General features: G+C 37.3%; 48 protein-coding genes (1 of these 48 cut by a window edge). 18 read left to right on the forward strand and 30 right to left on the reverse strand.

The annotated features are described in order from the left end of the window. The 10 genes from serS to ACGHIN_RS04490 all read right to left on the reverse strand — a co-directional run. A protein-coding gene (gene serS / locus ACGHIN_RS04445; protein WP_390451162.1) for a serine--tRNA ligase crosses the window boundary here: on the reverse strand, positions 1-1,187 show its 5' portion. 82 nt of this gene lie to the left of the window's left edge; the window shows 1,187 of its 1,269 coding nt (coding positions 1-1,187); the start codon lies at positions 1,185-1,187; its stop codon lies off the left edge, out of view. A 75-nt stretch (positions 1,188-1,262) separates the two neighbouring features. Beyond that, positions 1,263-1,766: a hypothetical protein gene (locus tag ACGHIN_RS04450; RefSeq protein WP_390451163.1), complete on the reverse strand. Its 504-nt coding sequence runs from the start codon at positions 1,764-1,766 to the stop codon at positions 1,263-1,265. A gap of 80 nt (positions 1,767-1,846) precedes the next feature. Further along, positions 1,847-3,106, reverse strand: a complete 1,260-nt coding sequence (locus ACGHIN_RS04455; RefSeq protein WP_390451165.1) for a lipopolysaccharide biosynthesis protein — start codon at positions 3,104-3,106, stop codon at positions 1,847-1,849. A 1-nt stretch (position 3,107) separates the two neighbouring features. Beyond that, a complete protein-coding gene (locus ACGHIN_RS04460) occupies positions 3,108-4,238 on the reverse strand; it encodes a glycosyltransferase (RefSeq protein WP_390451166.1) in 1,131 nt (376 codons plus the stop codon). Positions 4,239-4,323: 85 nt separating this feature from the next. Beyond that, positions 4,324-4,809, reverse strand: coding sequence for a hypothetical protein (locus tag ACGHIN_RS04465; protein WP_390451168.1), 486 nt, complete (start codon positions 4,807-4,809; stop codon positions 4,324-4,326). Between the two features lie 106 nt (positions 4,810-4,915). Beyond that, a complete protein-coding gene (locus ACGHIN_RS04470; protein ID WP_390451169.1) occupies positions 4,916-5,695 on the reverse strand; it encodes a (Fe-S)-binding protein in 780 nt (259 codons plus the stop codon). After that, a complete protein-coding gene (locus ACGHIN_RS04475; protein WP_390451171.1) occupies positions 5,685-6,305 on the reverse strand; it encodes a hypothetical protein in 621 nt (206 codons plus the stop codon). Before ACGHIN_RS04475 ends, ACGHIN_RS04470 begins: the two co-directional genes overlap by 11 nt. A 10-nt stretch (positions 6,306-6,315) precedes the next feature. Then, entirely contained in the window at positions 6,316-7,644 is a 1,329-nt protein-coding gene (locus tag ACGHIN_RS04480) for a 4Fe-4S dicluster domain-containing protein (RefSeq protein ID WP_390451173.1), read from the reverse strand. Between the two features lie 15 nt (positions 7,645-7,659). After that, positions 7,660-8,610, reverse strand: a complete 951-nt coding sequence (locus ACGHIN_RS04485; protein ID WP_390451175.1) for an MlaD family protein — start codon at positions 8,608-8,610, stop codon at positions 7,660-7,662. 124 nt (positions 8,611-8,734) lie between these two features. After that, on the reverse strand, positions 8,735-10,888 hold the full coding sequence (locus ACGHIN_RS04490) for a peptidylprolyl isomerase (RefSeq protein ID WP_390451177.1): 2,154 nt from the start codon (positions 10,886-10,888) through the stop codon (positions 8,735-8,737). A 261-nt stretch (positions 10,889-11,149) separates the two neighbouring features. Between ACGHIN_RS04490 and lon the strand changes: the two genes are divergently transcribed. Continuing rightward, complete coding sequence (gene lon, locus ACGHIN_RS04495; RefSeq protein ID WP_390451179.1) at positions 11,150-13,555, forward strand: endopeptidase La; 2,406 nt, start codon at positions 11,150-11,152, stop codon at positions 13,553-13,555. 67 nt (positions 13,556-13,622) lie between these two features. On the opposite strand, the gene ACGHIN_RS04500 is transcribed toward lon, so the two are convergent. Next, positions 13,623-14,537 (reverse strand): helix-turn-helix domain-containing protein, encoded by a 915-nt coding sequence (locus ACGHIN_RS04500; protein WP_390451181.1) that lies wholly within the window; start codon positions 14,535-14,537, stop codon positions 13,623-13,625. A gap of 164 nt (positions 14,538-14,701) precedes the next feature. Between ACGHIN_RS04500 and ACGHIN_RS04505 the strand changes: the two genes are divergently transcribed. From ACGHIN_RS04505 to ACGHIN_RS04520, 4 genes are all read left to right on the forward strand, one after another. Continuing rightward, complete coding sequence (locus tag ACGHIN_RS04505) at positions 14,702-15,109, forward strand: GlcG/HbpS family heme-binding protein (RefSeq protein WP_390451182.1); 408 nt, start codon at positions 14,702-14,704, stop codon at positions 15,107-15,109. Between the two features lie 55 nt (positions 15,110-15,164). Next, positions 15,165-15,974, forward strand: coding sequence for an SDR family oxidoreductase (locus ACGHIN_RS04510; RefSeq protein WP_390451184.1), 810 nt, complete (start codon positions 15,165-15,167; stop codon positions 15,972-15,974). Positions 15,975-16,039: 65 nt separating this feature from the next. Next, on the forward strand, positions 16,040-16,513 hold the full coding sequence (locus ACGHIN_RS04515; protein WP_390451185.1) for a nuclear transport factor 2 family protein: 474 nt from the start codon (positions 16,040-16,042) through the stop codon (positions 16,511-16,513). Positions 16,514-16,583: 70 nt separating this feature from the next. Further along, positions 16,584-17,696 (forward strand): AI-2E family transporter, encoded by a 1,113-nt coding sequence (locus ACGHIN_RS04520; protein ID WP_390451187.1) that lies wholly within the window; start codon positions 16,584-16,586, stop codon positions 17,694-17,696. Positions 17,697-17,727: 31 nt separating this feature from the next. On the opposite strand, the gene ACGHIN_RS04525 is transcribed toward ACGHIN_RS04520, so the two are convergent. Next, complete coding sequence (locus tag ACGHIN_RS04525; RefSeq protein ID WP_390451189.1) at positions 17,728-17,973, reverse strand: hypothetical protein; 246 nt, start codon at positions 17,971-17,973, stop codon at positions 17,728-17,730. Between the two features lie 127 nt (positions 17,974-18,100). On the opposite strand from ACGHIN_RS04525, the gene ACGHIN_RS04530 reads away from it, so the two are divergent. Next, a complete protein-coding gene (locus ACGHIN_RS04530; RefSeq protein ID WP_390451191.1) occupies positions 18,101-18,478 on the forward strand; it encodes a DoxX family protein in 378 nt (125 codons plus the stop codon). An 87-nt stretch (positions 18,479-18,565) separates the two neighbouring features. On the opposite strand, the gene ACGHIN_RS04535 is transcribed toward ACGHIN_RS04530, so the two are convergent. Further along, positions 18,566-19,924, reverse strand: coding sequence for an acyl-CoA dehydrogenase family protein (locus tag ACGHIN_RS04535; RefSeq protein ID WP_390451193.1), 1,359 nt, complete (start codon positions 19,922-19,924; stop codon positions 18,566-18,568). Positions 19,925-20,129: 205 nt separating this feature from the next. Here ACGHIN_RS04535 and ACGHIN_RS04540 point away from each other — a divergent pair, with 205 nt between their 5' ends. The 8 genes from ACGHIN_RS04540 (at position 20,130) to ACGHIN_RS04575 (ending at position 28,108) form a co-directional block, all read left to right on the forward strand. Beyond that, positions 20,130-21,041, forward strand: a complete 912-nt coding sequence (locus ACGHIN_RS04540) for a DUF4349 domain-containing protein (RefSeq protein ID WP_390451195.1) — start codon at positions 20,130-20,132, stop codon at positions 21,039-21,041. 259 nt (positions 21,042-21,300) lie between these two features. Next, the gene (pgi, locus tag ACGHIN_RS04545) at positions 21,301-22,941 is read left to right on the forward strand and encodes a glucose-6-phosphate isomerase (RefSeq protein WP_390451197.1); all 1,641 of its coding nucleotides are present in this window, start codon (positions 21,301-21,303) and stop codon (positions 22,939-22,941) included. A 29-nt stretch (positions 22,942-22,970) separates the two neighbouring features. Then, positions 22,971-23,855: a bifunctional 5,10-methylenetetrahydrofolate dehydrogenase/5,10-methenyltetrahydrofolate cyclohydrolase gene (locus ACGHIN_RS04550; protein WP_390451199.1), complete on the forward strand. Its 885-nt coding sequence runs from the start codon at positions 22,971-22,973 to the stop codon at positions 23,853-23,855. Positions 23,856-23,862: 7 nt separating this feature from the next. Continuing rightward, on the forward strand, positions 23,863-24,492 hold the full coding sequence (locus ACGHIN_RS04555) for a 7-carboxy-7-deazaguanine synthase QueE (RefSeq protein ID WP_390451200.1): 630 nt from the start codon (positions 23,863-23,865) through the stop codon (positions 24,490-24,492). 47 nt (positions 24,493-24,539) lie between these two features. After that, positions 24,540-25,910 carry an exopolysaccharide biosynthesis polyprenyl glycosylphosphotransferase gene (locus ACGHIN_RS04560; protein WP_390451202.1) on the forward strand — a complete coding sequence of 457 codons (1,371 nt, stop codon included), beginning with the start codon at positions 24,540-24,542 and terminating at the stop codon, positions 25,908-25,910. A gap of 35 nt (positions 25,911-25,945) precedes the next feature. Next, on the forward strand, positions 25,946-26,698 hold the full coding sequence (locus tag ACGHIN_RS04565; RefSeq protein WP_390451204.1) for an MlaE family ABC transporter permease: 753 nt from the start codon (positions 25,946-25,948) through the stop codon (positions 26,696-26,698). Beyond that, positions 26,698-27,513 (forward strand): ABC transporter ATP-binding protein, encoded by an 816-nt coding sequence (locus ACGHIN_RS04570; RefSeq protein ID WP_390451205.1) that lies wholly within the window; start codon positions 26,698-26,700, stop codon positions 27,511-27,513. The genes ACGHIN_RS04565 and ACGHIN_RS04570 overlap by 1 nt, the downstream gene beginning before the upstream one ends. Then, entirely contained in the window at positions 27,497-28,108 is a 612-nt protein-coding gene (locus tag ACGHIN_RS04575) for an outer membrane beta-barrel protein (protein WP_390451207.1), read from the forward strand. The genes ACGHIN_RS04570 and ACGHIN_RS04575 overlap by 17 nt, the downstream gene beginning before the upstream one ends. Before the next feature lie 41 nt (positions 28,109-28,149). On the opposite strand, the gene ACGHIN_RS04580 is transcribed toward ACGHIN_RS04575, so the two are convergent. Next, positions 28,150-28,461: a hypothetical protein gene (locus ACGHIN_RS04580; protein WP_390451209.1), complete on the reverse strand. Its 312-nt coding sequence runs from the start codon at positions 28,459-28,461 to the stop codon at positions 28,150-28,152. Between the two features lie 81 nt (positions 28,462-28,542). Further along, a complete protein-coding gene (locus ACGHIN_RS04585; RefSeq protein ID WP_390451211.1) occupies positions 28,543-29,352 on the reverse strand; it encodes a M48 family metallopeptidase in 810 nt (269 codons plus the stop codon). A 105-nt stretch (positions 29,353-29,457) separates the two neighbouring features. Between ACGHIN_RS04585 and ACGHIN_RS04590 the strand changes: the two genes are divergently transcribed. Then, positions 29,458-29,994: a DUF4251 domain-containing protein gene (locus ACGHIN_RS04590; RefSeq protein WP_390451212.1), complete on the forward strand. Its 537-nt coding sequence runs from the start codon at positions 29,458-29,460 to the stop codon at positions 29,992-29,994. Here ACGHIN_RS04590 and meaB read toward each other — a convergent pair. Continuing rightward, entirely contained in the window at positions 29,991-30,980 is a 990-nt protein-coding gene (gene meaB, locus ACGHIN_RS04595; protein WP_390451214.1) for a methylmalonyl Co-A mutase-associated GTPase MeaB, read from the reverse strand. The genes ACGHIN_RS04590 and meaB overlap by 4 nt on opposite strands. 226 nt (positions 30,981-31,206) lie before the next feature. On the opposite strand from meaB, the gene ACGHIN_RS04600 reads away from it, so the two are divergent. The 3 genes from ACGHIN_RS04600 (at position 31,207) to ACGHIN_RS17330 (ending at position 32,091) form a co-directional block, all read left to right on the forward strand. After that, positions 31,207-31,500 (forward strand): c-type cytochrome, encoded by a 294-nt coding sequence (locus ACGHIN_RS04600; RefSeq protein ID WP_390451215.1) that lies wholly within the window; start codon positions 31,207-31,209, stop codon positions 31,498-31,500. Positions 31,501-31,521: 21 nt separating this feature from the next. Continuing rightward, positions 31,522-31,809, forward strand: coding sequence for a cytochrome C (locus tag ACGHIN_RS04605; RefSeq protein ID WP_390451217.1), 288 nt, complete (start codon positions 31,522-31,524; stop codon positions 31,807-31,809). A gap of 102 nt (positions 31,810-31,911) precedes the next feature. After that, entirely contained in the window at positions 31,912-32,091 is a 180-nt protein-coding gene (locus ACGHIN_RS17330) for a bacteriocin-like protein (protein WP_407936038.1), read from the forward strand. A 41-nt stretch (positions 32,092-32,132) separates the two neighbouring features. Here ACGHIN_RS17330 and ACGHIN_RS04610 read toward each other — a convergent pair whose 3' ends face one another. The 14 genes from ACGHIN_RS04610 to ACGHIN_RS04675 all read right to left on the reverse strand — a co-directional run. Next, on the reverse strand, positions 32,133-33,125 hold the full coding sequence (locus ACGHIN_RS04610) for an enolase C-terminal domain-like protein (protein ID WP_390451218.1): 993 nt from the start codon (positions 33,123-33,125) through the stop codon (positions 32,133-32,135). A 3-nt stretch (positions 33,126-33,128) separates the two neighbouring features. Further along, on the reverse strand, positions 33,129-33,755 hold the full coding sequence (locus ACGHIN_RS04615; protein ID WP_390451220.1) for a hypothetical protein: 627 nt from the start codon (positions 33,753-33,755) through the stop codon (positions 33,129-33,131). A gap of 25 nt (positions 33,756-33,780) precedes the next feature. Further along, positions 33,781-34,293 (reverse strand): tetratricopeptide repeat protein, encoded by a 513-nt coding sequence (locus ACGHIN_RS04620; RefSeq protein WP_390451222.1) that lies wholly within the window; start codon positions 34,291-34,293, stop codon positions 33,781-33,783. Further along, the gene (gene prfH / locus ACGHIN_RS04625; RefSeq protein WP_390451224.1) at positions 34,280-34,978 is read right to left on the reverse strand and encodes a peptide chain release factor H; all 699 of its coding nucleotides are present in this window, start codon (positions 34,976-34,978) and stop codon (positions 34,280-34,282) included. The genes ACGHIN_RS04620 and prfH overlap by 14 nt, the downstream gene beginning before the upstream one ends. Position 34,979: 1 nt before the next feature. Beyond that, positions 34,980-35,525: a nucleotidyltransferase domain-containing protein gene (locus tag ACGHIN_RS04630; RefSeq protein ID WP_390451225.1), complete on the reverse strand. Its 546-nt coding sequence runs from the start codon at positions 35,523-35,525 to the stop codon at positions 34,980-34,982. 84 nt (positions 35,526-35,609) lie between these two features. Continuing rightward, positions 35,610-37,001, reverse strand: coding sequence for an RtcB family protein (locus tag ACGHIN_RS04635; RefSeq protein WP_390451227.1), 1,392 nt, complete (start codon positions 36,999-37,001; stop codon positions 35,610-35,612). A 509-nt stretch (positions 37,002-37,510) separates the two neighbouring features. Continuing rightward, positions 37,511-38,002: a hypothetical protein gene (locus tag ACGHIN_RS04640; protein ID WP_390451229.1), complete on the reverse strand. Its 492-nt coding sequence runs from the start codon at positions 38,000-38,002 to the stop codon at positions 37,511-37,513. Between the two features lie 60 nt (positions 38,003-38,062). Next, positions 38,063-40,180: a methylmalonyl-CoA mutase gene (scpA, locus tag ACGHIN_RS04645; RefSeq protein ID WP_390451231.1), complete on the reverse strand. Its 2,118-nt coding sequence runs from the start codon at positions 40,178-40,180 to the stop codon at positions 38,063-38,065. 154 nt (positions 40,181-40,334) lie between these two features. Then, positions 40,335-42,380 carry a prolyl oligopeptidase family serine peptidase gene (locus ACGHIN_RS04650; RefSeq protein ID WP_390451244.1) on the reverse strand — a complete coding sequence of 682 codons (2,046 nt, stop codon included), beginning with the start codon at positions 42,378-42,380 and terminating at the stop codon, positions 40,335-40,337. Between the two features lie 143 nt (positions 42,381-42,523). Continuing rightward, complete coding sequence (locus tag ACGHIN_RS04655; RefSeq protein ID WP_390451233.1) at positions 42,524-43,186, reverse strand: hypothetical protein; 663 nt, start codon at positions 43,184-43,186, stop codon at positions 42,524-42,526. A 91-nt stretch (positions 43,187-43,277) separates the two neighbouring features. Then, complete coding sequence (gene prfA, locus ACGHIN_RS04660; RefSeq protein ID WP_390451235.1) at positions 43,278-44,363, reverse strand: peptide chain release factor 1; 1,086 nt, start codon at positions 44,361-44,363, stop codon at positions 43,278-43,280. A 151-nt stretch (positions 44,364-44,514) separates the two neighbouring features. Next, a complete protein-coding gene (locus ACGHIN_RS04665) occupies positions 44,515-47,349 on the reverse strand; it encodes an alpha-amylase family glycosyl hydrolase (RefSeq protein WP_390451237.1) in 2,835 nt (944 codons plus the stop codon). 363 nt (positions 47,350-47,712) lie between these two features. After that, complete coding sequence (locus ACGHIN_RS04670; protein ID WP_390451239.1) at positions 47,713-47,994, reverse strand: hypothetical protein; 282 nt, start codon at positions 47,992-47,994, stop codon at positions 47,713-47,715. Positions 47,995-48,068: 74 nt separating this feature from the next. Beyond that, positions 48,069-48,828, reverse strand: a 760-nt coding sequence (locus ACGHIN_RS04675; protein ID WP_390451241.1) for a serine hydrolase domain-containing protein, incomplete at its 5' end; no start/stop codon positions are given.

Genomic DNA, 48,828 nt, shown 5'->3' on the forward strand with positions numbered 1-48,828 from the left:
AGAGCTGCCATAATTCTAGGAAGCGCCATTGCGGAACCATTTAACGTGTGAACCAACTGAGACTTTCCTTCCGTTTTGTAACGGCATTTCAAACGGTTCGCCTGGAAAGTTTCAAAGTTAGAAACAGAACTCACTTCCAGCCATTTTTCCTGAGCTGCACTCCATACTTCGAAATCATAGGTCATCGCCGATGCAAATCCCATATCTCCACCGCAAAGCCTTAATATTCTGAAAGGCAATTCAAGATCCGTCAAAATCTCTTTTACGTGCTCTACCATTTCCTCTAAAACAGCATAAGAGTTTTCAGGTTTTTCCACTCTCACAATCTCAACCTTTTCAAACTGATGAAGACGGTTCAATCCTCTTACGTGAGCTCCATAGCTTCCTGCTTCTCTTCTGTAGCATTGAGAGAAAGCCGTATTTTTAACCGGAAGGTCTTTTTCGTCAAATAAAACATCACGGTATAAATTCGTTACAGGAACTTCAGCTGTAGGAATCAGATACAAATCATCTGCTCCGATATAATACATTTGACCTTCTTTATCCGGTAATTGCCCTGTTCCATAACCTGATGCTTCATTTACAACATGAGGCGGATTAACTTCAATATATCCTTTATCCACGTTTTTGTCCAAGAAATACTGTACCAAAGCTCTCTGTAACCTCGCTCCTTTGCCGAAATAAACAGGGAATCCTGCTCCTGCAATTTTCACCCCTAATTCAAAATCGATAAGGTTATATTTCTTAGCAAGCTCCCAGTGAGGAATAGCGCCTTCCCCTAAACCTGCTACGTCGTGAGACTGATAAATGATTTCATTATCATCTGCAGATGCTCCGCTTTTTACCAACTCACTTGGAACATTCGGGATCTGGTATAAAATATCTAATAAAGCTTTTTCCTTTACGTCTAATTGGGACTGTAATTCTTTACTCGATTCCTTGTATTGTGCTGTTTTAGATTTTGCCGATTCAGCTTCTTCTTTTTTTCCCTCTTTCATTAAAAGCCCGATTTCTTTGGAGATTTTATTGATTTCGGAAAGTTGCGAATCTAATTCAAACTGAATTTTTTTTCTTTCATCGTCAGTAGCAATAGCTTCATCCACCAACTCAAGATTTTTGAATTGTCTTTTTTTCAGACCTTCTAAAACGCGCTCTTTGTTATCGCGTAAAAAATTGACTTGTAACATTTTATTTAGATGTTAGTTATTAGATTGTCAGTTATCTTATGACTTTGATTCTGACAGTTGTACAAATTTAAAAAATTATTTTACGATAGTCACTACATTGGGTAAACCGGGTTCTTTGGTAAATTTCAGCTCGTGATTGTAATACACTTTCGAGACCTGAAATGCGGAAGGCGTCCAGTGGTATTGAATTTCCAATGTATCGTTAATGGTATCTGTGACGTTATTTACCGTTCTTCTTAAGGCCAATGCAATGACGGAATGATAAGTCCTGTCCTCCGGACTTATGGAATCCAGTGTCAGTCTTTTTGCTCCCGCAACATATTCAATATAATAGGTAGAATCCACTCTCATTTTCAGAGCAGCATTAACCGGTGCCGAATTGGTATTTCCGTTGGTATCATTCATAGGGAAAGCAAAAAAATAGCCCGGTGTTTTATTACTCAGAAGATCCTGTCCCGCACTGTTTTTGATATAAAGATTCAATATCTGATCTATTTGCTGCAAAGAATCTTCATCACCACTTCTACAGCTCAGCAGGGCGAAAAATACGACTAATATTCCAAATACGATGTTCCTCATTATCAGCAAAGATAAAACTTATTTTAATTTCCCGGAGCATTTATCAGTAGATTAACCAATCCGGTGTAAATTAACAATCATTACTTCATTCTATTCTTCGATAATTTATTGAGCAGAATTTGAAATTCGTTTTTGGAAATGAAAAAATCCTGAATATGAAATTCCGTGATCTGGTAAAATTTCCAGAACAGCAATGCTGATGATAAACAATACGATATAGAGGTTACAATACATGCACCGGTAATTCCCCATCGCGGAATAATGTAAAAAGAAGAAATGATGGTGAAGACAACTCCGATCAGGGATTTGGCGTTCAAAATCCGGAGCTTGTTGATCCCTGCAAAATAGTAGCCTATAATATTACTGGTTGCTATGGCTAAAATCCCCGGCGATAAAAGCAAAATGATCTGCTTTGTCTGGTGAAAATCACTCCCAAAAATCATCACGTAAAATTGAGCAGGCAATAGTAAAATTCCTGCAATAAAAAGCAATGTGGTAAAAAAACTGATTCTAAGGGAGATTTTCGTCTTTTCAATAGCCACATTCTCATTTTCATCATTCACCAAATCCGAATACAGTACAATAGCCAGGCTCCTGCTTACCGTCCAAATAGCTTCGGAGAAAGCGACTCCTATTGAAAATATCCCCACACTTACGATTCCTTTGTAGTATTCCAAGAAATAAAAAGAAAGCCTATTGTTCAGGAATTGCAAAAAAGAACTTAGCTGGATTTTCCATCCGTAATTGAACATGGTATTTCTGATAGGTACAGAAAACGATACATTAGCCATTTTACAGCGTCTGAGTAACAAAAATGAACTAAGGAAAAACAAGAAGGCATAGCATTCCGTTTGTGCCAGAAAATAAGCCGATACGGAAGTAATACCTATGATGTATATAATGGCAAGAATAAAAACGATATGTACAAGTTGCTGCAAAATGGTGAACAAATTAAACATCCGGATATTCTGTTTTCCCACAAACAAATTGATATTGGCAGCTAATAACGAAGAAAAAACCGATAAGCAAATCAGATAGCCCAAATATTCTACCGGGCGTATTATACTGAAAATAACAGGAACAAAAATCCCGATCAGAATCGACCACAGGTATGCATATAAAAGTATTTGCTCGGTTTTATATTTAGAGGCAAAATAGGTAACACTGCTTCCAACGAATATATTACTGAAAAATCCTATAATCGTTAAATCTGCGATCACCATTGAAATGACTCCCTTTCCTTCACTCCCCCACATATTGGTAGAGTAAATAACAAGTCCGAAATTTAATATCAGTATTAAAAATCGGGAAATGAAAGTCTTAACAATAGTATTCTTCATCTCAGTATAGTGCTTTTTGGACGAAGTCCACAAATATATCCCGGATTATGTTCCAGTTATACTTCTTCTCATATTCCATTCGGGCATTATAAGCATGATCATCATATCTTTCAGGATGATCAATATAATTTAAAATAATATCAGCAATTGATCCTGAATCTTTTGGGTTAACCAGAAATCCAAATTTTGATACATCTACATGCTGCCTTGTTGCTGTGAGGTCTGTATAAATCACGGGTTTACCAGAAGCGGCATAGTAGAATATTTTAATCGGAAGACAATGGTCATTTTCATAATTAAGCTCCCTTAAATCAAAACAAATATCTGCAGAAGCATAGGTTTGTGTAAAATTTTCAAATGATGCCGGTTTTTCAATCCTGACATTATCAAATTGATATTCAGCTAATTGATCCTGAAAATATTTTTCATCTTTTTCTTTCCTTGTTCCTCCTATAAGTAAAATATCAATTTGCAGTTCAGGCCGTTTTTTATTAAGTTGATCTATTGCTTTAAAAAAATTTCCGATGCCTTTTTCTTCAGACATTTGCCCGGTGTAGCACAAGGTAATCTTTCCGGATTCTAACTTTTTGATATGGGTTGCAATATAACGATCATCAGGATAATATGTGAGCAGAATATTTTTCTTGAATGGAAACACATATGCCAAAGGAAACCTCTTGGTCTTCTCGCCAAAAATAAAGTGAGTGCTTAGATATCCTGCATACAGTTGGATCAGAAAAAATTTGATGGCATGAAAAGGCTTTAAAAAAGAAGGATATCTTTCCACCATTCTCATCGAAGGATACCATTCGGTAATATCATAGATGATGCTGATTTTTTTCGCTTTTTTAATCTTTTTCGCTGCCATTACGGCTAAAGGTTCCGAACAGATAATGCAATCGGGCTGAAAGCGGTCACCTGCTTCCCGGAGCTTCCGTTTTTTTTCGCTAATACTTTGATCTAAAATCCCAAAGGCTTCTATTTCAATTCCATCAATATCCCCCTGAAAATCTGCATAAAGGCTGCAGACTTTCACTTCATGCCCACAGTTTTTCAATTCTTTTGCCTGGTGGTAGAAGATTCTGTCATCATTATAGCTATGCGAAGTCGTTAAAAAAAGAATTTTAGACATCAGTTATTAGTTCTTTTACAAATATACTTTAAAACAAAAAAGTGGAAATATCTTCCACTTTCTATTTATTCTAATGTACTACATTTTATATGGATGCGGCCCAGCTTTTATCCAAAGGCAAAAGAAAATGGCTTAGGAAATCCAGATAGGTATTTTTTGAGAAATCAAAAACTTCGATGTCTTTTGATAATTCTCCGTTTCTAAGTCTGGCCTTGAATTCCTGAAGCTTTAGTGTTTTTACTTCACCATTTTCAACATAGCTGGCTTTCATCCTGTCAAATAACCCTAATTGATATTCTGCATCAATTTCTCTCATGACTTTTCCTAAAGCGTCAATACTGCATCCTGAAGCCATTTCTTTCTCTTCATCTACACAGATCACGATAAATTGATTTTTTTCAATCTTAAATGACGAAGAAAGTGGTTTTCCATGAGCAGCCCAGGTTGCCAGAAAGTCAAATAACTTTTCGGTAATTGTCTTGGCTTCTTTGGTTGTGAAAGGTCTTGAGGCCGGATATATGATAACTCTGTAGTCGTTTGTTTCAACGACGTTTGATTCTTCAATTTTCATTTTTCAATACATTAAAGTACAAAATTAGTAAATAAATTCGAGTTCTGATTTAAACAAAAAAACTCAAGAATCCATCTTGAGTTTTTAATTATTTTTATGGGTAAGCTTATAAATCTTCCGCTTCTGCCAGAAGCTCCACAATATCTTTTACCGCAACTTCCGTATTCTTGTTGAAGTGTTTCACCCCGTCTGTCATCATCGTATTACAGAAAGGACATCCTGTTGCGATCACTTTAGGCTCAAAAGATAAAGCTTCTTCCGTCCTTTCAATATTGATGTCTTTATTTCCTTTTTCAGGCTCTTTAAACATTTGTGCACCTCCAGCTCCACAGCAAAGGCCGTTGGTTCTGCAACGCTTCATCTCCACCAGTTCGGCATCCAGTTTTTCCAAAAGCATTCTTGGTGCTTCATATTCATCATTGGCTCTTCCTAAATAGCAAGGATCATGGAAAGTAATTTTTTTTCCTTTGAAAGCTCCGCCCTCAATTTTCAGCCTTCCTTCTTCCATCAGTTTTTTCAGGAATTGAGTGTGGTGCATTACTTCATAATTGCCACCCAGGCTTGGGTATTCATTTTTAAGGGTATTGAAACAATGCGGGCATGCCGTTACAATTCTTTTTACTTCATAGGCATTCAGAACTTCAATATTCGTTAACGCCATCATCTGGAAAACGAATTCATTTCCGGCACGTTTGGCAGGATCTCCGGTACAGCTTTCTTCCTGTCCCAATACGGCAAAGTCTACCCCTATTTTATTTAATATTTTGCAAAATGCTTTGGTGATCTTTTTCGCACGGTCATCGAAACTTCCGGCACAACCCACCCAAAACAAAACTTCCGGCGATTTTCCTTCGGCAGCATATTCTGCCATTGTTTTAATTTGCATTTTCTTTTTGTTTAATTAAAAAATCCGCATAGTATTCTTTGGCCTTCTTCATTACTTCCGTCGGTATTACTGATGCATAAAGCGGATTGGTTTCATCGTAATTCACATATTTCCATACATTCCCTGTAGACTTATCATTAAGGGCTACAGTCATGCTTTCTTTGCTCATCTCTATCGTGTTGTCGTTCAAAAACCTGGCTTTCATCCCTTGTACTTCCATCATACCGATCATCATTTTTTTCTTTTCGTCATCAAATTTTTCTTTCAGAAAAGTCATTTTCATATTCATCGGGAAAGTAACAAATGCGTACTTTACATTATCTTTTCCGGAGAAAACATCAGAAGCCTTAAACGCATTTTCATCAATTTTTCCTATTTCTATTTTGAACTCTTCATTACCTTCAAACATGGTCTTGAATGCATCAACCATTGTTTCTTTGCTAATTTTTTCAAATATAGCCGGATGGGTAAGGTTCAGTATTCCGTTATAATCTTTTTTCTCCATCAGTACCATAATGGATCTGGAGTCGTCAAGGATCTTTTTCTGATCAGCAGATTGCGCCATCAGAAAGCCGGATATCAATATAAAAATGAAGAATAATTTTTTCATTTTGTGAACGTTAATCATTGGCCCAGTTTAAACGGTCGGCCTGATTGTATTGCCAAGGAGCCGCATTGTTCTCCACATTGGTCATCATCAGATTCAGTTCCTGTGGAGCTGCCGATTGTTCCATCACCAGGAATCTTCTCATATCAAAAATGATGGAAAGCGGATCAAGCAGTACAGGGCAAGCTTCAGTACAGGCATTACATGTAGTACATGCCCAAAGTTCTTCTTTGGTAATATAATCGTTCAATAACTTTTTACCGTCATCTACAAATTTTCCGTTTTTATCAATATTTCTTCCTACTTCTTCCAGACGGTCTCTGGTTTTCATAAGGATCAATCTCGGAGAAAGCTTTTTACCTGTAATATTAGCAGGGCATACGGCAGTACACCTTCCACACTCTGTACATGAATAGGCATTTAGTAATTGTACCTGGTTTAAATCAAATACATCTTCTGCTCCGAATTTTGAAGGAACATCTGTTTCTGTACCTTCTGCCGGTGCAGCGTACGGATCTGCATTAGGATCCATCATCAATTTAATTTCTTTGGTAACAGATTCCAGGTTATTGAATTTCCCTTTCTTTTCCAGGTTAGCATACCAAGTGCTCGGGAATGCCAAAATAATATGTAAATGCTTTGAATAATACAGATAATTCATGAAGAATAAAATCCCCACAAAGTGGAACCACCATGCGGCTCTTTCCGTAAAGAACAAAAAGCTGTCGCCAAAGTTACTGAAGATCGGAGCCAGAATAGTAGAACTGATCGGGAAACTTCCGTGTTCGGGAAGTAAGCCTTTCTGTTGTAATACCCAATCGGAAGTATTCATTGTAAAGAAAGCCACCATAAGAGCAAACTCAATAATCAAAATCCAGTTCGCATCTTGTTTTGGCCATCCGAAAAGTTCTTTCATCGTTAATCTTTTAACTCCGTAAAAATTTCTTCGGATAAAGAATACAACAACACCAATAACTACCAAAAGGGCCAGGATCTCCAATGTTGCTGTAAAAGCATTATAGAATCCATGTCCTAAGATCGTTGCCAAAAAGCGGTGTGTCCCGAATAGCCCATCAACAATGATCTCTACGAGCTCTATATTAATGATAATGAAACCTACATATACAAAAAGGTGCAAAATCCCTGCAACAGGGCGTTTTACCATTTTGCTTTGTCCCATCGCTACTCTTGCCATGGTTTCCCAACGTTCGGGTTTTCTATCGCTACGGTTGATATCTCTTCCTAATCTGATGTTTCGATAGATCTTCTGTAGGCTTTTCGCAAACAGTCCAAAACCTGCAACTAATAAAATCAGGAAAATTATGTTATCGATGTACTGCATAAGGTCTGTGAGTTATTAGTCTTTATTGTTCTTGCCAAAAACCGAGAAATTGATATATCTTTTCGGATTGGCTTTCATGTCTTCAATTAAAGAATTCAGATTGGTAGATGCCGAATTCAGGTTATTGTAAAGCTGTTCATCCTTCATTAGTTTACCTAAGCTTCCTTGACCGTTATCAATCCCGCCGATTACCTGATTAAGCTTTCCTACAGTTGCATCTAAGTTGGCGATGGTAGCATTCAATTTCTGGGTATCGATGCTTTCAGCCAGGTTTCCGTACTTATCTAAAGTAACTTTACCGCTTTGCATCGTTAAGCTTGCATCATCCAATACTTTTTGAAGTTTGGGATCATTGTTTCCAACTAATGAATTTACACTGGCTGCGGTAGACTGTAAAGCGCCAACTGTTTTATTAAGATTAGCCAATAGTGCTTTGATTTCCGCTCTGTTCTGAGCATCTACAAGCTGGTTTGCATTAGCCATCAGAGAATCCACACGGTGAAGAACAACCTGTAACTGGTCTTTAACCGGACCTACCTGTGAAGACAGATTATTCATCATTGACAACTTGAATGCTCCTTGTAAGGTGTCCCCATCTTTTGCAGTAGGACCTCCGTACATAAGATTTACCCTCATTTCCTTTCCTGACATTAATCCCGGTTCAAAAATTTCCAAGGTAGAATTCTTTGAAAACTCAAAATTATTATCAATCGTAACTTTTACAATAAAATGGATTTTTCCATCTTTTGTGGTCTGGGGAATAATCTTATCCACCTGCCCCACTTTTAACCCGTTGATCGAAACGGGAGAAGACTGGGCCAACCCTTCTACATTGTCATATCTTGCGTAAAATATATTGTCGGTAGTAAAAAGACTTCTGCCTTTCATAAATTGAAATAATAACACAAAGCCTACAATAGCTAAAAGTGCGATCACACCAGCTTTTAATTCTTTACTGAACTTCACTTGCTAAATTTTTTCTAATGAGCAAATATAAGACATTTAAATTAATGTTATTCTTTATTGCTCTGCGTTAAATACAAAAAAAGCGGCAAAAACTTTGCCGCTTTATATCAATGAAATTGAATTCTTATTGTTGTTGTGTTCCAAGCTTACTCCATATCTCGATTCTGTAATCTTCAATATCTGCATTATCCTGTAAGCTCTTCATCCATGCCTGACCAAACATTCCTGCATTTCTCTGCGTGATAGATTCTGTCAACTGTTTAAGATCACCAGGTTGTTTGTTCATTGTTTCATTCTTTTTGATCAGTACATACACTCCTGTTCCTCCTTCTACCGGATTAGAAAGTTTACCTTTCGTAACTCCAAATGCCGCTCCTGCTACTTTAGGTTCCATAGATCCTCCCACTGAAGGGTTTAAAAGGTTCACCTGTGCCGATTGTTTTGTAGTGGCAAACATTTTAGCAATCTGGTCTAGGTTAGATGCTTTAGCTGCAGCAATTTTATCTGAAATTTGTTTTGCTGCCAGTTTGTTTTTTACAATCACTTCAATCTGATCTCTTACAGATTCAGGATCAGCAAGACCTTTTTCCTGCTTTCCGTTCAGATATACTACAATTTTATCTCCCGTTCCTTCAACTGTAAAGAATTCTGCGTCACCCTTCTCTCTTTTCTTATCGAAAGCCCATGCAAGGATTTCAGAGTCTTTATCCGTACCTAAACCTTGCAGCTGACCGTCGAATCTTTTAGCCGCTTTAGGATTAGAGAACTGATAATTAGATTTTTTAGCAATATTTACGAAGTCGTTGAAAGACTTTCCTTGAACCTGCTGGATAAATCTTCTTGCTTTTTTATCTGTATCGGCTTCTGTAGCTTCAGAAGGTTTAACTGCTTTTACAAGGTTCGCTACCTTATACCCCATTGCTCCAGGCTTTTTATCCTGAATATTGATAATATGGTACCCGAATTGTGTTTCTACAACACCCGTAGCCCCTTTCGGATTGTTCGCCAAATATGTTAAGAATTCAGGAACAAAAGGCGTTTCCGGGGTGGTCCAGCCTAAGCTGCCGCCTTGTGCTGCAGAATTAGGGTCATTAGAAAGCTTGATGAAATCTGTAAATTTAGCAGGATCCGCTTTTACAATAGCCCCGATAGAATCCGCTAATTTTTTAGCTGCTTCTTTAGATCTTGTCACTCCCTGTCCTGCAGGGCTGCCTTTGAATGCAATAAGGATATGTCTTGATAATGTAGAATCCGATGTTTTCTTATCCAAAAGCTTAGATACTACATATACATTCTGCTCTTTATAAGGACCAAAGGTCTGACCAATTGCTGCAGTAGCAATCTGGCCCTGAATAGCCTGAGGTAATTGATTAGGCTTTAGATACTGTTCGCTGAAAGGCATATCGGAATTAGCCATTACAAACATTGAGTCATTGGTTGTATTCTGGAAATTTTCTTTTCCTCCGCTCGCATCTGTACCTCCTGAGAATAGTTTTGTGATTTCTTTCTGGGTAGCTGCCTCATCAGCTGCACTTGGCAGAGAAGGGAAATATACAATCCCGATATTTCTGCTTGGCTCAGTTTTGAACATCACGGGATGCTGTTTAATATAGTTTGCCAGATCTTCAGTGGAAACATTGATCTTGGTTTTTTGAAGATAAGCTGCATAATCAATTTTCACAAAGTCGATATCAGCAAGCTGGTCTCTCTGCTTCATTAATTCTTCCGCTTCTTTCTTCCCAGTCGTGATTCCGGCAGAAAGATTAGCAAATACCTGTCTTGCCATCAATCTGTACTCGATTGCTTTTTTAGATTTCAACCACTGGTTGTATCCTTCCGGACTGGCATTCTTTAATTCCTCAATTTGCTTCTTAAGCTCCTGGGTTTTAAAATTCCCTTTTTCATCGAAGAACTGTTGGTTTTGAGCAAACAATTGATCATACTGGATCTGATTCCAGAAGTAATCTTCCGTCATTTCAAACCCCATTTTCTCGAATTGTTGCTTGATTAGCTTAGATTGCACTAGCAACTGCCAAGCCTGCTCTTCAAGACCACTCTTTGGCTGGCCTTGCTGCTCTGCCTGCTGCTGAAGTACGAAAAGCTGATCATTATACTCTTCACGGGTAATTTTCTCACCATTCACTTTTCCTAAAACATCAGGATTTTTTCCAAAAACCTTATCGATACTGTCAGGATTCACCAGGAAGGCTAAAAGCGCCAACGCAATTACTCCCATCAAAAGCCAAGGTCTATTCCTAATCTGTCCTAAAATTGCCATTTTATAAATTATAGTTTTTTATCAGTTTGCGAAAATACACATTTTTAAGAAATTACAGAAACGTATATGCTTTTTTTAATCTTTTTAAACGCAAACTTATATAAAAAAGGAAATTTTGACCAGATTTTTCACTAAAAGACAAATGGCATAAGTATTGTGCCATTTAGAATGATATAGTATGACCGGCATTCTTCCGGTATATTATCAGAATATCACTTTAACGATTTAAAACTGAAATGACAATTTGTCATTCAATTGACTATGACAGAATTTGAAGATATGAGTTTAGAAGAAATAATCAGTGACGGATTCGATATTGTGGCCGAAGAGATTAATCTTTCCGACCTTTCCGAGACTGATAAAAATTCCGAACAGAAAATATTCCCTATACTCCCTGTAAGAAATATGGTAATGTTCCCTAATGTAGTGATCCCCATTACCGCAGGCAGAAAAACCTCAATACAGCTTCTTGAGGAAGCTCAGAAAAATGGAGACCTCATCGGAATCATAAGCCAGAAAAACTCTGATTTGGAGCAGCCTGAAGAGAAAGACCTTTTTCAGGTGGGAACACTGGCGAAGATCATTAAAATCATTAAGCTTCCTGAAGGAAACATTACGGCTATTACCAAAGGGTTTCACCGATTTAAAGTTAAAAAATATATTGAATTCCATCCTTATTTCAAGGCTGAAATTTCAAAACTGAAAGACAATAAACCCAAAAAACCTGAAGAATATGAGGCTTTGCTTGAAAACATCAAGGACCTGGCTTTAAAGATTATTGAACTTGATCCTAATATCCCTAATGCGGCTAATTTTGCGATCAAAAACATCAATAATAATGATGATTTATTAAATTTCATCTGCACTAATGCCAATTTCGCTCCTATAGATAAGCAAAAGCTGCTTGAAGAAAAGAATCTGATAGAAAGGGCTAATAAATGTTATGAAATGATGCATGAGGATTTCAGGAAACTGGAATTGAGAAATCAGATTCATCAGAAAACCTCAAAAGACCTTGATAAACAGCAAAGAGAATATTTTCTGAATCAGCAGATCAGAACCATTCAGGAGGAATTGGGCGGCGGCCCTGAAAGTGATGTTGAAGAGCTCATCAAAAAGGCCAAAACGAAAAAGTGGAGCCATGAAGTAGAGGAACATTTCCAAAAGGAAATCAGCAGGCTTCAGCGACAAAACCCCAACTCACCGGATTATAATGTTCAGAGAAATTACCTTGATTTTTTCACAGATCTACCGTGGGAAACCTATACCAAAGATGTTTTTGATATCGCCAAAGCTGAAAAAGTTTTAGAAAAAGCCCATTTCGGATTAGAAGATATCAAGAAAAGAATTTTGGAACACATGGCTGTTTTAAAGCTGAAAAACAACATGAAATCTCCTATTCTTCTGTTAGTCGGGCCTCCCGGAGTAGGTAAAACTTCTTTAGGAAAATCAATTGCCGATGCCTTGGGAAGAAAATATGTAAGATTATCTTTAGGAGGACTCCATGATGAAAGTGAGATCCGCGGACATAGAAAAACGTATATCGGGGCTATGGCGGGAAGAATTCTTCAGTCCATTAAAAAATCCGGCACATCTAATCCTGTAATTGTTTTGGATGAAATTGATAAGATCGGGCAAGGTCTTCACGGAGACCCCAGCTCAGCTCTTTTGGAGGTACTTGATCCTGAACAGAATAAATCATTTTATGATAATTTCTTAGAAATGGGATATGATCTTTCCAAAGTAATGTTCATTGCTACAGCCAATTCTCTTTCCACAATACAGACTCCTCTTTTGGATAGAACAGAGATCATCCAGATTGCGGGCTATACTTTGGAAGAAAAGATTGAGATTGCCAAAAGGCACCTCATTAAGAAGCAGCAAGAAGAAAACGGTTTGGATTCAAAATCATTCAAATTAGGAAATGCTGAACTTAAGCATATCATTGAGGCGCATACTTCCGAAAGCGGAGTAAGATCCTTAGAGAAAAGAATAGCTTCAATTGCCCGTTGGGTTGCACTGCAAACAGCACTATTAAAAGAATATGACCATAAGATTTCCATTGAAAAAGTAGATGAGATCTTAGGAGTTCCAAGACCGAAAAGTTTATCGGAAATCACCGGAGTTCCGGGGGTTGTTACAGGATTGGCCTGGACAAGTGTGGGCGGAGATATCTTATTCATTGAAAGCATTTTAAGCAACGGGAAAGGTACTCTTACGATGACGGGAAATCTGGGAACCGTAATGAAGGAATCGGCCACGATTGCTTTAGAGTATATTAAAGCAAAACATAATGAACTGGGTATTGATGAGGAAGATTTAGAAAAGAAAAACATTCACGTACACGTCCCTGAAGGGGCAACTCCTAAAGACGGACCGTCTGCGGGAATTGCGATGTTAACTTCCATGGTTTCTTCCTTTAAGAATAAAAAAGTAAAACCTCATCTGGCGATGACGGGAGAAATTACGTTAAGAGGCAAAGTTCTTCCTGTGGGTGGAATTAAAGAAAAATTATTGGCGGCAACGAGAGCAGGAATTAAAGATGTGATTCTTTGTGAAGCCAACCGAAAAGACGTAGAAGAAATTAAAAAAGATTATTTAAAAAATCTGAAAGTCCATTATGTGAACAGAATGGAAGATGTGATTGACATCGCTATTGAAAAATAAATTTATAAACATATTAACTTCTCAATACATCGTACGCCTCAAAATTTTGAGGCGTACTTTATTAATATTATTGCATCATTGTTTTCCTGAAAGCAGTTGGCGTAAATCCAGTATTCTTTTTAAAGAAAAAGTTAAAGTTCGGCTGATCAGAAAAACCAACGGCATAGCTTATTTGCTCCAAAGTCCATGTTGTTTGTAATAAAAGCGCTTTGCATTCGTCCAAAAGTCTTCCTTTTATATGGGTACTTACATTCTGTCCGGTTTTCTTCTTAAGGATCCGGTTAAGATAATTGGGATGCAGGTTTAAAGACATAGCAAACTCCTGTGCAGTTCTCAGTTTGATTGGTTTTTCATAATTAATATTGGAAACCTCTTCTTCCAGAAGCCCAAAAAATCGGTGGATATGATCATATTCATCACCTGTACTTTCCGGTATAGGGAATTTGGACATTCTTGCACTGTCGATCATTAAAAGCTGGATATAAGCTTGGATCGCTTCATTACCCCACTCATTCTCCTGTTCATTATACATGCTTTCCCATAGCCTATGAAAACCCGGAAGGTCTTTTTCATCAATACATATGACGCTTTTTGATTTCTCTGTAAACAGGGACAGCCTTTCAACAGTAGCCTTCAGCATAGGATGCTGGTTTATAAAATCCTTTTTAAACAACAGATAATATCCAGCGGATTCCCCTGAAGTTTTCTGCCATGAAATAATATCATTCGGGTGAATGAAAATAATGGTTGGTTTATCAATTTTGTACTTGTGGAGACCTAATGTAAAAATTCCGTAACCTCCGGTAATCATTAGTATTTTATAAAAATCTCTTCTATTAGCTGAAAGGTAATTTCTGCAATCTTCTATTTCCCTGTTAAAAACTTTTACCAGCTTAGCATCATGGGATTCCCTATATATTGGCGTTAATTCCGGAAAATCTCGAAGAAGGTCTATTTCCTTAAGGTCTAAACTTGTTTTCATAGCCAGATTAGTTTTTAATTCATAAAGTTAAAAATTCTTAGAAAACTGTAAAAGGTTTGATTTTCATAAAACCAGGCGTTTTTTTCCTATAAAAACCCGTCTCAATCTGATGCAACTTTGCCATAACAAAATGAAACAATAAAAACAAAATTAAAATCATCATTATGGAAATTAATCTTAACGAATCAAAACAAGTTGTACAACAGGCAAGAGCTAAAGCAATACAACTGAATGTAAATGCCAATATCGCTATTGTTGACACAGCGGGACATTTAAAAAGCTTCGAAAGAATGGATGATGCTTTCTTAGGATCAATGGATATTGCGATCAAAAAAGCAAAAACGGCGAGTCTCTTCAGAACAAGCAGTGAAAATGTAGGTGAATATTTAAAACCGGAAGCGGGGACTTATGGAATGGCAGCAACTAACGATGGATTAGTTGGTTTCGCAGGCGGACTTCCTATTGTTAAAAATAACGAAATCATAGGATACATTGGGATTTCAGGAGGTGCAGTTTCAGAGGATCTTCAAATTGCAACAGCAGGAGCAGAAACTTTCAATCAAATTCAATAATCCGGAAAGATAAACAACAAACAACAATAATTAATAACTCACAAATTTTACAACAATGGAAACTAAAACAATTTTAATTACAGGAGCAGGTTCAGGATTTGGAAAAGGAGCAGCAATAGGAATGGCTAAAAACGGACACAATATTATTGCCACAGTACATGTGTCATCACAGGTAACACCACTTCGTGAAGAAGTAGCAGCTTTAGGCTTATCCGATAAAATCCGTGTAGAGCGTTTGGACCTTACCGATCAATATGATATCAAACAAGCCTTGAAATGGGACTTTGATGTACTTTGGAACAACGCTGGTATGGGTGAAGCGGGACCAGTATGGGAAATCCCGGTTGATCTGGTGAGAAAAAATTATGAAGTGAATGTCTTTTTGCCACTCATTCTTACACAAGGCGTTGTACAAAGATGGGTAAGAGAAGGCAAAAAAGGAAAAGTGGTGTTCACTTCTTCTATGGGAGGCTTGTTCACACCTGCTAATTGGGGAACCTATGTGTCCACAAAACATGCACTGGAGTCTTTTGCCGAAGCATTACAACAAGAACTTGCCGCTTACCATATTAAAGTACAAACCATTAACCCTGGAGCTTATTATACCGGCTACAATGAAACAATGGCAGACAACCCTTTCCGTTGGCTTGATGATGAAGTGAACTTTACTAAAAGAGCCGACCTTCGTAAAGGTTTTGATGATTTCTTCGCTACCCCGGAAGGTAAGATGGATCCGCAGGAAATGATTGACCGCATGATTGAAATCGTTCCTTCTGATGAAGGTAAATTCAGAAATGTAGTTCCTAAAGTAATTGAGGATATGCTAAAAGATCATCAACTAAAAGCTTGGGAAAACACTATCTAATGTACACGGCAAATCTGATGGATAATCAGATTTGCCTTCTTTATCATCTCACTAACATGTATCCAATGAAAACTTTAATAACAACTCTTATGATTGTCTTTTCAACATCAGTAAATGCTCAGAAATATAGCAAAGAGGAATCTTTCAATAAAGAAATTATTACAAAAGCATTTCAGGATTGGCACAACGGCACAGGTAATTTCTTCGATTTACTCACTGAAGATATGCACTGGGAAATAACAGGGTCAACACCTTACTCAAAAACATATACCTCAAAACAAGAATTTTTAGATAAGGTCATCATTCCTCTGAATAAAAAATTAAAAGTAAAGATAAAGCCAACCGTTCGCCATATTTTTGCTGATCATGATATGGTGATCACATTATGGGATGGGGAAGCTACAGCACTGGATGACAAGCCTTATCGTTCTTCTTATTCATGGTATATGAAAATGAAGAATGGCAAAATAACTGAAGTTGTGGCGTTTCTGGATGGGATCGAGTTCAGCGATATCATGAAAAGAATTCAAACGAATTAATAATTTATACATCATAAAAGGCCTTTCATGTAAAGGCTTTTTATTATTTTTATCCTGAATAAAATGCAATATGAACTTTTTTAGAATTCCTTTTTTACTAAAACTTACCCTCGTTATTATTTCCATCATCGGTATCGGATATCTTCTGGCTTTGGGGCAGAGTATTCTTTCCCCTTTCTTTTTGGCTTTCTTAATGGCTATGCTTTTTTTGCCTGTAGCTACTTTTATGGAAAGAAAGCTAAGATTTCCGAGGTCTGTGTCTACCATGGCTTCAGTGATGATCATGTTGATTATTTTAACCGGGCTTGTTTATTTCTTTGGATCTCAGCTTTCCAGCTTCAGTAAAGACATCCCCCATCTGAGAGTGCAATTTGACACCGTGTTCAACAGTCTTCAAAAATGGGTTTCTGAAACTTTTCATGTAAAAATTAATGAGCAGCTGGATTATCTCGATCAGGGATTGAATAAACTTTTGTCTTCTTCCGGAGTAATTTTAGGCTTCACTTTCGGAGTTTTTTCTACGGGAATAGGCTTTATTGTATTCTTTATTCTGTTTTTCATTTTTATTTTGAATTACAGAAGAATTCTTAACAATTTTATTGTTTCCGTTTTCAATGAAAAGCATAAATCGAGTGTGCAGGAAGTGGTGGATGAAGTACGTGTGATGACGAAGAAATACATCATAGGGCTTTGCCTTCAGGTGATGATTGTATCCATACTTACTACCATCGTACTTAGTATTTTAGGAGTAAAATATGCTGTTCTTTTAGGTATTTTAACGGGCCTTCTCAATGTAATTCCTTATTTGGGAATTCTTATCTCTCTTTTAATAGCCTGCTTTATCGCTTTTGCAACCAGTACTCCGGCAACCTGCATTTATGTAGCGATCGGATACATTGGTGTTCATATTGTCGATGGTAATATTGTACTTCCATTTGTGGTGGGTTCAAAGGTGAAAATCAATGCATTATTCTCCTTTATCGGCATTGTGATAGGAGAGCATCTTTGGGGAATTGCAGGAATGTTTCTCTGTATTCCCGCTATTGCCATTATCAAAATCATATTTGAAAGAGTGGAAGACCTGAAACCATGGGGAAAACTGCTAGGAGAAGAAGAAAAACCTCACAAAAAGAAAAAAAGCTATAAAATCTCTAAAAATATTACCTTAAAAGAAAAGGATTAAAAAAAGCCCTCCGAGTTGGAGGGTTTTTGTTTTACAACGGGCAAAGCGGCTGTCTGCCGTCAGAACAAAGCTGATCACAAGGAATATATGCTCCGTCGTTCGGGCAATATCCTAATGTGCCTCCACCTCCCGGATCGCCTCCGCCGCCAAGACACGGATGTCCTGGAGGAACAATACACGGACAACCTTCCGGAGCTATATCACAAGGTTCAACCCCTGTTCCGCCATTAATTTTCTTTAATTCTTCGCGATTTAATTTTTGAAGTTTTTTCAACATAATACTATTGTTTAATTTATTTGGTTTGACAAATATATAAAGTACAAGGAATTAAATAATAAAAAACTCTCTAAAGCGAGGAAATCAATGCGATTTTTATTTAAATTTGATAAAAATTCCATTAATCATGAAAATAGTTAAATTCATTTTATGCTTACTTTTCGGGCTTATGTTCATTAATGCCGGATTAAACAAGTTCTTTAATTACATGCCCACGGAGAAACCCACTCCGGAACAGATGAAGCTTTTCGCTGCTTTCGGAGAGATCAGTTGGCTGATGCCTTTGGTAGGAATCGTAGAAATAATTGGCGGATTGTTATTTATTTTCCCGAAAACGAGAGCTTTGGGAGCGATTGTCATTTTACCTGTAATGGTAGGAATTGTTGTGCATGTTTTCACTATGGATAAATCTCCGATGGGGATGAGTATCGCCGGAATCATGTTCCTGATCAATCTTTGGATTATTCTTGATAATAAAGAAAAATATAAAGCTTTAGTGAGCTAAAGAAGTCAATGGTCAATAGTGAATTTTGCTGCGCAAGTGAATTAAAAAATTGACAACGAAGTTAATTGACTATTGACCATTTTTTAATTATACGAACGCGCTGAAGCCTGTAATAGATCTTCCCACAATCAGTGAATTAATCTCTTTTGTTCCTTCGTAGGAATAAATAGCTTCTGCATCGGCAACAAATCTCGCTACATCATACTCTAGGAGAATTCCGTTTCCGCCCATCACTTCGCGGGCCCGGGAAACAATATCTCTTGTTCTCAGCGTACAAAATACTTTGGCTAAAGAAGCATGTTCATCTTTCAATATTCCTTCATCCTGCATTTCGGATAATCTGAACACCATCGTCTGCATGGCTGTAAGATTGGACAACATTTCCACCAAATGCCCCTGGATCATCTGGAAGGAAGCAATCGGTTTTCCAAACTGTTCTCGTTTTCTTGTATAATCTAATGCACTTTCATAAGCCCCTCTTGCACATCCTGTTGCCATCCAGGCCACTCCTGCTCTTGTCATTCTCAAAACTTTTCCCGTATCTTTAAATGAATTCGCATTCTGAAGCCTGTTCTCTTCTGTAATCAGGCAATCTTTCAACGTAATCAATCCGTTTTGAACAATCCTTAAGGCCATTTTCCCTTTAATTTTCTCTACGGAATATCCCGGATTATCTTTTTCTACGATAAATCCTTTTACTTCGCCATCATCCAGATCTCTCGCCCAGATAATCACTAAATCTGCAAAAGTGGCATTTCCGATCCATTTTTTCTGGCCGTTCAATATCCAGCCTTCGGGAGTTTTTTTACAGGTTACCGTTAAACCTCCTGCTGCTCCGGAACCCACTTCAGGCTCCGTTAGTCCAAACGCACCGATTTTTTCAAATTTCTGCATCTGAGGAAGCCATTTCTGTTTTTGTTCCTCCGAACCGCAAATGTAGATTGAGCCCATTGCCAAACCGGACTGTACTCCGAAAAAGGTGGCAATAGATGCGTCAATTCTCGCCATTTCCATTGCAATGACTCCTTCCATTAAGAACGGCATTCCCGGACACCCATATCCCTCGTAGGTAACTCCACAGATATCCAATTTCTGGAATTTTGGAATTAATTCAAAAGGAAACTCATCTCTCAGCCAATAATGGTTGACTAAAGGTTTCACTTCTTTTTCCATGAAAGCTCTTACTTTAAGCTGAATTTCTCTTTGTTCCGGCGTCAAGGTATGATAGATATCGTAGAAATCTCCATCAATGGGCGGAAGTTCTTTTTTCGGCTTATCCGGATCAAGCATTTTCATCAGACCATTCAACTGCTTATCATCTAATTTAGAAAAGTTCTGCATCAGTTTTGGCAGGTCCACTTTTTGAGAAATAGCACTGAGCTGATCAAAATCTATTGATTTGAATAATTCTATTGCGTTTTTGATTTTAGAAAAAGGGCTGGACATAGTTATTATTGTGGTTTTGATTTGTAAAAAGCATGCAAAAATCAATCCGAAATTAAGAACTAAGCATCCTACCCGTTTTACAAAAAATTGATTATCAAAACATTAACACCTCCATTATGTTTACAAATTTTTTACCTGTGATTTTCAAACATTACAAAAGATTCAGGCTGAAATTTGAGGTAAGGAAACAATAAAAATCAACAATATGAAAACTACTTACATCAGATTATCATTAGCATCATTATTACTTTTGGGAGTGTACTCCTGTAAAAAAGGAGAGCTTGCAGCAAACGATTATGAAACAGCTGCTTACACAGATTCTGCTTCGGCGATGGTTTCAGATAGTGTTTCTTCTGTTGCCACCATGAAAGTAAAAGATAAACAGTTCATCAAAACGGCAGATGTGAATATGGAAGTGAAGGATGTTTATGAAGCGACCATATCAATAGAGAAATCGGTTCAGGATCTTGGAGGGTTTGTTACCCGCAGCGAGCTACACAGTAATGTTATTTCGGAAGATACTTATAATACGTCCAATGAAAATGCAATGCTGGTTAAGAAATATCAGACCGAAAACACCATGCAGGTACGTGTTCCTACGGAAAGACTGGGTGAGCTTTTAACATTAATTAATGATAAAAAGCTGTTTTTAAATTCAAGAATCATCAACGCGGAAGATGTGACAGCCGGTATCAAATATGCTGAACTGGAAGGAAAGAGAATCAAAAAAACAGGTGAAAATATTTCCCAGCTGAAAACCAATAAAGACAAGGTGAAAATGGGTGATGAAAATATGGCGGAAAACAATTTGCAACAATTAGCCAATATGGACGTTACAGACCATCTGAAATACAGCACCATTGATATCTATATTAAAGAGCCTAAGCTTCGTATTGCTGAAATCGCCATTACCAATACGAATAACATTGACAACAAATATCAGTTCAATTTTATTTACGATGCTAAAAATGCTTTTGTAGAAGGATTCTATTTAATTCAGAAAATTGCTGTGGGATTGATTACTATCTGGCCTATTTTATTAATTCTTGGAGCAGTTGTGTATTTTTTAAGAAAAAGAAAGCCGGCTAAAAATATTCATCATACCCTTTCTGAATAACAAGATCATGCTATCCTAACCTTTCGGTTATCATCATAATTTTAAATTTTACGAGCCTCCGTTATTTGCGGAGGTTTTTCATATGGAAGATGGAAATGTATTGTAAAGCAGCCAGCCGCTTATTTGAAAAAATTTAACAGTAAAGTTCAACTTTGTAATTTCACTAAGGTTTTATTTTTCCGTAAATTTGCATCTTAATTTCAAGATTCTATTAGAAATATTGATTTCCAACCTTGAATTTTTAAACGTTGAATTTACTATGCTATCAAAAATAAATCCTATACAAACCCACAGCTGGAAAGCGCTTGATGAACATTTTGCCGGCAATGATTTTGACCTAAGAAGTCTTTTTCAATATAATCCAAGCCGTTTTGAGGAATTTTCCGTAAAAAGAGACCAGTTTCTTTTCGACTATTCCAAAAACTTAATGGATTCCCGTACAAAAGAGCTTTTATTGAATCTTGCAGAAGAATGCCAGTTAAAAGATGCAATTTCTAAAATGTTTTCTGGTGATAAAATCAATGAAACAGAAGGAAGAGCTGTGCTGCATACGGCTTTGAGAGATTTCACAGATAAGGAAATTATCGTTGATGGTGAAAATATCAAGCCTCAGATCAGAAGCGTCCTTGATCACATGAAAACTTTTTCTGAAAGTATTATTTCAGGAGCGCATAAAGGCTTCAGCGGAAAAGAAATCACCGATGTGGTGAACATCGGAATCGGAGGTTCAGATTTGGGACCTGTAATGGTTGTTTCTGCTTTGAAACATTTTAAAACCAGATTAGATGTTCACTTTGTTTCCAATGTGGACGGAAATCATATTGCGGAAGTAATTAAAAATCTAAATCCTGAAACCACTTTATTCATTATCGCTTCTAAAACGTTTACCACTCAGGAAACGATGACGAATGCGAATTCTGCAAAGGATTGGTTCTTAAAAGCTGGAAAACAGGAAGACGTGGCCAAACATTTCGTTGCTTTATCCACTAATATTCAAGAAGTTAAAAAGTTCGGAATTGCAGAAGAAAATATCTTTGAATTCTGGGACTGGGTAGGCGGGCGATACTCTCTTTGGAGTGCCATCGGATTAAGTATTGTGCTTGCTGTAGGCTATGAAAATTTCGAACAGCTTTTAAAAGGGGCTTTTGATACGGACCAACATTTCCAGACTGCAGATTTTTCTGAAAACATTCCTGTTTTAATGGGGCTTCTGGGAATCTGGTATCGTAATTTCTATGCGGCAACAAGCTATGCCATCCTTCCTTATTCACAGTATTTGGACAGATTTGCAGCGTATCTTCAACAAGGAGATATGGAAAGTAATGGTAAATGTGTAGACAGAAACGGAGAGTTTGTGGAATATGAAACAGGTCCCATCATTTGGGGTGAGCCGGGAACTAACGGACAGCATGCTTTCTACCAGTTGATTCACCAGGGTACAGAATTGATTCCTGCAGATTTTATCGCTTATGTGAAAAGCTGTAACGAGGTTTCTGATCACCAAGAAAAATTATTGGCTAACTTTTTTGCTCAGACAGAAGCGCTTGCTTTTGGAAAGACGGAAGAAGAAGTGGAGGAAGAATTAAGAAATTCCGGAAAGACCGATGAAGAAATCGAGAGATTGTTAAATTTTAAGGTCTTCCATGGAAACACCCCGACTAATTCATTCCTATTCAAAGAATTAACCCCTTTTTCGTTAGGACAGTTAATTGCGATGTATGAGCATAAGATTTTCGTTCAGGGGGTGATCTGGAACATCTTCAGTTTTGATCAGTTCGGAGTGGAATTAGGGAAAGTTTTAGCCAATAAAATTTTACCCGAACTTGAAAATAGTGAGGTTATCAGCTCTCATGACAGTTCTACCAATGGATTGATCAACTATTATAAAGGAAATAAGTAAATTTGAATAAAATATCTAATAAAAGTAAAATGGCAGAAATTCTTGACGGACTTAAAGTATCCAAAGAAATAAAAGCAGAAATCAAGGTCGAAGTTGAAAAAATCCTTGAAGGAAAAAGAAGAGCACCTCATTTGGTAGCTATTCTTGTCGGGAATAATGGGGCAAGTAAAGCTTATGTGAATTCAAAAGTGAAAGACTGTGAAGAAGTAGGCTTCCAATCCAGTTTGATCAAATTTCCAAGTACGGTTTCCGAATCTGAATTATTGGAAAAAATTGATGAGCTGAACAAATCTAAAGCAGTTGACGGATTCATCGTTCAATTGCCATTACCTGATCAAATTGACCAGGAGAAAATCATCAATGCAATCGATCCGAGGAAAGACGTCGATGGCTTCCATCCTGAAAACTTTGGAAAAATGGCTTTAGAGATGGATACATTCCTGCCTGCAACTCCGTTCGGAATTTTAACGTTACTGGAAAGATATAATATTGAAACTAAAGGAAAAGACTGTGTAATCATCGGGAGAAGTAAAATCGTAGGAAGACCTATGAGTATTCTGATGGGAAGAAAAGACTTCCCGGGAAATTCTACCGTTACCCTTACGCACTCTTATACTAAGGACATTGAAGAATACACAAAAAAAGCAGATATCGTGATTACGGCTTTAGGAGATCCGCATTTCTTAAAAGGAGATATGATCAAAGAAGGTGCTGTAGTGATTGACGTGGGTATTACAAGAGTAGACGACGATTCTCCAAAAGGATATCACCTTGCAGGTGATGTGGATTTTGACAGCTGTGCAGCGAAGGCAAGCTGGATTACCCCAGTTCCGGGAGGAGTCGGACCTATGACGAGAGCGATGCTGATGAAGAACACCATCATTGCTTACAAAACTTCGGTCTATAACGACTAATTTTAAAATGAACAAAGAAGAAGATATTTTATTAAAAGAAGGTAAAATGCTCCCTGTAATGGAGCATTTTTACACTTTACAGGGAGAAGGAGCCCATACCGGAAAAGCAGCCTATTTTATCCGGCTGGGAGGTTGTGACGTCGGGTGTCATTGGTGTGATGTGAAGGAAAGCTGGAACCCGGATCTGCATCCGTTAATGAATGCGGAAGAAATTGCGGAGACTGCTGCAAGACACTGCAAAACTATTGTTTTGACGGGTGGTGAACCGTTGATGTGGAATCTGGATATTCTTACCTCCACATTGAAAAAACTGGGATGTTCCATCCATATTGAAACTTCGGGAGCTTATCCAATGAGCGGCCAATTGGACTGGATTACTCTTTCTCCTAAAAAAACTGGTCTTCCAAAAGAAGAGATCTATAGCAAAGCTAATGAGCTGAAAGTCATTATCTTCAACAACCATGACTTTACATTTGCTGAGGAGCAGGCTGCTAAAGTTTCAGAAAACTGCAGGCTGTACCTTCAGAGCGAATGGAGTAAACGTGATGAAATGTATCCTAAAATTACAGATTTTATTCTGGCACATCCGGAATGGCAGGCTTCCGTACAAACCCATAAGTATCTGAATATACCATAAGATTTTCATATTTTTAGTAACTTTTTTCACCAAAATACTAATAGTAGATGCAAAGAATTCGATATTCTAGATATTTAAAATCTATTATCATTCTGCTTGACCTTCTGGTTATAGCATCTATTTTTATTTTTTTCTTTATCAGCAGAAATGAAGACTTAAAATACAATCAGGAAACATGGTATCAGAATATATTTTCTCTTATATTATTGTTTCTATTCTGGATGCTTTTAAGCGGCAGAACAAAAATCTATACTATTCCAAGGAACTTAACATATACTCTATTTCTTGAGCGTCTTTTAATCCATTTCATCTTATTCATAATCGGAGTATTATTATTAGGGAAGGTAAGCTATAACGTTTTTTTTAACTCGGATATTTACTGGCTGTCCTTTTATCTATTTTTCTTTATCTTTTTGGCAAAATCCCTTATATTCTTCGGAATCAAATACTTCCGGAGCCTTGGGATCAACTACAGGAATGTGATGTTTCTTGGTAAAAGCAGTTCAACCGAAATTTTAAGAAATATATTCAGTGAAAGAACAGATTACGGATATAAGATTTTCAATTACACACATCCTGATATCAGTCCTGATCAGCTTGTTGAATTCTGGAAGAAAAATGGAATTCATACTTTATTCTTATCCACCGAAAATTCGTTGGACGAAAGTACCGAGAATGAGATTTTTAAAAGAGCGGAAGCCAACAAAGTTTATGTTTCTCTGATCCCTAGTATTACTCAAAGCGATTTTTTTCTTTACGATTTAGCTTATATACAAACACAACCTGTTTTAAATCAGGCGAAATATCCTTTGGATTTTTACGCTAACTTTTTGGTAAAGAGAGTCTTTGATATCATTTTTTCCATCCTAGTATTAACCTTTATCTGTTCATGGTTATTTCCAATTATTGCCTTACTTATAAAATCCACAACCAAAGGTCCGGTATTTTTTCTTCAGAAAAGGTATGGATTTCATGAAGAGGTTTTCACCTGCATTAAATTCAGAACCATGGTCGTGAACGAAGAGTCTTCTACCAAAACCACCCAGGAAAATGATTCCAGGATTACCAAAATTGGCAAATTCCTGAGGAAAACCAGCCTGGATGAGATGCCTCAGTTTATTAATGTTTTAAGAGGTGAAATGTCTGTAGTAGGTCCGCGTCCTCATATGCTTGCCGTAGATCATTACTACAAACCAAAAATTGGAAGATACAGCTTAAGAAGCATGGTAAACCCCGGAATTACGGGTCTGGCCCAGGTGAACGGACTGAGGGGGGATTTCGGAAATGTGGAAGTGGAAATGAATAAGCGTGTTTTAGCGGACGCATTTTATGTAAGGAACTGGAGTTTTGTTCTGGATATGGTTATTATTTTAAAAACCATTTTATTGGTAATAGGTGGGGATAAAAACGCAAAATAAATAAAGCTTTAATAAAAAAAGGTTAATTTAGCAGCATGTTAAAAAAGTTTTTCACAGCTGTAGGAGAATATATTATTCTTTTGGGGAAATCCCTTCAGAAACCTCAGAAAATGAGAGTATTCTGGAAGCTGTTCATGAGAGAGATCAACGATTTGGGAGTCAATTCATTTGGATTGGTGGTTTTCACCTCCATATTCGTAGGAGCGGTTGTTGCAATTCAGATGTTCAACAATTTCGATGCCTCTTCCTTTCCCATCCCCACTACGTTTGTGGGATATGCTACCAAGGCAGTTTTAGTGCTTGAATTTTCGCCCACTATTATCAGTCTGATCCTAGCGGGAAAAGTAGGTTCATACATTGCCTCCAGTATTGGTACGATGAGGGTTTCCGAGCAGATTGACGCATTAGATATCATGGGTGTGAATTCTCCTAACTTTCTGATATTTCCGAAAATAATAGCTTGCGTATTGTTTAATCCGCTATTAATTGCAATCAGTATTGTATTTGGTATCGGAGGCGGATATATTGCAGGGATTCTGACAGGGAACTGGACTGAAAATGACTATATAACAGGGATACAGATGTATATGCCCAATCTATTCGTTTATTATGCCTTTACTAAAACAATTGTTTTTGCCTTTATCATTGCCACTGTACCTTCTTATTTCGGGTATAATGTAAAAGGAGGTTCGCTGGAAGTAGGTAGAGCAAGTACACAGGCAGTAGTTTGGACCATGGTATTTATCATTCTTTCCGAATTACTTTTAACCCAATTAATATTAAGCTGATGATTGAGGTAAAAAATCTTAAAAAGAGTTTTGATGAAGTTGAAGTACTTAAAGGGATTTCAACCTCTTTTGATAAAGGAAAAGTAAATTTAATCATCGGACAGAGTGGTTCCGGAAAAACGGTTTTCCTGAAAAGTTTATTGAATGTATATCAGCCGTCATCCGGAGAGATCCTTTTTGATGGGAAAGACATCAATACGATGTCCAGAGAAGAAAAGCAGCACCTGCGTTCCGAAATCGGGACGGTATTTCAGGGAAGTGCTTTGTTTGACTCCCTGACGGTAGAGGAAAACATTATGTTTCCTCTGGATATGTTTACCAACCTTACTTTCAGAGAAAAGAAAAGAAGGGTTTTTGAAGTAATAGGAAGAGTACACCTGGATAAGGCCAATAAAAAGTTCCCATCTGAAATTTCCGGAGGGATGCAAAAACGTGTAGCGATTGCGCGTGCTATTGTAAATAATCCGAAGTACTTGTTCTGTGATGAACCTAACTCCGGATTGGACCCCTATACCTCCAACGTAATTGATGACCTGCTGTTGGAAATCACCAAAGAATATAATACCACAACCATTATCAATACTCACGATATGAACTCTGTGATGACGATCGGGGAAAAGATTGTTTATCTTAGATTAGGTATTAAAGAATGGGAAGGTAATAAAGACATTCTGATTACCGCAGGCAATAAAAACCTTATTGACTTCGTTTATTCATCAGAGTTGTTTAAAGAATTAAGAGAATATTTACTGGAAAATAATAAAACTATTGATAATACAATCACAAAACTAGACGACAATGAAAAAGATACTTAGTATAGCATTAATAAGTTTTTCTGTATTTGCTTCTGCCCAAATTTCTCTTGCCGGTAAAGCCAATTTGATTTTCCCAACAGGATCTCCTTCCTGGGAAAACATCAAAGGGACAGTTGTAGATGCAGCGAATAACGAAGGAAAAAACAATGTAGGTTTCAATGTGGGGCTTTCCTTAAAAGTAGGTCTTCCGACTTCATTCTATGTGATGCCGGAATTATATTACACCTCTTTTAAAAATGAATATACTGCTGCCAATACAACTTTCGATATTAAAAACAACCGTATAGATTTACCTGTTCTTTTAGGGTACAACCTTTTAGGAAATACCTTAGGGGTTTTTGTAGGTCCGGTAGCAAGTTATAATTTAAGTAAAGAAGACACATTCAACGACTTCAAAGAAAATGCGAGAGATAATTTCACTGTAGGCTATCAGTTCGGAGCGCAGCTTGAAATCCAGAAGCTCATCATCAATGCAAGATACGAAGGCGCTTTCAGTAAGGATGAAAGAAATTTCATCAACAGAGTATCCGGCGAAGAAATCAGATATGATAACCGTCCAAACTTATTTATGGTAGGTATTGGGTATAAATTCTAATCAATTTAACTGAAAATAACAACTATCAAAAAATCCTCAAATCAGATTTGAGGATTTTTATTTTGTGTTTCCAGTTCTGCCTGTCTTCTTGCAATCTCTGCAGCCTGTTTTTCCAGTTCCTCCTTATCTTTTTGCAGCTGTTTAAATTCTTTTCTTTTCTGCTCTTCTTTGATGGCACTTCCTTTACTTACATAGCCCACCATTCCACCAATAATAAGCCCAATTCCTATTCCACCCATGATTCCCATAATATGGGAAAGTTTTATCTGCTCCACGGCAAAATCTGTAGTCAGGTAAAAAAGCAAAGCTGATACAGCTAAAAGAATAAGTCCGGTAATTGATAAACTCTTCATATTTTTGTGTTTAGTAGTTAAAAAGCCTTATCAAATTTAGGGAAAATTTAATAAGGCTTATCTAGATTAAAATTCTAATACCTATATTTTTCCTCCGGCAGCCTTATAATATTCTAAAGCTTTGGGCAAATCTTTCTGAATATCTGAAACTCTTGTTTCAGGGTTCGGGTGGGTAGACAAAAACTGTGGTGGTCTGCTGCTATTTTGGGAAGCTGCTTCCATTCTGTTCCAGAATGGGATCGCCGCCCTTGGATCATAGCCGGCCATAGACATCAGATAGAGTCCCATTTCATCTGCTTCAGACTCCTGATTTCTACCATACTTCAATAGTGCTACCTGTGAACCTACCGGATATACCTGTTGGAAAATATTAGCCCACTGAGCATTGGATATGGTACTTCCCAGAATAGCACCTCCGTACTGAGCTACCATAGCCTGAGAAATTCTTTCGTTACCGTGACCTGCCAATGCGTGGGATACTTCATGCCCCATCACTACCGCAAGTCCGTTATCATCTTTCGTTACCGGCAAAATTCCGGTATATACCGCTACTTTTCCTCCAGGCATACACCAGGCATTCAATTCACTGCTTTGTAAAAGGTTAAATTCCCATTTGTAATTAGCCAGATCTGCTGATCTTCCGATACTCTGATAATATCTTTCCGCGGCACTTTTTATTCTGTTTCCTACGCTTACCACTCTTTTTGCATCTGCTGTCCCGGTAACTACTTTACCTTTGGCTAAAGTTGTTTTGTATTCCTGAGCCGCCATGGTTGTAATTTCCGAGTTATTGGCTAGCTGCAAAGAAGATCTCCCCGTAATGGGGTTTGTAGTACAAGCTGCAACTGACATTGCAATTGCTCCTATTCCTAATAGATGTGTAATTTTCATAGTTTAGAGTGTTAATAATTCAACTTTAACAATTTTTATTCCAAAAAATTCCAGAATGGAGATTTGCATACATTTTGCTATTTAAATTTAATAATTATTAAGGTCATGAAAAAATATATTTCAATTCTATTTGTTTTCGGTTTTTTGTTTTTCTTTCAGAGTTGCTCATCTCAAAGTACACTAGATTCGAAAACGGTAGATGCATTAGTGAATTCACAAGAATTTACCTTTTATGCTACTAGAGCTAATCCCGTGAACTACGATGTTATCAACGTTATGAATTCAATGCCTAATTCCACTTCTACACGAATGCTGGACCTCAATGGAGAAAATTATACAATTGAATTAAACAACAATACATTGGACGTGGTTTTACCTTATTTCGGCAGAGCTTTTACTTCATCATATGGCAATAATGACAACAGCTACAGATTTACATCCAAAGATTTTACCATGAATAAGTCTCAAGGCAAAAAAGGAAAATGGATTGTAAAAATTAAGCCTAATGATGTAAAAAATGCCCCGGAAATAATTATTGAGGTATTTAAAAACGGCAGAGCTCTTACTTCTATGAGAAGTAATGACAGGCAGCCGATAAGTTATGATGGCTATATTGGAAAAAATGAGGAAACTAAGCCTTAATCTGAATCTTTAGACAAAAATTTCTCAACAAATAATTTGGCTTCGGTACTTGGATTAGAAACCATTGCCGAAGCATTCTTTTTATGCTGAATATAAGCTTCTTCCATGGAATTGTTTCGTTTCATCATAGCCAGAACATATTCCTGAATCCAGTAATCGAACCTTTTTTCAGATTGCCGGGTTCGAACGGCTTCGAAACGTCCTGTTTTCTTTTTTAAACGGATAAATGCATCAATTGTCTGATAAACGTCCCCTAATCCTTCGTTTTGTAAAGCTGATCCAAGGAGAACCGGCACTTTCCAGTCTTTTTCTTTAGGAGGAATAAAATCCAATGCTCTTTTTAATTCGAGGCGGGTACTTTTGGCTTTCGCAAGATTGTCCTGATCTACTTTATTGATAAAGATTACATCTACCATTTCCATAATTCCACGCTTGATTCCCTGCAGCTCATCGCCACCACCGATAATTTTAAGGAATAAAAAGATATCTGTAATATCTGCTACCAGAACTTCAGATTGTCCAACACCTACGGTTTCAATCAAAATATAATCGTAGCCCGCCGCTTCGCAGATCATCATGGTTTCAAAAGTCGTATTGGCAACTCCGCCTAAAAAACCCGAACTTGGAGAAGGGCGTATAAATGCATTTTCCTCTTTTGCCAGCTCCTCCATTCTGGTTTTATCACCCAAAATGCTTCCTTTATTCACGGCTGAACTCGGATCAATAGCCAGAACTGCTACTTTCTTTCCATTGGAGATCGCTAATCTTCCGAAATTTTCTATAAACGTTGATTTTCCGGCACCGGGAACTCCCGTCACTCCCACTCGTATGGAATTTCCCGTAAATGGCATTATTTTCTTTAATAATTCTTCCGCCTGCTCCCTGTGTTCTGCTTTTTTGCTTTCCACCAGGGTAATCGCTTTTGCAATCAGACGTTTATTGCCTGACCGTATCCCTTGTATAAGCTCTTCTGTAGAAAATTTCATTAATTCAAAAATAATAATTAAATGTGAGAAAGGAGTGGTGAAGTGTGAATTATCAAAAGTGAATGGTGAATTCCTAAGACGAATTGACAAGTGAAGCGGATTCACTATTGATAATTCACCATGACTCATTCTTTACTTTTATTTCTTCTAAATTAAAACTGCGTTAATTTTTATCAACAGCTGAAGGAAATTATTACATTTGTTTCTAATCCAATTTTAAATAATAATGAAAAAAATATTCGCTGTAGCATCATTCACTGCTATTATATTAGCTTCTTGTACTCCAAAAACGTCAACACCGACTGCTGCTACAGGGCCTGCCACTTCTACTGCTGAACAAATTGCCCAGGGAAAAACGATTTTTGAAAATTCATGTGGGAAATGTCATAAGTTGCCGGATCCTACGGCTCATAACTCTGTGCAATGGGTAGGAATCATGAACTCGATGGCGCCAAAAGCTAAGCTTACGGATGAACAGCATCAATGGGTTTATGATTATATTGTTTCTGTGAAGAAATAAATGATTCCAAAAAATAATATTATGAAAAAATTGATTTCAGGTATAATTTTAGGATCCGTTTTTATGGTTTCATGCGGACCTAAAAGTGTAGCGGTAACCGGACCGAAGTACACCTCATCCGAACAGTTAGCTCAAGGGAAAACCATTTTTGAAAATTCGTGTAACAAATGTCACAAATTGCCGGATCCGGCAAGGCATGACGATCAGGGATGGATAAAAACCTTAAGCAGAATGGCGCCAAGAGCCAAGTTGAGTGACGACCAGCATCAAATGGTTTATGATTATCTGATTTCTGTAAATAAGAAATAGAATCATATCATAGTTTTTGTAATAAGAAATTGTATATCTTTTAATGTAAAAACTACAGAAGTCTAAAACATATAAAATAAGACAACAAAAAAATAAATATTTATGAAAAATTTAAAAAAATTAACAAAAAAACAATTGAAATCAATTAAAGGTTCGGGAGGATGTACATTGGTAAGACCTGCCTCGAATTGTGAGGAGTGGTGCTTATATATGACAATGGGGGAAGCTGCCTGTCTAAGTGCTCCAGCATTTCCATTAGACTGTTATGATCCTTGCGAATAAAGTATAAAAGTCGGTTGTTTCAAAGATGAGACAACCGATTTTTATTTTAACTCTATTCCTAATCCCGGTTTTCCGGATAATATTATCCTCCCTTTTTCTACAAAGTTTCCGGTTGCATAATCATTGGAAATAAGATTAGCACCGTCCAAGTCTGCATAATCAACAAGTCCTGTCAAAACGCATCCTGCAGAAATCCCGACTGAGGACTCCGTCATGCATCCGATCATTATTTTATATCCTGATTCCCTTCCCTTCCGGATCATTTCCAGAGCCGTAGTTAAACCTCCACATTTCATCAGTTTTATATTGATACTTTTATAATAAGGCATAAGCTCTTCCAGAGAGCCTATATTCTGGCAATCTTCATCGGCCATCCAATTGGCAAAACCGTCTTTCTTTAAAGCCTTATATTGATCAATAGGTCTTGGTTGCTCAAGATAAGAAAACTTTTGAACCCCGGCATTTTCCTGCAACCAGATGCAATCCGAATCCGTAAAACTGGCATTTGAATCTAAGGCAATATTTTTATTTAATTGGAGAAGTTTTTCAACACTTTCTTTATCCAACCCTTTACATTTTACTTTGAATTTACTCCATGGGCTTTTTTCAATTTTCCTGATCTGTTCTTCAATATGATCTACGGAAATGGTGATTGAACTTTCTACAAGGTTTTCGTGAGGAATTTTATTTAATTCAATGAAACTCTTGTTTTCCAGTTTTCCAAACAAGTCCCAATATGCACAATCTAATGCGGAAAGCAGAAACGGATGTAAATTTAATTTCAACAAAAATTGAAAAAAATCTTTTGGATGAATGATCGGGTGAACTTCAATCCGGGATTTAATTTTTTTTAGTTTTAAAATAAAGCTTTGAAGGTTGATCTGATAATAATCTATAGCTACGCATTCTCCGTAACCCTTACAGTTGTGATGAGACAATTCCACAAGCAATGCATCCCGTGTATCATAGCTTCCGTAAGCAATCGAGAATGTTTCTTTTAATTGGAGTTGTTTTATGGTGAAGTTTATCCTCATATTTTAGCTTATCCAAGAACTATAAAAACGAGTTCCCACCCATTTTCCGTTAATTTTTCTATAAATAGCAGTATATCCGCTTCCATTCAAAGGACCACAAGAAGTAGAGCTTTCAATAACGCATGCAGATTTATCTTTATTAAAAAAAGGTATCGATAATGTTCTTATACATTTGTCTTCATATTTTTCATTAAAATCTGTCCAGAAGTCACGATGACGACTTCGTTCCCTTATTCTATTGAGCTCTTCATCATTTGTATACTGTAATTTTGTTTTTATCCTGTTTCTATCAAACTTGAAATGATCCAATATTTTTATTTCATTTTGATAGTATGCAGAATCTTTTTCCATAAATATGGAGTCATACTCTAAGCTAATTCCAAAACCAGGTGGCGGAGGTGGTTGGTCATTATTCCGCGCTTTTACTTTTAAATAAATTGTTTTTAATGAGATATTATAAACATAACGATTTGAAAAATTTTCCTCAGCTTCTATTTCATTAATCAACTGGTTCAAGATTTCATATTTCAGATCTAAAGTTTCATCTTTAGGAATCACCTTTTCTTTTCTATTTTCGCTTTTCTTACAAGAGACTACTATAAGCAGGAATAAAAAAATAATGTGTTTCATCTATTAAAGCTACAAAAAAGGAGACTTATTTCGTCTCCTTATTCTTTTTATTTTGCTTTTTGGGCATTTTTGACTTGATAAATTTTTTACGATCTCTTACCAAATCCAGACTATATAGTGTGAAGCAATACTTTTCTGCTTCATTCAAAAATTTCAGCGCATTGGAAAAACTTCCTCTTTTTTCTGAAAGTAAAGATCTGTAAAGCCATAAGGTGGATTTATCTATTCCTTTTATTTTCAAAGAATATTCAATTAGCTTTTCGGCTTCTCTCAAGTCTTCGTTATCCAATAGACATTTAATATAATATTGAGGTACATTTAAATTTGTCATATCACATTGCATCGCCTCTTCAAAATAGAGTTTTGCTTTTTCAAAGTCATTCAGCATTTCGCTGTAAATTCTTCCCATCAGACAAAGGCTGTCTGCATCTTCCGGATCGTACGACAATGCATAGTTCAGTGCTTCCAGACAGTCCGGAAGGCTGTATGGATAATTATCTAGGGCCTCAAAGTAGTATTTATTTTTAGTTAAGGTCATTGTTGTAGTTTTTTAATTCGTTTTTCAGGGCATTTCTCTGTTTTTTGAAAGATTTGTCCTTGTAATTCTTTTTAAAATCTGTTCCGGAAAATGTACGAACCGGGTTTCCTCTCTCTACCTGCAAATGATTGTTCCAGGTTTCCTGCATTCTTTTTTCCAGCTGTTGAATATATAATCCCATTACTTTTTCTTTTAACCGGGTAATGGATAATTTTTTATTTTCCAACTGTGAACGGGAATCCTGAACAAAAACGCTTTGCCCAGTCGGTGCATGGGTTGCACGAACCGCTGTGTTCACTTTATTTACATTTTGCCCGCCGCTTCCCTGGCTTCTCGTTGTCTGAAACCGGATATCTTTTTCATTGAAACTGATTTTTTCCAATCCTTCCATTTCAAAAATTCCGATGAACCAGTTGCTTCTTTTGTGTAGTTTCCGGAATGTGCTTTTTCCGATCCAACAAATACTTCCTAACCAGCTGTCTAAAAACAGAGATACGTTATCTCCTTTTAAAAGCAGGCTTACGGATTTCAATGTCAGGTTTCCATCCCCATTTTCACGGTGAATGATTTCATAGTCTATATGATAATCTTTTGCTTCCTCAAGGAAGACCTTCAGAACTTTGGCAACTACCCACTGGCATTCTAAAGGCCCTCTTCCTGAGGTAATTTGTATTAATTTGTCCATTTTATTTTGGCATTTCACTTAATCTGGGATGGCCAACAGGTTCAATTCCTTTTTCTAATAAATCTTTGGCAGCCATTACGGCCCAACATTTATCACTGGAATGGATATTCCTGTAGAATGAAAGTAAAATTTCAGGCTTAACGACTGTAAACCCATTGGATACAATGGTTTCCAGATTGTTTCTTTCAAAAAAATCTATGGTAATCCTGTGAGATTTCCCGTTTTCCAATTCCACCGTTTTCTCATACCTGCGGAAATTTTCTGCGCTTGGTAAATGATCATAGCGGGTCCATACTTTCTGAAAACCTTCCCGCTGAAGAATCATTACAACTTCAGCCACATTTTCTTTTTCTACAAAAACATCAATATCCTTATGATCATGAGCATGCTTATATTCTGTGTGTCCTGCCTCGGACATGAAATGCCATGCCCAGCCTCCAGATAAAATGATTTTATGTTTTAATTTTTCTAAAATTTCAAGTCCGTGCCGAATTCTGTATTCCGGCCAGACTTCCCCGTATCTTTTTATATTATGCGGTGCTCCCATTTCTTTTTGTTTTTTTAGTTGATGGTTGATAGTTAATGTTCCCAGTTAAAAACTCTCAACTGTGAACCATTAACCAGCAACTCATTATTTATCCATCCTCACAATTCTAGGCTGAAAAGTTCCGAGAATATCTACCAATTCACTTTGCGCGTTCATGACTTCATTAATGTCTTTGTACGCCATTGGGGCTTCTTCTGCATTACCCCCCATCAAAACCACATTTTTCAGTTTTAATTCTTTCCTGATGTCATTTTGAGTGAACAAGCTTCTGCATTCTCCCCTTGAATACGCTCTTCCTGCACCATGTGAAGCAGAATTCAACGATTCCGGGTTTCCTTTTCCACGAACGATAAATCCTTTTGCCGTCATGGAACCCGGAATCATTCCCAATTCATTTTCATTGGCCGGAGTTGCTCCTTTTCGATGAACGATCACTTCTTTCCCGTTATGGATTTCTTTCCATGCGAAATTGTGATGATTTTCAATTCTGGCTTTTACCCTTCCACCCACTGTTTTTATCAATCTTCTGTGGATATCATCGTGACAGGCAGAAGCATAATCTCCTGCCAAATTCATTGCCATCCAATACTCAAGCCCGAGGTGGGTACTGAGGTCCAGCCACGCAAATTGCTGTGCTTCTTTGGGTAGCGGACATTGTTCTGCCGCTACTCTGGAATAATACTGCGCGATTTCTGCACCTAATCCACGGGAACCACTGTGTGAAAGAATTCCCAGATACTTTCCTTTCGGAAGCCCTATTTGCTCATCTTCTTCAATAATTTCCACTTCTCCGAATTCCACAAAATGGTTTCCGCCACCGGAAGTTCCCATTTGTTTAATGGCTTTTCCTTTTAATCTTTTCAAAACCGGAATCATATCAAATGTATCTCTGTCGAAAATTTCGTGTTCCACATGAGATTTATGAGTTTCATACATCCCGAATTTGGTATGTTCCGCCAGTGCTTTTTCATATTTGTCTTTAGCACCGTCCAGATATGAAATTGGCGTATCCAAAATACTAAGGCTCATTCTGCAACCTATATCCATTCCTACTCCGTAAGGAATTACTGCGTTTTCCAATGCAAGAACGCCACCGATCGGAAGTCCGTAACCACTGTGTGCATCGGGCATTAAAGCTCCCTGTGTTGAAATAGGAAGTTTCAAGGCCGTGTATAGCTGATTTTTGGCTTCTTCTGAAATATTATTTCCAAAAATCTGAAAAGCGGCTCGATGTGTATTCAGCATTCTTTTTTCTGTTTTCTTCGATGAAAGCAGTGCTTCCGCAATTTGTCCGAAGGTTAAATTTTTTTCAAAGCTTTCCGGATTCAGCAGTATTTCTTTTAAAAGAGATTTCACATGGTGAATGTTTTTGGTTGCAAAATTTCTTTTCATGACTTCCAGAGCGATATTTACACTTTGATTATTTGGATAGCCCAGTTTTAATATATCTTTTCCTTTTAGTTTTAAATTTCCCATTATTTTGGTTTTAAAAATTAGATGTGTGAGATGCGAATCTAGATTTTAGATTTCCAGGCACGCATATCATTTGCTTTCAACTAAATGTTTAGTTTAAAATATTCAGGAATGAAAAGGTTCTCGATACGCTTCGCTACTCGAACTGACGTATGACAATATTTCCTCATCAACCATGAACAATTAAAAAAGGATTTCGGGGAAACTTAATTTGAGTTTGAAATATTGCGCAATAAAAAACCCGAAATCTCTACGACTTCGGGTTTTGATATTTCATTATACTATTATTCTAAGAATGTACCATACCACGAAGCCTTACCACCATAAGCGGTAATCCAACTGTAGAATTCTGATTAAATCTGAACATTTGCTTCGTTGTTTTTAAATGGTTAAACTTTATTTTTCTGGTGCAAATATATTAATTTTTTTGAAACTCAACATTTTTTTGTTCAAAAATAAAAAGCCTGAATACTATATCCAGGCTTTCTTCTGCTTTTACGTATGTTGTGAGATCAGTCTTTTGATCCCTGACTATCCATGGTTTCATCCATTCCTTGATTTCCGGATTTATATACTCTTTCTGAGTCCAGAAAATATAAATTGTGCCTTGCTTTGGCAATGATTCCGTTGTAAACATCTTCTGACATGCCTTCAGGCACATTAGACTCCGGTTGTTTCCGGTACACCTCTATTGCTCCGTTTCTATCAAGAATTGTTTTTGCTCTTTGCGCATCATCAGCAGTATCTGCATATACAATAATGTTATTTCTCCCTACACTTTCTTTTTTGTAAGCTTCCAACATTTCTGTATCATGGGCAAAGATGAAATCCCAAAAACTTCTTGTCTTAACATCATCTTCGTAATGGTTATCCGGTGATTTGTCTTCAAGCTTTGATTTTGAAACTATAATGTTTGCTTTATCAAAACCGTTATTCGTTAAATCTTTTTTAATTTCCTCTGTATCTACAGTAGCAGGAAATACTGAAATTACTGTATAAGCCATAATGAAATTTTTCAACAGATAATACAAAAACCGTACAGCTTATTCTTTATGAAATGTTAATTAACTTAAAAATTTTTCTAAAATATCTACGGCACACTTTGGAAGGTTAGTTCCGGGGCCAAAAATAAAGTCGGCTCCGTTGGCGTACAAAAACTCGTAGTCCTGTTGAGGAATTACACCTCCTACAACGATGGTGATATCATCTGCACCCAGTTTTTTCAATTCTTCTACTACCTGTGGAACCAAAGTTTTGTGCCCGGCTGCCAAAGAAGATACTCCTAAGATATGAATATCATTTTCTACAGCTTGTTTTGCTACTTCTTCAGGAGTCTGGAATAATGGAGCAACGTCTACGTCAAATCCCATATCGGCAAATGCGGTGGCAACTACTTTTGCCCCTCTGTCATGACCGTCCTGTCCCATTTTAGCGACCATTAATCTTGGACGACGTCCTTCTGTTTCTTCAAATTTTTGGGTTAATTGAAGAGCTTTTTCAAAATATTCGTTTTTCCCAGCATTCATGGCGTATACTCCAGAAATTGTTTTAATGTTGGCTTTATATCTTCCGAAGCTTTCTTCCATCGCATCGCTCATTTCTCCTAATGTTACTCTTCTTCTTGCTGCTTCGATGCATAATGCTAAAAGATTGCCTTTTCCTGTTTTTGCACTTTCACGGATCTCGTTTAAGATCTGTTCAACGGCTTCGGAATTTCTTTCTGATTTTATGATATTTAATCTTTCGATCTGTTTCCTCCTAACCTCAGTATTATCAATATCCAGGATTTCAATTTCATCCTGTTTTAATGATGACCTGAATGAATTGACTCCAATGATGAACTCTTCACCACTATCAATTTTTGCCTGTTTTCTTGCGGCAGCTTCTTCGATTCTCATTTTGGGAATCCCCGCTTCGATGGCTTTGGTCATTCCTCCTTCCTGTTCTACCTCATCGATGTACTTCATGGCTTCCTCAATCATCTGTTGGGTAAGGCTTTCAATTAAATGGCTTCCTCCCATCGGATCCACGACATCGCAAATTCCGCTTTCCTGTTGAAGAATAATTTGGGTATTTCTTGCAATTTTTGCTGAGTAATCCGTAGGAAGTGCAATGGCTTCATCCAATGCATTGGTATGCAAAGACTGGGTTCCTCCCAATGCGGAAGACAGTGCTTCAATGGCTGTTCTTGTAATATTATTAAAGGGTTCCTGCTCTGTTAAAGACCATCCTGAAGTCTGAGAGTGGGTTCTTAATGCTAACGATTTTGGATTTTGAGGATTGAACTGTTTCAAAAGGCTGGCCCAGATGTACCTTGCTGCGCGCATTTTAGCAATCTCCATAAAGTGGTTCATTCCGATCGCCCAGAAAAATGATAGTCTGGGAGCGAAATCATCCACATTCATTCCGGCTTTGATCCCAGTCCTTACGTATTCCAGACCATCTGCCAAAGTATAGGCCATTTCCAGTACCGGAGTGGCTCCAGCTTCCTGCATATGATATCCTGAGATGGATATGGAGTTGAATTTCGGAATATTCTGAGAAGTATATTCAAAGATATCCGCAATAATTTTCATGGAAGGTGCAGGCGGATAAATGTAAGTATTTCTCACCATGAATTCTTTCAGAATATCATTCTGGATGGTTCCGGAAAGTTGTTCCTGTTGTACGCCTTGTTCTTCTGCGGCAACAATATAGAAAGATAAAATTGGCAGAACCGCACCATTCATGGTCATGGAAACGGAGATCTGATCTAATGGAATTTCGTTGAACAAAATCTTCATATCCTCCACAGAATCAATAGCCACGCCTGCTTTTCCAACGTCTCCTACCACTCTTGCATGATCTGAATCATATCCTCTGTGTGTTGCCAGGTCGAAAGCTACGGAAAGTCCTTTTTGTCCAGCCGCCAAGTTTCTTCTATAGAATGCATTGGATTCTTCTGCTGTGGAAAAACCTGCATACTGACGGATGGTCCAAGGCTTCTGAACATACATGGTAGAGTATGGCCCTCTCAGATAAGGGGTGATTCCCGGTGAGGTTTCCGTTAAAGATTGGTTTTTAATATCTTCAGCAGTATAGGACGATTTCAGCTGCAATCCGTCTTTTTCAAATGAATAGATTTCTGCAGGGTGTTTGGTTATGCTAAATTGAGGAGTTTTGTTCTGGATTTCCCTTCTCATTCTTTCGGATTTATTAGATGGCTAAAATTACGGATTTTTGGATTAATAATCTGGTGTTAATTTTCATCCAAAAAAGGCGAAATTGCAAGCTGCAAAATCGCCTTTCTTTAAGTTATATCTGCCTTTTCCGCTTTTTTTGCGGTTCAGCTTTAAATTATTTTCCTAATTTTTTGATTCCCATTTCATACAGGGCAAAAGATATAAGATCTGCGTTTTCACTGATCACCTGTTCTGTTGCTCTTCCTGCGCCATGTCCTGCATTTTTTTCGATTCTTAATAAAATCGGATTTGAACACCCTTGTTTTTCTTGTAATTCTGCTCCGAATTTGAAAGAATGTGCAGGAACGACCCTGTCATCATGATCACTCGTAATGATCATGGTAGATGGATAACAGGTTCCGGCTTTTACGTTATGTACCGGGGAATATGATTTTAGATATTCAAACATTTCTTTGTTATCTTCTGCGGTTCCGTAATCGTAAGACCATCCTGCTCCTGCTGTAAACTTGTTGTATCTCAACATATCCAATACTCCAACTCCCGGAAATGCCACTCTTGCCAGGTCAGGACGCATAGTCATGGTTGCCCCAACCAGCAATCCGCCGTTTGATCTTCCTGACAATGCCATATATTCTTTGGAGGTATAACCTTTGCTTTGTAAATATTCTCCCGCTGCGATAAAGTCTTCAAAAACATTTTTCTTTTGGAGCTTTGTTCCTGCATCATGCCACTTTTTACCATATTCACCTCCCCCACGAATGTTTGGAACGGCATAAATTCCACCGTTTTCCATCCAAATGGCATTGACCACAGAGAATGCAGGCTGTAAACTGATATTAAAGCCTCCGTACGAATATAGAATAGTAGGATTTTTACCGTTAAGCTTTGTTCCTTTTTTATAGTTGATCATCATCGGGATTTTGGTTCCGTCTTTTGAAGTATAGAACACTTGTTCAGAAACATAATCTTCCGGATTGAATTTTACTTTAGGCTTTTGATATACTTCTGATTTTCCAGAGTCTGCATTAAATTTATAGGTGGTACCCGGCGTAATATAATTGCTGAATGAAAAGTAAAGTTCTTTTTCTTCTTCCTTACCGCCGAAACCTGAAACATTTCCTTTTCCAGGCAGACTAATTTCCCTGATCAGCTTTCCGTTTTTATCATATTGCTTTACCTGGTCAATGGCGTCGATCATATAGGTAGCAAAGAAATAACCTCCTCCGGAAGAAATCCCCAATACGTTTTCTGTTTGCGGAATCACATCTTTCCAGGTGTCTGGAGAAGGATTTTTAATGCTTGTTTTTACCAGACGCATATTCGGTGCATCTTTATCCGTGAAAATAAAGAGATCATCTCCCTGTGTATCCACTATATCTGCATTAATGTCAAATCCATTGTTGATCTGGATAAAGTCGCCTCCGTTTTTTAAATCTTTAATATATAATTCGTTCCCGTTTGTCGCATTGGCTGCAGAAATAATCAGATATCTCTGATCTTCGGAAACTCCTGCTCCTATATACCGGCGAGGTGTTTTTTCGCCGCCGAAAATGAGTTTATCCTGGGATTGTTTCGTTCCTAGTTTGTGAAAGTATACTTTATGCTTATCCGTCATTCCGGAAAGTACCGTTCCTTCTTTTGGTTTATCATAGCTTGAGTAATAAAATCCTTCATCTCCCTGCCATGAGATTCCGCTGAATTTCACATCAAGTAAAGTTTCATCAATCTGCTTTTTGGTAATAGCATCAATGATGATGATTTTATTCCAGTCGCTTCCGCCTTCCGAAATGGAATAAGCGGCTAAATTTCCTTTTTTATTGAATGACAGGTTGGAAAGTGAAGTGGTTCCTTTTTCTGAAAACTTATTAGGATCCAGAAATACTTCTGTTGCTTTGGTTTTGTTATTGGTTCTGTATAAAACCGATTGGGCCTGTAACCCGTCATTTTTATAATAGTACGTATAATCACCTTCCTTGAAAGGAGCTGAAATTTTCTCATAATTCCAGATGTCTCTCAACTGGTTTTTAATTTGCTCTCTGAAAGGAATTTTTGAAAGATAAGCCTGGCTGTTTGCCACCTCTTCATCCACCCATTTCTTAGTGGCTTCAGAATCATTTTCCAAATCTCTGAAAGGATCTGCCACTGCAGTTCCGAAATACGTATCTGTTTGATTACCTTTTAACGCTTTAGGATAAATCATTTTCTGAGAATAAAAATTTGCTGAAAACAAAACTCCAGCAGTTAATAAGATCGGTCTAATTTTCATATTAATCATTATTTTACCAAAAATACAGAAAGTATCTCAAATAAAAAAAGTCCTCATATTTGAAGACTTTTAAATTATTATTGATATAGTCCGAGACTGTAAAAATAAAAGCTTTGCAATTCGGAAACGATCTTATCTTGACTTAAGCTGAAATAAAAAATTTTCCCTTCCTTTTCTCTTTGATATAAAATGGATTCTTCGTCTTCTGTTGTAACGATTTTATCTGCATTTTTTAATTCTTTTGTTGCTTGAATCAGAAAGTTTTTCAATGTATCCGGTTTTATTTTTCCGGGAGCTTCGAAATCAAAATCCAATAATTTAGAAGGCACTTTGAAACTGATAGAATAAATGATCTCTGCCGTTGTCAGGTCTGAACGTTCATTTTTGACAAGTTTTATACTTTTGATTTTCAGTGTACTGTTTTTAAAGTTTTCATCTATTGCCTTAAGAAATTCTTCTGCCTCTTTCTTACATTCTTCCACCGTATTTTCAGGAAATGCAGCTAAAAATTCTTTGAGAAATTCTTCTTTGCTTTCATTATCAATTTCATAGGTATTCTCATTCTCAGTAACTTGACTGCCATATTCATTCAGATCTTTCAGACTATTCTTGTCATTTTTAACAAAGGCCTCAAAGAGTATCGTAAAAAACTCTTTTGGTGTTTTTACCTCTGTCTGGGCAAAAATTTTTTGAGGGTACATCATTAGTAAAAAAAGTAAAAAAATCCCTATTTTTTTCATGCTTCAACAGTTTATTGTGAGTCGTCCTAAAAATAGGTTGACATAAAATTAAAAGCCTTCAAATATGAAGACTTTTAGTTATTCTTATTTTTTATAGGCTTTCTTCTTCCCCTTTCATCTTCTCTGCATTTTCCGCCATGATTACAGCATCGATCATTTCGGAAATATCTCCATTCATGTAAGCATCCAGGTTATAGATGGATTTGTTGATTCTGTGATCTGTTACTCTTCCCTGAGGATAGTTATAGGTTTTGATCTTCGCAGAACGGTCTCCTGTAGAAACCATTGTTTTTCTTTGTGCTGCAATATCCCCTTGTACTTCCTGTAATTTGATATCATATAGTTTGGCACGAAGCATTTCCATTGCCAATTCACGGTTAGCCAGCTGGGAACGGGCCTGCTGACAAACGACTACAATTCCTGAAGGTTTGTGGGTAAGCTGAACTTTTGTTTCCACCTTGTTAACGTTCTGACCTCCCGCTCCTCCTGAACGTGAAGTCTGCATTTCGATATCTGCCGGATTGATTTCCACATCCACTTCTTCAGCTTCCGGTAAAACCGCAATGGTAATGGCAGAAGTGTGGACTCTTCCTTGTGATTCCGTTTCAGGAACACGTTGTACACGGTGAACTCCGGATTCGAACTTCATAATTCCGTAAACACCTTCTCCTTCCACTTTCATGATCAATTCTTTGTATCCTTTTGCGGCTTCATTAGAATCAGTAACTTCATGTCTCCATCCTTTTGTTTTGAAATACATGGTATACATGCGGTAAATATCTTCCACAAAAATTGCCGCTTCGTCACCTCCTGTTCCCGCACGAAGCTCTACAATCACATTTTTGTCGTCTGCCGGGTCTTTTGGGATCAGCAATACTTTCAATTCTTCTTCAAGCCCGGGGATTTTATCCTGAGCTTCCAGTTTTTCTATTTTGGCAAGGTCTACCAGATCTCTGTCTGACCCGTCTGCAATGATTTCATCAGACTCGGCAATGGTATCCAAGGCTCCTTTATACTGATCATATACTCTAACAATTTTTCCCAAATCACTATATTCTTTATTCAAAGAAGAATATCTTTTTTGATCTGAAATTACATCAGGCTGTATAATAAGGTCTGCCACCTCATTATATCTTTGTTTTATAGCTTCTAATTTTGGAATTAATGACTTAGACATTGTAGAATTTTTGTGGGGGCAAAGATAAGAATTATTAATTCAATTTAAAACTCTTGCCACTTTCTGACGAGGGAAAGTCTTCTGTAATTTGTTTTAAAACAAAAAGGAGACAACTTTTCAATTGTCTCCTATGCTATTAAAGTTTAATCAATTACTTGATCATCATTTTCTGGATCGCCATTCCTGTATCGGATTTTAAATGAACCAGATAAGTTCCTGCAGGATAATGGGCCTTTAATTCATAAGTTCCATTCTCATCTTTCAATTTGAATGCATCCATTTTTTTACCGCTTAAGTCATAAATGGTAATTTCTCCATTCTTAGCTTTATGGTAAATTAATTTCGCCAATCCATTTTTCACAGGGTTATCTGCAATCTGAAGAGATAATTTATTGGCAGCATTTTGATCTACCGTAGACAATGTTCCCGTGTAGTTTCCGAAGATTCTGAACTCTCCCGGCTGAAGAGTAACAGGTGCTGTAGTGGACGCTACCGTTACAATTGTATTATCCATAAGGTTCTGCCATTGCCCGGTGTACGGGAAATAGGGAACGACATCTTTAGCTGTCGTGTTATAATTAGCCAGAACCACTATATTTTTTATTCCCGCAGCGGCTGTGTCATATACATATATTCTTGTGATCAGTCCATCCGGATCATTCACAATATTATTAGACTCTACACTGTATGTTTTGGATTTGAATACCTGGTTAGCATTTCTGATATTGATGATTTTGGCCCAGGTATCATAAACCGCTTTCCTGTTGGTATTGGTATCATATCCTAAAGTGAATGCGACTGGTTTTTCGTCTGTTCTGCATCCGTTGTTAATAGAACCATCCGGACATCTGTTGATACTGAACTCATATCCAAGCTCCCCAAACTGCCAGATCATTTTAGGCCCGGGAATGGTGAAGAAAGTAGCCCCGAACGTTTTCATTCTTTCCAATGCCGTATTCAGGTTTTTAACATCATAAGATCCATTCACCGCTCCGTAAGCAAGGTTTTTAAACATCAGCCTTTCTTCATCATGGCTTTCTCCGAATCCTACGGCATGCATATTGGTAAATCCGTGCAGTTCATGATCCATTCTGTCATAGTTGCTGTTATCTTTATATCCCATTGTATTCTGGTTATATGGATCGGTCTGTTTATTCCAAAGCATTACGCCTTTTCCTTCAGCAATTCTGTAATTGGCCCACTGTTGTTCTTCAGCATCTGTTCCCAGATGTTCAAAAATCATATAAGAATTGGGGTCAATTGCCCATTGCCTATCAGCATAGTATTTCATAATATCCACTCTATCCTGCTGATAAGCATTAGTGCATGTCTCATCATTGGCAGAGCAATTCTGGGTAAATCCTTTTGTCAGGTCCCAACGGAAACCATCAATATGATATTCTGTTAGCCATTGTTGTAATGACCGTTCAACATAATATCTAGTCGCCGTGCTTGAATGATTGAAATCATTGAAAACATTGTAAGAATGTTTCGGAACCTGATTGAAGTACGGATTATTGGCCGCAACATCACCATATCCATCATTATCAGGATCTATGTTCCAAAGTCTTACCAAGGGCGATCTTCCTGTAGCATGGTTGAAAGCAATATCTAAAATTACTGCAATCCCATTCTGATGGCACAGATCAACAAATTCCTTGAACTTCTCCGGAGTTCCATACGCTTTATCTATCGCATAATGGAAAGACGTGTTGTATCCCCATGAAAGGTTGCCTTCAAACTCCATAATCGGAAGAAGCTCTATCGCATTGATATTCAGATTTTTTAAATATGAAATTTTATTGATCAGAGACTGCCAGTTTTTTTCCTGGGTAAAATCTCTTAACAGCAGTTCATAAATTATCAGATTTTCTTTGTTCGGCCTCTGGAAATTGGTGACCTGCCAATTGTATGGGGTTTGACCTGTCTTAAACATGGAAACTTCAAATCCTTGCCCTGCAGGGAATGCCGGTAAGCCCGGATAAGTAGAAGCCGATATCCACTGGTCATCATAAGAAGATAAAATCTGTGGTGAGAACGGATCTGCCACTTTCTTCAAATCACTTGTTTTATACTGGAATGTATATAACTGTGCTGCCGTAAGCCCGCTCAATTCAATCCAGTACAGGTCCGGATTAGTAGTGTCTTTTTTCATCAAGTAAGCATCATCTACCATCCAGTTATTAAAGCTTCCGATCACATGAACAAAGCTTTTATAGGGTGCATATAAGGCTAATCCTACTTTTGTGTTGTCCGTAGGGTGATAATTAATCCCCTGTTTTATCCATGCCGGAATGGCTTCAGAAACAACATTTCTGGCTTTGTTTAGAATGAATGTCGCATTTTTGGTAATGGATGTTGAGGCATCCGTAGCAATAAGTTCCATATACGCATCATCTGCAAGGAAATTGTATGAATATGACGTTGAAGGTGTGGAAGTTGAATTTACAACCACCCCGTTTGCCTTCAATTGGAATGTTGCATTCGCATTGGTAGTCGCGATAATATTGATGGTATTTCCTGCCGGCACAGAGGTTACCGTATTCGCCAAAGGGTTGGTTAGATTCAAACTTAATACCCCTACATTCACAAAATGATCCGCGGTCTGGTGAGCTCCAGTTTTATCTTTCAATAAAAATCCAAATCTTCCGATACCCGTTCTGTTAAAAAATGTAGTCGGTGTAAAGGTCAGAGAATAGGTATCAGTTCCTGCATTGTAGGCCAGCCTGTTGGCTTCATTAGAATTGTTCCAGCTTCCGTTGGTAGGGCAATCCTGACTGTTGTTATAAGTTGTATCCAAAGACCATGACCAAATATAGATGGCATTATTGACTACTCCCCATGCGGATTCGTCAATCTGGTTTCCGGGAACGCTCAGAGTGATCTGATCTGTTTCGTTGAATGGGTTTGGTGTAATGGTATAGCTTATTTGCCCAAAAAGGAAAGCCATGGCAAATAGAAATACACCGGAATAAAATTTCTTCATAAAAGCTTGTTTTTTTAATAATTTAATACGAATGTAATTTATTTTTTGAAAACTTTTGATTTCCTGCTAAAAAAAAACAAACTTTTACCCAATAGCCTCCATCATTAGGAAGTTGCAGATGAGAACTATAAGAATATAAGTCTTGACTAACTCTGCCGGATATGCATCAATAATTAGATTAAGAATATGATTGAATGCGGCTATGAATACATCCGGAATTTCATATAGCCTTTTAAAAAGAAGTTGGAATTGCTTCGGTAATTCAGGAATAAAAAAACCACCTACAAAGTAAGTGGTTCATATATGTTGTTTTGCTTTGATATTACTTTTTCAGAATTCAGGTGAAAAAGCAATGACAATCAATTAATGATGATGTCCGTGACTATCGTGTAAGAAAGGACCATTTCCTTTAGGTTCATTGTAGATCACTTCTACTCCTTTCTGCTCATAAATATTTTTTCTTCTGATTTCCTCCGGATCAAAAGGTTTTACTTTTCCGAAATATTCTTTTAGTCCTTCAGTTAACCACATCGGGATTACTAATCCGAAGAACATAAAAATACACCAGAATCCCACTAAGAACATAGTGAAGAAAAATATCGTCCAAATGAACTGATAAAACGGCCAAAATGCTGATAAGATCATTTTCCTTAAAGATTTTAGGCAAAAATAGAACTTTTTTCCTTTTCCCACAAAAGATCGAAGCTCTATTTTTTAATTTATTTTGATTTTAAACTATTCAAACGTTCATTATTGCTGTTTTTTGAACTTTCCAATACCAATTGGGCAATATCTTTCGTAATCTGTGTCGGCGAATGACAATCACAATTGCTTAATCCAATAACATATGTATCTTCATCCGGAATATAAACCGCCATCGACTTAAATCCGAAAACACTTCCGCCATGCTCTCTCGTTGAAACTCCGTTGATACTCTTTAAATGCCATCCGTAACCGTAGGTAAATTCTTCCCCACTATTGAGCTTATATTTCGTAAAAGCCTTTTTTATTTCTTCCGGTTTTAAAAGTAAGTTTTGGTTTAAAGCATTTTGCCATTTCACCAAATCTTCCACTGTGGACATTAGTGAGCCCGACGCATATGGAACACTAAAGTTGATCATGGTTTTGTTCACATAGCCGTCATCCTTTTTATGATAGCCATAAGCTCTATTTTTAATTACTTTTCTATCGCTTGCATAATATGAATTCTTCATTCCCACTTTTTCGAAAATATTTTTTCTAATAAAATCCTCATATTTTTCGCCGGAAACCAGCTCTATAAGGTATCCCAGAAGTACATAGCCAGAATTATTATAGTCGAATTTTTCACCGGGTTTAAAATCAGCGGGTTCATTTTTAAAAAAATCGACCATCATTTTAGGCGCCATTTCTTTTTGCGCGATGTCGGAAATCGACTTCATTTTCGTAAAATCTTTAATTCCGGAAGTGTGAGTCAGAAGATGATGAATGGTTATCGAT

It is taken from the genome of Chryseobacterium barbadense, assembly GCF_042849955.1.
In the GTDB taxonomy this organism is placed as follows: Bacteria; Bacteroidota; Bacteroidia; order Flavobacteriales; family Weeksellaceae; genus Chryseobacterium.

Bases quoted from the DNA above. Each gene is read 5' to 3' on its own strand.
- ACGHIN_RS04490 (WP_390451177.1), bottom strand. From the start codon at position 10,888: ATGGCAATTTTAGGACAGATTAGGAATAGACCTTGGCTTTTGATGGGA.
- ACGHIN_RS04580 (WP_390451209.1), bottom strand. From the start codon at position 28,461: ATGAAGAGTTTATCAATTACCGGACTTATTCTTTTAGCTGTATCAGCT.
- ACGHIN_RS04530 (WP_390451191.1), top strand. From the start codon at position 18,101: ATGAAAATAGTTAAATTCATTTTATGCTTACTTTTCGGGCTTATGTTC.
- ACGHIN_RS04655 (WP_390451233.1), bottom strand. From the start codon at position 43,186: ATGAAAAAAATAGGGATTTTTTTACTTTTTTTACTAATGATGTACCCT.
- ACGHIN_RS04505 (WP_390451182.1), top strand. From the start codon at position 14,702: ATGGAAATTAATCTTAACGAATCAAAACAAGTTGTACAACAGGCAAGA.
- ACGHIN_RS04450 (WP_390451163.1), bottom strand. From the start codon at position 1,766: ATGAGGAACATCGTATTTGGAATATTAGTCGTATTTTTCGCCCTGCTG.
- ACGHIN_RS04570 (WP_390451205.1), top strand. From the start codon at position 26,698: ATGATTGAGGTAAAAAATCTTAAAAAGAGTTTTGATGAAGTTGAAGTA.
- ACGHIN_RS04455 (WP_390451165.1), bottom strand. From the start codon at position 3,106: ATGAAGAATACTATTGTTAAGACTTTCATTTCCCGATTTTTAATACTG.
- ACGHIN_RS04630 (WP_390451225.1), bottom strand. From the start codon at position 35,525: ATGGGAGCACCGCATAATATAAAAAGATACGGGGAAGTCTGGCCGGAA.
- ACGHIN_RS04500 (WP_390451181.1), bottom strand. From the start codon at position 14,537: ATGAAAACAAGTTTAGACCTTAAGGAAATAGACCTTCTTCGAGATTTT.
- ACGHIN_RS04650 (WP_390451244.1), bottom strand. From the start codon at position 42,380: ATGATTTATCCTAAAGCGTTAAAAGGTAATCAAACAGATACGTATTTC.
- pgi (WP_390451197.1), top strand. From the start codon at position 21,301: ATGCTATCAAAAATAAATCCTATACAAACCCACAGCTGGAAAGCGCTT.
- ACGHIN_RS04470 (WP_390451169.1), bottom strand. From the start codon at position 5,695: ATGCAAATTAAAACAATGGCAGAATATGCTGCCGAAGGAAAATCGCCG.
- lon (WP_390451179.1), top strand. From the start codon at position 11,150: ATGACAGAATTTGAAGATATGAGTTTAGAAGAAATAATCAGTGACGGA.
- ACGHIN_RS04590 (WP_390451212.1), top strand. From the start codon at position 29,458: ATGAAAAAATATATTTCAATTCTATTTGTTTTCGGTTTTTTGTTTTTC.
- ACGHIN_RS04460 (WP_390451166.1), bottom strand. From the start codon at position 4,238: ATGTCTAAAATTCTTTTTTTAACGACTTCGCATAGCTATAATGATGAC.
- ACGHIN_RS04535 (WP_390451193.1), bottom strand. From the start codon at position 19,924: ATGTCCAGCCCTTTTTCTAAAATCAAAAACGCAATAGAATTATTCAAA.
- ACGHIN_RS04605 (WP_390451217.1), top strand. From the start codon at position 31,522: ATGAAAAAATTGATTTCAGGTATAATTTTAGGATCCGTTTTTATGGTT.
- prfH (WP_390451224.1), bottom strand. From the start codon at position 34,978: ATGGACAAATTAATACAAATTACCTCAGGAAGAGGGCCTTTAGAATGC.
- ACGHIN_RS04550 (WP_390451199.1), top strand. From the start codon at position 22,971: ATGGCAGAAATTCTTGACGGACTTAAAGTATCCAAAGAAATAAAAGCA.
- ACGHIN_RS04515 (WP_390451185.1), top strand. From the start codon at position 16,040: ATGAAAACTTTAATAACAACTCTTATGATTGTCTTTTCAACATCAGTA.
- ACGHIN_RS04525 (WP_390451189.1), bottom strand. From the start codon at position 17,973: ATGTTGAAAAAACTTCAAAAATTAAATCGCGAAGAATTAAAGAAAATT.
- meaB (WP_390451214.1), bottom strand. From the start codon at position 30,980: ATGAAATTTTCTACAGAAGAGCTTATACAAGGGATACGGTCAGGCAAT.
- ACGHIN_RS04560 (WP_390451202.1), top strand. From the start codon at position 24,540: ATGCAAAGAATTCGATATTCTAGATATTTAAAATCTATTATCATTCTG.
- ACGHIN_RS04555 (WP_390451200.1), top strand. From the start codon at position 23,863: ATGAACAAAGAAGAAGATATTTTATTAAAAGAAGGTAAAATGCTCCCT.
- ACGHIN_RS04575 (WP_390451207.1), top strand. From the start codon at position 27,497: ATGAAAAAGATACTTAGTATAGCATTAATAAGTTTTTCTGTATTTGCT.
- ACGHIN_RS04615 (WP_390451220.1), bottom strand. From the start codon at position 33,755: ATGAAACACATTATTTTTTTATTCCTGCTTATAGTAGTCTCTTGTAAG.
- ACGHIN_RS04665 (WP_390451237.1), bottom strand. From the start codon at position 47,349: ATGAAGAAATTTTATTCCGGTGTATTTCTATTTGCCATGGCTTTCCTT.
- ACGHIN_RS04480 (WP_390451173.1), bottom strand. From the start codon at position 7,644: ATGCAGTACATCGATAACATAATTTTCCTGATTTTATTAGTTGCAGGT.
- ACGHIN_RS17330 (WP_407936038.1), top strand. From the start codon at position 31,912: ATGAAAAATTTAAAAAAATTAACAAAAAAACAATTGAAATCAATTAAA.
- ACGHIN_RS04565 (WP_390451204.1), top strand. From the start codon at position 25,946: ATGTTAAAAAAGTTTTTCACAGCTGTAGGAGAATATATTATTCTTTTG.
- ACGHIN_RS04635 (WP_390451227.1), bottom strand. From the start codon at position 37,001: ATGGGAAATTTAAAACTAAAAGGAAAAGATATATTAAAACTGGGCTAT.
- ACGHIN_RS04640 (WP_390451229.1), bottom strand. From the start codon at position 38,002: ATGGCTTATACAGTAATTTCAGTATTTCCTGCTACTGTAGATACAGAG.
- ACGHIN_RS04610 (WP_390451218.1), bottom strand. From the start codon at position 33,125: ATGAGGATAAACTTCACCATAAAACAACTCCAATTAAAAGAAACATTC.
- ACGHIN_RS04520 (WP_390451187.1), top strand. From the start codon at position 16,584: ATGAACTTTTTTAGAATTCCTTTTTTACTAAAACTTACCCTCGTTATT.
- ACGHIN_RS04620 (WP_390451222.1), bottom strand. From the start codon at position 34,293: ATGACCTTAACTAAAAATAAATACTACTTTGAGGCCCTAGATAATTAT.
- scpA (WP_390451231.1), bottom strand. From the start codon at position 40,180: ATGAGAAGGGAAATCCAGAACAAAACTCCTCAATTTAGCATAACCAAA.
- ACGHIN_RS04670 (WP_390451239.1), bottom strand. From the start codon at position 47,994: ATGATCTTATCAGCATTTTGGCCGTTTTATCAGTTCATTTGGACGATA.
- ACGHIN_RS04600 (WP_390451215.1), top strand. From the start codon at position 31,207: ATGAAAAAAATATTCGCTGTAGCATCATTCACTGCTATTATATTAGCT.
- ACGHIN_RS04585 (WP_390451211.1), bottom strand. From the start codon at position 29,352: ATGAAAATTACACATCTATTAGGAATAGGAGCAATTGCAATGTCAGTT.
- prfA (WP_390451235.1), bottom strand. From the start codon at position 44,363: ATGTCTAAGTCATTAATTCCAAAATTAGAAGCTATAAAACAAAGATAT.
- ACGHIN_RS04540 (WP_390451195.1), top strand. From the start codon at position 20,130: ATGAAAACTACTTACATCAGATTATCATTAGCATCATTATTACTTTTG.
- ACGHIN_RS04475 (WP_390451171.1), bottom strand. From the start codon at position 6,305: ATGAAAAAATTATTCTTCATTTTTATATTGATATCCGGCTTTCTGATG.
- ACGHIN_RS04510 (WP_390451184.1), top strand. From the start codon at position 15,165: ATGGAAACTAAAACAATTTTAATTACAGGAGCAGGTTCAGGATTTGGA.
- ACGHIN_RS04465 (WP_390451168.1), bottom strand. From the start codon at position 4,809: ATGAAAATTGAAGAATCAAACGTCGTTGAAACAAACGACTACAGAGTT.